At 67.2% G+C, this 56,103-nt stretch carries 52 protein-coding genes, 1 tRNA gene and 1 riboswitch (1 of these 54 only partly in view); of the genes, 23 read left to right on the top strand and 30 right to left on the bottom strand.

What is annotated here, in order from left to right:
* A protein-coding gene (locus B4L36_RS08280; RefSeq protein ID WP_292955245.1) for an Lrp/AsnC family transcriptional regulator crosses the window boundary here: on the top strand, window positions 1–163 show its end. It extends 299 nt beyond the left edge of the window; 163 of the gene's 462 nt are visible here — the last part of the coding sequence; its start codon lies beyond the left edge, outside the window; it ends in the stop codon at window positions 161–163.
* 166 nt (window positions 164–329) lie between these two features.
* Here B4L36_RS08280 and B4L36_RS08275 read toward each other — a convergent pair whose 3' ends face one another.
* The 8 genes from B4L36_RS08275 to B4L36_RS08240 form a co-directional block, all read right to left on the bottom strand.
* Window positions 330–791, bottom strand: coding sequence for an RpiB/LacA/LacB family sugar-phosphate isomerase (locus B4L36_RS08275; RefSeq protein WP_292955242.1), 462 nt, complete (start codon window positions 789–791; stop codon window positions 330–332).
* 11 nt (window positions 792–802) lie between these two features.
* Entirely contained in the window at window positions 803–1,561 is a 759-nt protein-coding gene (locus B4L36_RS08270; protein WP_292955239.1) for a triose-phosphate isomerase, read from the bottom strand.
* A gap of 4 nt (window positions 1,562–1,565) precedes the next feature.
* On the bottom strand, window positions 1,566–2,330 hold the full coding sequence (locus tag B4L36_RS08265) for a DeoR/GlpR family DNA-binding transcription regulator (RefSeq protein ID WP_292955236.1): 765 nt from the start codon (window positions 2,328–2,330) through the stop codon (window positions 1,566–1,568).
* A gap of 192 nt (window positions 2,331–2,522) precedes the next feature.
* On the bottom strand, window positions 2,523–3,473 hold the full coding sequence (locus B4L36_RS08260; protein WP_292955233.1) for a sugar-binding transcriptional regulator: 951 nt from the start codon (window positions 3,471–3,473) through the stop codon (window positions 2,523–2,525).
* Window positions 3,473–4,609: an iron-containing alcohol dehydrogenase gene (locus B4L36_RS08255; RefSeq protein WP_292955229.1), complete on the bottom strand. Its 1,137-nt coding sequence runs from the start codon at window positions 4,607–4,609 to the stop codon at window positions 3,473–3,475. The genes B4L36_RS08260 and B4L36_RS08255 overlap by 1 nt, the downstream gene beginning before the upstream one ends.
* 26 nt (window positions 4,610–4,635) lie before the next feature.
* On the bottom strand, window positions 4,636–5,568 hold the full coding sequence (locus tag B4L36_RS08250; RefSeq protein WP_292955226.1) for a sugar phosphate isomerase/epimerase family protein: 933 nt from the start codon (window positions 5,566–5,568) through the stop codon (window positions 4,636–4,638).
* Between the two features lie 9 nt (window positions 5,569–5,577).
* On the bottom strand, window positions 5,578–7,095 hold the full coding sequence (locus B4L36_RS08245; protein ID WP_292955223.1) for a glycerol-3-phosphate dehydrogenase: 1,518 nt from the start codon (window positions 7,093–7,095) through the stop codon (window positions 5,578–5,580).
* Window positions 7,085–8,668 carry an FGGY-family carbohydrate kinase gene (locus tag B4L36_RS08240; RefSeq protein WP_292955220.1) on the bottom strand — a complete coding sequence of 528 codons (1,584 nt, stop codon included), beginning with the start codon at window positions 8,666–8,668 and terminating at the stop codon, window positions 7,085–7,087. Before B4L36_RS08240 ends, B4L36_RS08245 begins: the two co-directional genes overlap by 11 nt.
* A 362-nt stretch (window positions 8,669–9,030) precedes the next feature.
* Between B4L36_RS08240 and B4L36_RS08235 the strand changes: the two genes are divergently transcribed.
* From B4L36_RS08235 to B4L36_RS08210, 6 genes are all read left to right on the top strand, one after another.
* The gene (locus B4L36_RS08235) at window positions 9,031–9,687 is read left to right on the top strand and encodes a DUF2291 family protein (protein WP_292955218.1); all 657 of its coding nucleotides are present in this window, start codon (window positions 9,031–9,033) and stop codon (window positions 9,685–9,687) included.
* Window positions 9,684–11,240 (top strand): sugar ABC transporter ATP-binding protein, encoded by a 1,557-nt coding sequence (locus B4L36_RS08230; RefSeq protein ID WP_292955215.1) that lies wholly within the window; start codon window positions 9,684–9,686, stop codon window positions 11,238–11,240. The genes B4L36_RS08235 and B4L36_RS08230 overlap by 4 nt, the downstream gene beginning before the upstream one ends.
* A 24-nt stretch (window positions 11,241–11,264) precedes the next feature.
* Entirely contained in the window at window positions 11,265–12,308 is a 1,044-nt protein-coding gene (locus B4L36_RS08225) for an ABC transporter permease (protein WP_292955212.1), read from the top strand.
* Window positions 12,309–12,421: 113 nt separating this feature from the next.
* Complete coding sequence (locus B4L36_RS08220) at window positions 12,422–13,366, top strand: D-ribose ABC transporter substrate-binding protein (protein ID WP_292955209.1); 945 nt, start codon at window positions 12,422–12,424, stop codon at window positions 13,364–13,366.
* Between the two features lie 74 nt (window positions 13,367–13,440).
* Window positions 13,441–14,946: an FGGY-family carbohydrate kinase gene (locus tag B4L36_RS08215; protein ID WP_292955207.1), complete on the top strand. Its 1,506-nt coding sequence runs from the start codon at window positions 13,441–13,443 to the stop codon at window positions 14,944–14,946.
* The gene (locus B4L36_RS08210) at window positions 14,943–16,601 is read left to right on the top strand and encodes a glycerol-3-phosphate dehydrogenase/oxidase (RefSeq protein WP_292955205.1); all 1,659 of its coding nucleotides are present in this window, start codon (window positions 14,943–14,945) and stop codon (window positions 16,599–16,601) included. The genes B4L36_RS08215 and B4L36_RS08210 overlap by 4 nt, the downstream gene beginning before the upstream one ends.
* Here the strand turns inward: B4L36_RS08210 and B4L36_RS08205 are convergent.
* From B4L36_RS08205 to B4L36_RS08155, 11 genes are all read right to left on the bottom strand, one after another.
* The gene (locus tag B4L36_RS08205; RefSeq protein ID WP_292955203.1) at window positions 16,583–17,056 is read right to left on the bottom strand and encodes a 6,7-dimethyl-8-ribityllumazine synthase; all 474 of its coding nucleotides are present in this window, start codon (window positions 17,054–17,056) and stop codon (window positions 16,583–16,585) included. The genes B4L36_RS08210 and B4L36_RS08205 overlap by 19 nt on opposite strands.
* A gap of 74 nt (window positions 17,057–17,130) precedes the next feature.
* Window positions 17,131–17,260, bottom strand: a riboswitch (FMN riboswitch).
* Window positions 17,261–17,368: 108 nt separating this feature from the next.
* A complete protein-coding gene (gene doeB / locus B4L36_RS08200; RefSeq protein ID WP_292955200.1) occupies window positions 17,369–18,358 on the bottom strand; it encodes a N(2)-acetyl-L-2,4-diaminobutanoate deacetylase DoeB in 990 nt (329 codons plus the stop codon).
* Window positions 18,355–19,551, bottom strand: a complete 1,197-nt coding sequence (gene doeA, locus B4L36_RS08195) for an ectoine hydrolase DoeA (protein WP_292955197.1) — start codon at window positions 19,549–19,551, stop codon at window positions 18,355–18,357. Before doeA ends, doeB begins: the two co-directional genes overlap by 4 nt.
* A complete protein-coding gene (locus tag B4L36_RS08190) occupies window positions 19,544–20,521 on the bottom strand; it encodes a cyclodeaminase (protein WP_292955194.1) in 978 nt (325 codons plus the stop codon). The genes doeA and B4L36_RS08190 overlap by 8 nt, the downstream gene beginning before the upstream one ends.
* Complete coding sequence (gene eutB / locus B4L36_RS08185; protein WP_292955191.1) at window positions 20,506–21,474, bottom strand: hydroxyectoine utilization dehydratase EutB; 969 nt, start codon at window positions 21,472–21,474, stop codon at window positions 20,506–20,508. Before eutB ends, B4L36_RS08190 begins: the two co-directional genes overlap by 16 nt.
* Window positions 21,468–22,172 carry a maleate cis-trans isomerase family protein gene (locus tag B4L36_RS08180; RefSeq protein WP_292955188.1) on the bottom strand — a complete coding sequence of 235 codons (705 nt, stop codon included), beginning with the start codon at window positions 22,170–22,172 and terminating at the stop codon, window positions 21,468–21,470. The genes eutB and B4L36_RS08180 overlap by 7 nt, the downstream gene beginning before the upstream one ends.
* 15 nt (window positions 22,173–22,187) lie before the next feature.
* Entirely contained in the window at window positions 22,188–22,631 is a 444-nt protein-coding gene (locus tag B4L36_RS08175) for a universal stress protein (RefSeq protein ID WP_292955185.1), read from the bottom strand.
* A gap of 9 nt (window positions 22,632–22,640) precedes the next feature.
* Window positions 22,641–23,927, bottom strand: a complete 1,287-nt coding sequence (locus B4L36_RS08170; RefSeq protein ID WP_292955606.1) for a TRAP transporter large permease — start codon at window positions 23,925–23,927, stop codon at window positions 22,641–22,643.
* Between the two features lie 6 nt (window positions 23,928–23,933).
* Window positions 23,934–24,524: a TRAP transporter small permease gene (locus B4L36_RS08165; protein ID WP_292955603.1), complete on the bottom strand. Its 591-nt coding sequence runs from the start codon at window positions 24,522–24,524 to the stop codon at window positions 23,934–23,936.
* Window positions 24,525–24,670: 146 nt separating this feature from the next.
* Window positions 24,671–25,789, bottom strand: a complete 1,119-nt coding sequence (dctP, locus tag B4L36_RS08160; RefSeq protein ID WP_292955182.1) for a TRAP transporter substrate-binding protein DctP — start codon at window positions 25,787–25,789, stop codon at window positions 24,671–24,673.
* Between the two features lie 162 nt (window positions 25,790–25,951).
* The gene (locus tag B4L36_RS08155; RefSeq protein ID WP_292955179.1) at window positions 25,952–27,346 is read right to left on the bottom strand and encodes a PLP-dependent aminotransferase family protein; all 1,395 of its coding nucleotides are present in this window, start codon (window positions 27,344–27,346) and stop codon (window positions 25,952–25,954) included.
* 74 nt (window positions 27,347–27,420) lie between these two features.
* Here B4L36_RS08155 and B4L36_RS08150 point away from each other — a divergent pair, with 74 nt between their 5' ends.
* From B4L36_RS08150 to B4L36_RS08140, 3 genes are all read left to right on the top strand, one after another.
* Window positions 27,421–27,909, top strand: coding sequence for an Lrp/AsnC family transcriptional regulator (locus B4L36_RS08150; protein ID WP_292955176.1), 489 nt, complete (start codon window positions 27,421–27,423; stop codon window positions 27,907–27,909).
* Between the two features lie 246 nt (window positions 27,910–28,155).
* The gene (locus B4L36_RS08145) at window positions 28,156–29,526 is read left to right on the top strand and encodes an NAD-dependent succinate-semialdehyde dehydrogenase (protein ID WP_414692163.1); all 1,371 of its coding nucleotides are present in this window, start codon (window positions 28,156–28,158) and stop codon (window positions 29,524–29,526) included.
* Window positions 29,527–29,551: 25 nt separating this feature from the next.
* A complete protein-coding gene (locus B4L36_RS08140) occupies window positions 29,552–30,922 on the top strand; it encodes an aspartate aminotransferase family protein (RefSeq protein WP_292955170.1) in 1,371 nt (456 codons plus the stop codon).
* Window position 30,923: 1 nt separating this feature from the next.
* Here B4L36_RS08140 and B4L36_RS08135 read toward each other — a convergent pair whose 3' ends face one another.
* From B4L36_RS08135 to B4L36_RS08120, 4 genes are all read right to left on the bottom strand, one after another.
* Window positions 30,924–31,556, bottom strand: a complete 633-nt coding sequence (locus B4L36_RS08135) for a nucleotidyltransferase family protein (protein ID WP_292955167.1) — start codon at window positions 31,554–31,556, stop codon at window positions 30,924–30,926.
* Window positions 31,553–32,356, bottom strand: coding sequence for an XdhC family protein (locus B4L36_RS08130; RefSeq protein WP_292955164.1), 804 nt, complete (start codon window positions 32,354–32,356; stop codon window positions 31,553–31,555). The genes B4L36_RS08135 and B4L36_RS08130 overlap by 4 nt, the downstream gene beginning before the upstream one ends.
* An 84-nt stretch (window positions 32,357–32,440) precedes the next feature.
* The gene (locus tag B4L36_RS08125) at window positions 32,441–33,730 is read right to left on the bottom strand and encodes a PQQ-dependent sugar dehydrogenase (RefSeq protein ID WP_292955161.1); all 1,290 of its coding nucleotides are present in this window, start codon (window positions 33,728–33,730) and stop codon (window positions 32,441–32,443) included.
* A 147-nt stretch (window positions 33,731–33,877) separates the two neighbouring features.
* Window positions 33,878–35,179, bottom strand: a complete 1,302-nt coding sequence (locus tag B4L36_RS08120) for an NCS2 family permease (protein ID WP_292955158.1) — start codon at window positions 35,177–35,179, stop codon at window positions 33,878–33,880.
* 216 nt (window positions 35,180–35,395) lie between these two features.
* Here B4L36_RS08120 and puuE point away from each other — a divergent pair, with 216 nt between their 5' ends.
* The 5 genes from puuE (at window position 35,396) to B4L36_RS08095 (ending at window position 40,742) form a co-directional block, all read left to right on the top strand.
* Window positions 35,396–36,802 carry an allantoinase PuuE gene (gene puuE, locus B4L36_RS08115; RefSeq protein WP_292955155.1) on the top strand — a complete coding sequence of 469 codons (1,407 nt, stop codon included), beginning with the start codon at window positions 35,396–35,398 and terminating at the stop codon, window positions 36,800–36,802.
* A complete protein-coding gene (locus B4L36_RS08110) occupies window positions 36,799–37,686 on the top strand; it encodes a bifunctional allantoicase/(S)-ureidoglycine aminohydrolase (RefSeq protein ID WP_292955152.1) in 888 nt (295 codons plus the stop codon). Before puuE ends, B4L36_RS08110 begins: the two co-directional genes overlap by 4 nt.
* Window positions 37,687–37,912: 226 nt before the next feature.
* Window positions 37,913–39,691: an SLC13 family permease gene (locus B4L36_RS08105; protein WP_292955149.1), complete on the top strand. Its 1,779-nt coding sequence runs from the start codon at window positions 37,913–37,915 to the stop codon at window positions 39,689–39,691.
* A 159-nt stretch (window positions 39,692–39,850) separates the two neighbouring features.
* On the top strand, window positions 39,851–40,075 hold the full coding sequence (locus tag B4L36_RS08100; RefSeq protein ID WP_292955146.1) for a DUF1127 domain-containing protein: 225 nt from the start codon (window positions 39,851–39,853) through the stop codon (window positions 40,073–40,075).
* 187 nt (window positions 40,076–40,262) lie between these two features.
* A complete protein-coding gene (locus B4L36_RS08095; RefSeq protein ID WP_292955143.1) occupies window positions 40,263–40,742 on the top strand; it encodes a hypothetical protein in 480 nt (159 codons plus the stop codon).
* A 3-nt stretch (window positions 40,743–40,745) separates the two neighbouring features.
* On the opposite strand, the gene B4L36_RS08090 is transcribed toward B4L36_RS08095, so the two are convergent.
* From B4L36_RS08090 to B4L36_RS08080, 3 genes are all read right to left on the bottom strand, one after another.
* Window positions 40,746–41,654, bottom strand: coding sequence for a DMT family transporter (locus B4L36_RS08090; protein ID WP_292955140.1), 909 nt, complete (start codon window positions 41,652–41,654; stop codon window positions 40,746–40,748).
* A 42-nt stretch (window positions 41,655–41,696) separates the two neighbouring features.
* The gene (locus B4L36_RS08085; protein WP_292955137.1) at window positions 41,697–42,290 is read right to left on the bottom strand and encodes a LysE/ArgO family amino acid transporter; all 594 of its coding nucleotides are present in this window, start codon (window positions 42,288–42,290) and stop codon (window positions 41,697–41,699) included.
* Window positions 42,291–42,545: 255 nt separating this feature from the next.
* On the bottom strand, window positions 42,546–43,295 hold the full coding sequence (locus B4L36_RS08080) for a YebC/PmpR family DNA-binding transcriptional regulator (protein WP_292955134.1): 750 nt from the start codon (window positions 43,293–43,295) through the stop codon (window positions 42,546–42,548).
* Window positions 43,296–43,448: 153 nt separating this feature from the next.
* On the opposite strand from B4L36_RS08080, the gene B4L36_RS08075 reads away from it, so the two are divergent.
* The gene (locus B4L36_RS08075; RefSeq protein WP_292955131.1) at window positions 43,449–45,230 is read left to right on the top strand and encodes an SLC13 family permease; all 1,782 of its coding nucleotides are present in this window, start codon (window positions 43,449–43,451) and stop codon (window positions 45,228–45,230) included.
* 56 nt (window positions 45,231–45,286) lie between these two features.
* Here B4L36_RS08075 and B4L36_RS08070 read toward each other — a convergent pair whose 3' ends face one another.
* Window positions 45,287–46,099, bottom strand: coding sequence for a TIGR00282 family metallophosphoesterase (locus B4L36_RS08070; RefSeq protein WP_292955128.1), 813 nt, complete (start codon window positions 46,097–46,099; stop codon window positions 45,287–45,289).
* Between the two features lie 79 nt (window positions 46,100–46,178).
* On the opposite strand from B4L36_RS08070, the gene B4L36_RS08065 reads away from it, so the two are divergent.
* The 3 genes from B4L36_RS08065 to B4L36_RS08055 all read left to right on the top strand — a co-directional run bounded on the left by B4L36_RS08065 (window position 46,179) and on the right by B4L36_RS08055 (window position 49,415).
* Complete coding sequence (locus B4L36_RS08065; protein ID WP_292955125.1) at window positions 46,179–47,123, top strand: 2-dehydro-3-deoxygalactonokinase; 945 nt, start codon at window positions 46,179–46,181, stop codon at window positions 47,121–47,123.
* Window positions 47,124–47,232: 109 nt separating this feature from the next.
* Window positions 47,233–48,657, top strand: coding sequence for a dihydrolipoyl dehydrogenase (locus tag B4L36_RS08060; protein WP_292955122.1), 1,425 nt, complete (start codon window positions 47,233–47,235; stop codon window positions 48,655–48,657).
* A 2-nt stretch (window positions 48,658–48,659) separates the two neighbouring features.
* Window positions 48,660–49,415 (top strand): hypothetical protein, encoded by a 756-nt coding sequence (locus B4L36_RS08055; RefSeq protein ID WP_292955119.1) that lies wholly within the window; start codon window positions 48,660–48,662, stop codon window positions 49,413–49,415.
* Window positions 49,416–49,420: 5 nt separating this feature from the next.
* Here B4L36_RS08055 and B4L36_RS08050 read toward each other — a convergent pair whose 3' ends face one another.
* From B4L36_RS08050 to B4L36_RS08040, 3 genes are read right to left on the bottom strand one after another with little or no spacing between them, the layout of a single operon-like run.
* Window positions 49,421–49,804 carry a PaaI family thioesterase gene (locus tag B4L36_RS08050; RefSeq protein ID WP_292955116.1) on the bottom strand — a complete coding sequence of 128 codons (384 nt, stop codon included), beginning with the start codon at window positions 49,802–49,804 and terminating at the stop codon, window positions 49,421–49,423.
* A 35-nt stretch (window positions 49,805–49,839) separates the two neighbouring features.
* The gene (locus tag B4L36_RS08045) at window positions 49,840–50,223 is read right to left on the bottom strand and encodes a cupin (protein WP_292955113.1); all 384 of its coding nucleotides are present in this window, start codon (window positions 50,221–50,223) and stop codon (window positions 49,840–49,842) included.
* On the bottom strand, window positions 50,220–51,086 hold the full coding sequence (locus tag B4L36_RS08040; RefSeq protein WP_292955110.1) for an NAD(P)-dependent oxidoreductase: 867 nt from the start codon (window positions 51,084–51,086) through the stop codon (window positions 50,220–50,222). The genes B4L36_RS08045 and B4L36_RS08040 overlap by 4 nt, the downstream gene beginning before the upstream one ends.
* Before the next feature lie 187 nt (window positions 51,087–51,273).
* On the opposite strand from B4L36_RS08040, the gene B4L36_RS08035 reads away from it, so the two are divergent.
* From B4L36_RS08035 to B4L36_RS08020, 4 genes are all read left to right on the top strand, one after another.
* Complete coding sequence (locus B4L36_RS08035) at window positions 51,274–53,697, top strand: penicillin acylase family protein (RefSeq protein ID WP_292955107.1); 2,424 nt, start codon at window positions 51,274–51,276, stop codon at window positions 53,695–53,697.
* A 223-nt stretch (window positions 53,698–53,920) separates the two neighbouring features.
* Complete coding sequence (locus B4L36_RS08030; protein ID WP_292955104.1) at window positions 53,921–54,415, top strand: GNAT family N-acetyltransferase; 495 nt, start codon at window positions 53,921–53,923, stop codon at window positions 54,413–54,415.
* 182 nt (window positions 54,416–54,597) lie between these two features.
* Window positions 54,598–54,674: transfer RNA gene (locus B4L36_RS08025), tRNA-Arg, on the top strand.
* A 215-nt stretch (window positions 54,675–54,889) separates the two neighbouring features.
* Window positions 54,890–56,103, top strand: a 1,214-nt coding sequence (locus B4L36_RS08020) for a hypothetical protein (RefSeq protein ID WP_292955101.1), incomplete at its 3' end; no start/stop codon positions are given.

Here is a 56,103-nt window from a genome sequence, read left to right as displayed (position 1 = left end):
GATCGCGGGCGGTTTCGACTATCTGGTCAAGGTGAGGTCGCGAGACATGGCCGATTTCCGCCGGATCATGGCGGACAAGATCGCCACCCTGCCCTTCGTCGGCGGCACGTCCAGCTATGTCTCGATGGAGGCCGTTGTCGAACAGAACTGGACCGCTGTCTAGCAGTCCGGGCCGCGCCGGGTTGCGCCTGCGGAACGGCGGCGCGGATGATGACCGGGGAAACCCGTCGCGGCGCATGTTCGGAACCGGGACGGGCCGGGCGAAGCCCGGCCCGGTCGCTGCCGCTGGGCGGCAGGCGCGCGTCCGGGACGCGCGCGGTCAGGCCCGGTCACGCCTGATGGTATTTCGCATCCACCGCGTCGATCGCCGCGACATTGCCGGCCGAGCGGCCCCGGGCGTCGAAATTCATCGCCTCGGCCAGGAACGCATCGGCGATGGCTTTCGCCAGTTCCGAGCCGATCACCCGCGCCCCCATGGTGATGATCTGCGCATTGTTCGACAGCGCCGCCCGTTCGGCCGAATAGGTGTCGTGTGTCAGCGCGGCACGGATGCCCGGCACCTTGTTGGCCGAGATGCAAACCCCGATCCCCGTCCCGCAGACCAGGATCGCGCGGTCATAGGTGCCGTCCCGCACGGCACTGGCCACCCGATCCGAGAGGGTCGCGTAGAAGGCATCCGGTCCCGCCTCGGTGCGGCTGATCTCGGACACGTCGTGGCGGTGCCTGAGGTGATCGGCCAAGACCTTTGCCAGCCCCTCGCCCGCGCTGTCGCCTGCAATTGCCAGTTTCATCTTGCTCTCCTTCAGATAGCAGCGGCGCAACGCGCCAGAATGTCCAGATATCCCTCGACCCTCCAGGCCGAGCGTCCGATGAACAGCCCGTCGATATGCGGGCATCCGACAAGTTCCGCGCAATTGTCGGGATTGACCGACCCGCCATAGAGGCACGGCACCGGACTTCCCAGCACATCGCGCGCGACGGCCGCAATCTCGGCCTGCCGCGCGTCGGCATAATCCGAGGTCGCGGGGATGCCGTTGTCGCCAATGGCCCAGACCGGCTCGTAGGCCAGCAGGATCCGGGCCGCCCTCTGGTCGTCGGACAGATGGGCCAGCGCGCCGCGCACCTGCTGCTCCAGCACCTGCTGCGCGCGACCGGCCTGACGCTGGGCCAGCGTTTCACCGATGCAGATCAGCGGGATCAGACCATGGCGGATGGCGGCCCGGGTCTTCAGGCCGACCGTCTCGTCCGTCTCGCCGAAATGTTCGCGCCGTTCGGAATGGCCCAGTTCCACGATGTCGAGCCCGCAATCGACCAGCATCGGGGCCGAGATCTCGCCCGTCCAGGCGCCTTCATCGGCCCAGTGCATGTTCTGCGCGCCCACCTTGACCGAAACGTCGGCCAGAGCCGCCTTGACCTGCCGGCAGGCGGTGAAGGGCGGGATCACGAAACGCTGGATCCGCGGGTCGTGATCGGCGTCAGCCTCGGCCAGTCTGCGGGCGAAGGCGCCTGCTTCGGCCAGGGTCTTGTTCATCTTCCAGCTTGTGCCGATCCAGATTGTCATCCGCTCAATCCTCCGCGATGGTCAGCGTCAGCCCGGCCCGGTCGATCGCGGCGCGATCCTCGGGCGCGGGGGGCGCGTCGGTGATGATGGCATCGAATTCGGCCAGACCGGCCAGTTCGTGCAGGGCGGAACGGCCGAACCGTGCATGGTTGACCAACAGGACCCTGCGCTGCGCCGCGTCCATCATCGCCCGCTTGGCGCCGACGACCGCATCGCTCATGTGAAACGCCCGCAGGCCCGACACCGCCGGGGTCGAGATGAAGGCCAGATCGGCGCGCAGCCGCGACAGGGCCTGTTCCGTCACCACGCCGAAAAAGCCGTTGAACTTGGCGTCGAACGCGCCGCCAAGCGCGATCAGCGTGATCCGCGGCGCGTCTTTCAGCGTCTCGATCACGGCGGCATTGTTGGTGATGATCGTCAGCGGCGCCCTTTCGACCAGCCTCGTGCCCAGCAGCGCCGCCATCGAGCCGTCATTGACCATGACACTCATCCCCGGCTCGACCAGATGCAGCGCCGCTGCGGCCATGCGCGCCTTGGCGCCGGCATCCTGCAAGGCGCGGATCCGGAAATCGCTTTCGAACTGGATGCCGGCCTCGACGGTGGCGCCGCCGCGCACCTTCCGCAGCAGACCGGTCTGTTCCAGATCGTCCAGATCGCGATGGATGGTCATCTTCGAAACCGCAAAACGACCGGCCAGATCGTCCAGATCGACCGCCCTTGCCGCGATCAGCAGATCCATGATCGCCTGCCTGCGTTCCTCGCGCTTCATCCTTGCCTCCGGTTCGCCGCCCCCTGTCGGCCTCGCCATTTTTTAACATCTTGCCTGGACTTATCAACAATAATTTATGTTATTTTGTGATATTTTTATGTTATTTCGCGCATCGCGTTGCCAGGTCCCGGCCGCAACGGCCCAGCGGCAGCGACCGGGACGGGCCTTGCCCGGCCCGCTTCCCCCAACGGCTCAGCCGGCAAGGGCGCGCGCCGTCGCCTCGTCGGTGATCAGGCCATCGGCACAACCGCTTTTCAGCACCGCGCGCAGTCCGGCGATCTTTTCGTCCCCGCCCGCGATCACCACGATCCGGCTGCCTTCCGGCCCGTCCAGATCGACCGACAGGGTTCGCGCGCTCAGCCCGGTTTCCAGCACCCGCCCGTCGGCATCGAAGAAATGGCCCATCATTTCGCCCACCCCGCCCGCCGCCCGGATCTCCTCGATCTCGCGCGGCTCGATCATGCCCGAAGCGACCAGTTGCGCGCCCGAATCCGCGGTGCCCATGCCGACGAATTTCAGCGTCGCGCTGTGCGACAGGTCGAAGATTTCGCGCACGCCGGGCTGGGCCAGCAGCACCGCCCGGTCCTGTTCGGAATTGGCGAAGAAGGGCACCGGCAGCACGAAGGCCTGCGCGCCGGTCTTTTCGGCCAGGCTGTGCATCACGTCATGGGGATTGGCCGCGTAGTTCCGGGTCAGGCCGCCCAGCAGCGACACGAAGCGCGCGTCCCGCGCCTCGAAGCGCGGCAGCTGATGCACCGCAGCGGCCAGCGTGCGGCCGTGGCCCAGTCCGATCACGGGATGCCGGCCGGCCTCGATCTCGCGCCGCAGGAACCCGGCCCCGGCCAGCGCCAGGGCGCGCAGCGGCATTCCCTCCTCGCCCAGATCCGGCGCGACCTCGCAGTAGTCCAGATCGTAGCCCTTGCAGAGCCGGTCTTCCAGGATCGCGCATTCCACGATCTCGCCGTCGATCGAGACCTTGACCACGCCTTCGGCGACCGCCCGCGCGATCAGCCGATGCGCCTTGACCGAGGGCACACCCAGCCGCTTGGCCACCGCCGCCTGCGTCAGGCCGCCCGCGTAGTGCAGCCAGGCCGCGCGGATTGCCAGGCTTTGTTCCGGGTCGATCCCCGTTCCCCGCGCCATCAGTTCGCCTCCGCCATCACCGCGCGCAGATCGGCGGGCGACAGCGCGGCCGGATTGGCCTTCATCGAGGATGACGACGCGGCAGCCTCGGCCGCTGCCCGCTGCGCCGCGCCGTCGATCCCCAGATCGTGCAGCCGGGGCAAACCGGCCGCGCGCGACCACCGCGCCAGCATCCCGGCGGCCTGTTCCAGACCCGCATCCGGCGCATCGAAAGCCGCGCCGATCCATTGCCCGACCTGATCCAGCCGCGCGGGATCGGCCACGCCGCGCCGGTTCGCGACCAGCACATGCGGCAGCAGGGTGCCGCAGATCGCGCCATGGCCGGCGCCGGTCAGCCCGCCCAGCGGCCCGGCCAGTCCGTGGACCGCGCCCAGCCCCGCATTGGCCAGCGCCAGCCCGCCACACAGGCTGACCCAGGCCATCTCGTCGCGCGCGGCCGCGTCCTCGTCTTCCATCAGCCGCCGGATCGCGGCCAATCCGCGCGGGATCGCATCGCGGCACAGCGCGTCGGTCAGCGGATTGGCGCGGGTGCCGACATAGGGCTCGATCACCTGCGTGATCGCATCGAGTCCAGAGGCCAGCGTCACCCCGCGCGGACAGCCATCCGTCAGGCCCGGATCGACGATCGCAAGGCGGGGCAGCATCCGGGCGTCGCGCAGGCTGACCTTGCGGCGATGCTCGGGCACGCCGATGACCGCGTTGCGCGTCACCTCGGCGCCCGTCCCCGCCGTCGTCGGCATGGCGACGAAGGGCAAGGGCGGATGATCCAGCGGCAAGCCCTGGCCCACGACCTCCAGATGATCCAGCATCGGCCGGGTGGCGGGGATCAGCGCGGCGATCGCCTTGCCGGCATCGATCACCGCGCCGCCGCCCATCGCCACCACGACATCCACGCCGCGCCCGGCATCGACACCCGCGTCGATCAGGGCCATGTCGGGCTCGGCTTCGACAGGAAAACCGGCGATTGCGCAGCCCTCGGCCCGCAACCCCGCCCGCAATCCGGCGCTGCGGCCGGCATCGCGGCCATGGACCAGCAGCACCCGGCGCCCCATCGCCGCGATCCGGCCGGGGGCGCCATCGGCCTGCCCGCGCCCGAACAGGATCTCGGTGGCGGTGGCGAAGGCGAAAGCGGTCATCGGCATCTCCTGTCCGGGTTCGGACGTCAGATATTCAGCGTATCGGCCCCGGTGTCGATATGGGGCGCCCAGAACGCCACGCTTTCGGCGATCTGGGGGATGACCTCGCGGTCGTTCGGCTCGCGTTCCCGGAAGCTGAGTTCGAGGCAGATCTCGTTGTCGACCGCCCCGCCCCGGGCCAGGGCCGCCAGCAGCGGTCCGGGCTGGATTCGTCCGCGTGCGTTGAAATCGGCGGTGAAGGGCCGGTGGCCGCCCTTGTCCATCAGCGATTGCTTGATGTGGATGATCGGGCTGACCTTCGGCACGGCCCGCGCCCAGGCATAGGGATCATGATCGCGGGGATCGGCGCTGGTCACGTCGCCATGATCGATATCGGCCATCATCCACATCGGGATCGCCATCCCGGCTGCCGACAGCCGGTCCTGCAGGACCAGGCATTCCGCGATCGTGTGACCGAATTCGCGCCCCACGCTCATCGGTTCCCAGAAGATGTAATCCAGTCCGGCCGCCCTGCCATGTTCGGCGACCTCGGCCCAGCATTCGATGGCGATCCGGATCAGATCCTCGCGGCGCGCCGGATCGTCATGGTCGCGATAGGTGAGGATGGCGAATTGCGTGCCGATGGATTTGCCGCCCAGATCGGCGATGATGTCGGCGAAGGTCTTGAACCAGTCCACGTAATGGCGCCGCACGTCGCGATCGGGATGGCCGAAATGGTTGAGCCGCCCGTATGGTCCGGTCATGCCGCTGGTGACCCGGACACCCGTGCGCTGCAGTGCCGCGCCCATCGCCCGCGTCAGGCGGCGGATGACGGGCGCGGGCCATGAAGGGTTGATGAATTCGTGGGTCAGTTGCAGATCGCGGATGCGCAGATCGCGCGCCACGGTGTCGATCAGGTCATCGGGCTCGGCAAAGCGGTTGACCAGCGGATTGGTGTTCAGCGACAGGGTCAGCGGCATGATCCGTCCTTACGCGGCCCGAGCCAGGTCGGCGGTGTCGAACCAGTCCGCGAAGGCGCGCTGCTGGTCCTCGGTCAGGTGCAGGTAATGCTTGGTGCGGCGGCGCAGGATGTCCTCGGGCCGCCGGGCCCATTCCCTGGCCACCAGATAGCGTGCCTCGGCCTCGTAGAACTGGCCACCGAAATGCCGGCCCAGATCGTCGAGACCGAAGGCGCCGCCGATCACGTCCCTTGTCCGCGCACCGTAGAGGCGGCCGTAATGCAGCAGCAGATCCCGCGGCGCCCAGGGGTAAAGCTCTCGCAGCAGCTGGACGAAGCTTTCGTAATCGGCGTTGGCGATCTCGCCGCCCGGCAAGGGTGCGGACTCGGTCCAGTCGGGACCCATCTGCGGAAAAATGTCCTTCAGCTTGTGCATCCCGCGCTCTGCCAGTTCGCGGAAGGTGGTGATCTTGCCGCCGAAAATGTTCATCAGCGGCGCGCCGCCGGTCTGGTCGAGGTCGAAGACGTAATCGCGCGTCACCGCAGAGGGATTGCCCTGCCCGTCATCGAACAGCGGCCGCACGCCCGAAAAGCTGTGCAGCACGTCCTGAGGTCGCAGCTTTTCCTTGAAATAGCGGTTCACGGCGGCCAGCAGGTATTCGATCTCGGATTGGTCCGCGGTCACGTCCTCGGGCCGGCCCTCATAGGCGATGTCGGTCGTTCCGATCAGTGCCTTGTCGCCCTCGTAGGGGTTGATGAAGATGACGCGTCGGTCGTGGTTCTGCACCAGATAGGCATTGGCGCCTTGCCAGAATTTCGGAACGATGATGTGGCTGCCCTTGACCAGCCGCACGTTGCGCGCCGAATTCGCGCCCGCGACGCGGGTGATGATGTCGCCGACCCAGGGGCCCGCGCAATTGACCAGGCAGCGGGCGCGAAAGCTGCGCACCTCGCCCGTCGCCTCGGATTTCGTCCGGACGACCCAGATCCCGTTCTCGCGCCGGGCCGAGATGCAGGGGCTGCGGGTCAGCACCCTCGCCCCCTTCTCGGCCGCGTCAACGGCGTTCAGAACGACCAGACGGGCATCGTCCACCCAGCAGTCGCTGTATTCGAAACCCCTGATATAGGTGTCCAGAAGCGGCGCCCCCTCGGGATCGCGGCGCAGGTCCAGCGTCCGGGTGCCGGGCAACTTCCGCCGGCCACCCAGGTGATCATAGAGAAACAGGCCCAGCCGCACCAGCCAGGCCGGACGGTCCTGCGGGCTGTGGGGCAGCACGAAGCGCATCGGCCAGATGATGTGCGGCGCCGCGCGCATCAGCACCTCGCGTTCGATCAGCGCCTCGCGGACCAGGCGGAATTCGTAATATTCCAGATAGCGCAGCCCGCCATGGACCAGCTTGCCCGACCGCGACGAGGTTCCCTCGGCCAGATCGTCCTTTTCGCACAGCACGACCTTCAGCCCGCGGCCGGCGGCATCGCGGGCGATACCGGCGCCGTTGATGCCGCCGCCGATCACGAACAGGTCGATTGTTTCGCTGTCATTGCTCATCCTGCTGTCCTTTCGCAAAGGCCGCGCGGGCGGCGGCAAGCGCATCCCAGACCGGCGGCAGGGCATGCCGCGCGGCGCTGAAGGCGGGAAACAGGCCGTCATAGGCAGCCATCAGCGCCGGATCGGGCGCTTCGGCCTTGCCCAGCAGCGGGGTTACCCATTCGGCGATGCAGGCCTCCATGTCGGGATAGGCGCCGATGGCGACGGCGGCCATCATCGCGGCACCGGCAGCGCCCGCCTCGTCCCGCGCTGAGACCCGGACCGGCGCGGCCAGCGCGGCCGACAGGATACCGCGCAGGGCGGGTGACCGCGCGGCCCCGCCGGTCAGGCGCAGTTCGGCCGGCAATGGCCCCATCGCGGCATAGCAATCGCGCATCGCCATCCCCAGCCCCTCGGCGACGGCCCGGACCAGGTCGGGATAGCGGTGACCTGAGGCAAGTCCCACGAACCCCGCCCGCGCATCGGCATTGACGAAGGGACCGCGTTCCCCGGCATCCGAGATATAGGGGTGATAGACGATCTGGCCCGGCCGCGCCTGTCCCAGCCATTCGTCCAGATGCGCGACCAGATCGCGGTGCGTCACGGGGCGACCCAGATCGGACAGGATCCCGGCCGCGATGCCCAGCACCCAGTCCAGGTTCAGCGTCGCCGCCATGTTGGTCTGGACCTGGGTCACGATTCCGGGGATCGGCAGGCAGATGACATAGCCTGTCCCCTGCTGGTTCAGCTGGACGTCGCCGGCGGCCACCGCGCGCAGATGCACCCCGGTCGATCCGACAGTCGAACAGGCGACATCGCCGGCCGTGCCGCCATAGACGCCCGCGCCAAGCGCCGTCATCACCATGTCCACATAGCCAAGGCTGACCGGCGTACCGGCCCGCAAACCGGTCTGGCGCGCGGCGTCGCCGGTCAGCGGATGCGTAGCCTGGCTGCCATCGACGATTTCGGGCAGCAGGGCCCGGCGATGGGACAGGCCAAGCGCCGCGATCGCCGTGTCGTCATAGCGGCGATGGCGGAAATTGCCGAAGGTGAAGCTGGCCTCGGACGGATCGGTCGCGCGCTGGCCGGTCAGGTTCAGATACAGCCAGTCCTTGCAATGCAGCGCGACTTCGGCCCGGTCCAGCATGTCGGGCGCATGTGTATCCATATGCGCCATCTGCGCACCCTGCTGGCAGGTGTTCAGCCCGGTTCCCGTGGCCTCGAACCGGGCACGATTCGCCGGGCTCGCCGCCAGCCGCGCGACCGTGGGCGCGGCACGGGCATCCAGCCACAGCCAGGCATCGCCCACGGGTCCGTCAGGCCCGACAAGCCATGTCCCGTCGCCCTGACCGGTCACCGACAGGGCCGCGACCCGCCCGGCCAGTCCGTCGATAGCCTCGCCCAAACCGCGCAGCGCGGCGGCGCAATCCCGCCATGTCCGGTCCATGGATTGCGTGGCCGCGCCGCCTTTGGCCGTCAGATAGCGGTTCGGCACCGAAAACGCCCCGATCTGGTGTCCGGCCATGTCGAAGGCAACGGCCTTGATGACCGATGTCCCGGCGTCGATGCCGATCAGGATATCGGCGCGATCCATACCAACCCTCCCGGCGGATGCCTTGCGCGGCAGCCTTGCTTCGGGCTTGTATAGCATGAGTTCTTTCGGATGCATGTATTTTTTTACAGACACGGCAATTTATTTCGGCTAGATTGATCCCGAGGGGTCCTGCGCCATGCGACGGGCCAGGGGAAGAAACGATGACCGCGCGTTCGCGCAGCGGCATCGGCGCAGGACCGGAGAGGAGGCCGGCACGATGAGAATTGCTTCTGAAAAGACGGGCCAGACCGCGCCTGCAATCCTCGAGCCGGGTGCCGTCGGCGCGGCGAACCGGCCGTTCCGTGCACCGCGCTGACCTCGATTCGCCCCCGGATCGACCGCCGCAACCAGAGGATCGCCCGATGACGCATTTTTCGTCCCCCGCGCCGAAAGCGCCCGCCTCCTCCCGGCGCGGATTGTATCTTGGGCTCGGCGTGGCCGCCGCCCTTCTGGCGGGCATCGCCTTCGACACCACGATCGTGACCATCGGTTCCGAGTCCGATGTCCGCGCGCAGGTCTTCTCGCCAGACGATTACGGGCAGCAGGAATTTCCCCGCATCGCCGAATTCGTGAAGGGCAAGGCGGTGGATGCGGCCACGCTGGCCCCGGCGGTCTTGCAGGACAAGGCGGCGGCGGCCGAACAATACGGCACTCCGGCCTCGACCGGGGCAATCATGTTCACCACCGTCACCGGCGCCGTGGCCGAGGGAAAGTCCGGCATCTACACGATCCAGGCCGAGGATGTGCCCGAGGAGATCACCATCCGCGTCCAGACCGGCCCGGCGATCAACGGCACCGATCTGCGCGACGCGCCCGGTGACATCACCTTCGGCCAGTTCAAGAACCAGATCGAATATCAGAATGCCGGCGCAGGCATCAATCGCGCGATGAAGACGGCCGTTCTGGAACCGATCGACACCGCCGGTCTGACCGGCAGGACGATCACCGTCACCGGCGCCTTCCGGCTGATCAATCCGAAGAACTGGCTGATCACGCCGGTCGAGGTCAGCGTGCAATGAACAGCGCAAGAACAGCAGGGGGCGGGATCCCCGAAGGCGAACCCGATGCGCGCGAAGTCGTTCTGGCCGCCCGCAACGTCGCCAAGTCCTATGGCAATGTCCATGCGCTGAAGGGCGTCAATTTCGACATCCATCGCGGCCAGGTCACGACCCTGTTCGGCGAGAACGGCGCCGGCAAGTCGACGCTGATGAAGATCCTGTCGGGCGTGATCCAGCCCAGCAGCGGCGACATCATCCTCGACGGCCAGCCGACGGCATTCGCCAGCGCGACCGAGGCGCGGGATCGCGGCATTTCGATCATCCACCAGGAATTGTCGCTGGCGCCGAACCTGTCGGTGCGCGACAACATCTTCATGGGCCGCGAGATCATGGGCCGGACCGGCGTGGATTTCGCCGAGGAAGAACGCCAGACCCGCAGGCTGATGGAGGAACTGGAGGAGGATATCGACCCGCTGACCGCCGTCGAGGAATTGCGTCTGGGCCAGCAGCAGATCGTCGAGATCGCCCGCGCCCTGTCGGTCAACAGCCGCATCCTGATCATGGACGAACCGACCAGCGCGCTGTCGGCCAGCGAGGTCGAGGTGCTGTTCAAGGTGGTGCGCGACCTGACCGAGAGGGGTGTCAGCATCGTCTATATCTCGCATCACCTGGAAGAGGCTCTGACCATCACCGATCACGCCGTGGTCCTGCGCGACGGCGCCATGACCGCCTCGGCGCCGCGCGCGCAGATCGACCTGGAATGGATCGTGCGCAACATGGTGGGCGACAATTACGACCTGGGCAGCCCGCCCGACACGCAGATGGGGCAAGCCGCGCTGTCGATCCGCAACCTGACCCTGCCGGACCCGTCGGGGGGCTTCGATCTGGTGGACCGGCTGTCGCTGGATGTTCGCGCGGGCGAAATCGTCTGCATCTACGGGCTGATGGGAGCAGGTCGCACGGAGCTGCTTGAAACCTGTGCCGGGCGCCTGCGCGCCAGCGCCGGCGAGATCGTGCTGGAGGGGCAGGAAATCTCGCACCTGTCCATCGCCGAACGCATCGCGCGCGGGCTTGCCCTGGTCCCCGAGGATCGCCAGCGCGACGGACTGGTCCAGACCATGAGCGTGGGCGAAAATCTGTCGCTGGCCTCGATCCGGCGTTTCACCAGGGGTCTGTTCACCTCGGCCCGCGCCGAGCGGCGCCTGGTCGAAAGCAGCATCCGCGAGGTGACGGTCAAGACCTCGGGTCCGGCCGCGCCGATCGGATCGCTGTCGGGGGGCAATCAGCAGAAGGTCGTGATCGGCAAGATCCTCGCGACCAGACCCAGGGTGATCATGCTGGACGAACCGTCGCGCGGCATCGATATCGGCGCCAAGGCCGAGGTCTTCCGCCTTCTTGCGGAAGAGGCCAGGCAGGGTCTTGCCGTGATCTATTCGACCTCGGAAGTCAGCGAATGTCTGTCCATCGCGCACCGGATCGTGGTCATGCACAAGGGCCGCATCTCGGCCGAATTCGATTCCACCGTCACCAAGGAAAAGATCATGGCCGCCTCGGGCGAGTCCGTGGCCGCCTGAGCGCGCTTGAGGAAAGACCCAATCATGTCGGACACCACAGCCACCGCCGCCACCGCCCGCAAGAAGCGCGATTTCAGCATCGGCCGATTGCTGCTGGAAGGCCGCGCCTTCTTTGCGCTGATCGCCATCATCGTCGTCTTCTCGATCCTGTCCCCGAATTATCTGACGATCGGCAACCTGCTGATCATGGCCAGCCACGTGGCCATCTACGGCATCCTTGCCATCGGCATGTTGCTGGTGATCCTGAACGGCGGCATCGATCTTTCGGTCGGCTCTATCCTGGCGCTGGCGGGGGTCAGTGCGGGCGCCATGATGCAGGGGATCCAGATCGACGCGATGGGCGTGATCCTGTATCCGCCGGTCTGGGCCGTGGTGGTGCTGACCTGCGTGCTGGGCGCGGCGGTGGGGGCGGTCAACGGCGTCCTGGTCTCGATCTTCAAGGTGCCGGCCTTCGTCGCCACGCTGGGCGTGATGTATGTCGCCCGCGGGGTGGCGCTGCTGATGACCAACGGGCTGACCTACAACAACCTGTCGGGCCGGGCCGAGCTGGGCAATACCGGCTTTGACTGGCTGGGTTTCAACCGCATCGGCGGTGTGCCGATCTCGGTCATCGTGCTGGCGGTCCTGGCGATCCTGGGCGGGCTGATGCTGTCGCGGTCGTCCTTCGGGCGCTGGCTCTATGCTTCGGGCGGCAACGAACGCGCGGCGGAATTGTCGGGCGTGCCCACGCGGCTGGTCAAGATCACCGTCTACACGCTGTCGGGGATGTTGTCGGCGATCGCGGGACTGGTGCTGGCCTCGCAGCTGACCTCGGCCGGACCGACGGCGGGCACGACCTACGAATTGACCGCCATCGCCGCGGTGGTCATCGGCGGCGCCGCGCTGACCGGCGGGCGCGGCACCATGCGCGGCACGATGCTGGGTGCCTTCGTGATCGGGTTCCTGTCGGATGGCCTGGTCATCATCGGCGTCTCGTCCTACTGGCAGACCGTCTTTACCGGTGCCGTGATCGTTCTGGCCGTGCTGATGAATTCGCTTCAATACGGGCGCGGCGGCCGCAAGGGCTGAGTGTCCGACAACCTTCCCCGCGCGGTCGAACAGGAAACCGGGCCGCGCGGAAAGACTGCCTGACGCGACAAGGGCGAAGGCAGGTCCATCAACCAAGGGAGAGAAGACCAATGATGAAGATGACGCGCCGCCTGCTTCTGGCCGCCGTGGCCGCCGCGCCGCTGATGGCCGGGGCCGCGAATGCCGAGGGGCTGATAACCATCATCGTGAACGACCCGGCAAACCCCTACTGGTTCACCGAGGGCGAAGTCGCCCGCAAAACCGCCGAGGAACTGGGCTATACCGCCAATGTCGCCGCCCACAAGGGCGATACCAATACCGAAAGCACCCTGATCGACACGGCGATCACCAACAAGTCCGAGGCGATCATCCTTGACCCGGCCAATGCGGACGGATCCATCGGCGCGGTCAAGAAGGCCGTCGATGCCGGCATCCCGGTGATCCTGGTCAATGCCGAGATCAACCAGGAAGGCCTGGCCAAGGCCCAGCTTGTGTCGAACAATGCCCAGGGTGCCGCGCTTGGCGCGCAGGCCTGGGTCGAGGCGGTGGGCGATACCGGTCAATATGTCGAATTGTTCGGCAACCCGGCCGACAACAATGCCCAGACCCGCTCGAACGGGTACGAGACGGTGCTGAGCCAGTATCCGGATCTGGAAAAGGTCGGCCGCGAGGTTGCCAACTGGGACCGCACGCAGGGCTATCAGAAAACCCAGTCTCTGCTGCAGGCCAACCCCGACATCATCGGCGTGATCTCGGGCAATGACGAGATGGCGCTTGGCGCGATCGCGGCGCTGAAAGAGGCCGGCAAGCTGGATCAGGTCAAGGTCGGCGGCTTTGACGGCTCGCCCGACGCGGTCGAGGCGGTCAAGGCCGGCGAGATGCAGTATACCGTGTTGCAGCCCGTCGCGGTGTTCTCGGCCGAGGCCGTCAGGCAGGCCGACAATTTCATCAAGAACGGTTCGACCGGGGTGGACAGCGAAAAGCAGCTTTTCGACTGCCTGCTGATCACCAAGGACAACGTCGACAAGTATACCGGCCCCTTCGTGCTGGAACAGTAAAGCCGCAAGGCTGGGGCGCGCGACGACGCCACCGCGCGCCCCAGCCCCGAATTTCCGCGGCGCCCGTGATCCCAATGTCGCTTCTGCTTGGCATCGACAATGGCCTGACCGTCACCAAGGCGGTGATCTTCGATACGGCAGGCCGCGTGGTCTCGATGGCCCGGCGCCGGGTGCCGCAATCCCTGCCACGGCCGCGCCACGTGCAGCGCGACATGACCGGTTTGTGGACCCATACAGCCGAGGCGATCGCCGACGCCCTGTCGGCCTGCCCCCGCCCGGCCTCGGATATTGCCTGCATTGCCGCGACCGCCCACGGCGATGGCCTCTACCTGCTGGATGGCGAGGGCCGGCCGCTGGCGCCGGGCATCCTGTCTTTGGACAGCCGCGCGGGCGAAATCGCGGCGCGGTGGCAGGCCGACGGCACCGCCGCTCTTGCCCTGGAACGGACCGGCCAGCGACCTCATGCCTCGGCGCCTTCGGCACTGTTGGCCTGGCTGCGCGCCAACGAACCCGACCGCTTCGCAAGGATCGGGCATGTGCTGGCCTGCAAGGACTGGCTGCGGTTCTGCCTGACCGGCGGCATCGCCACCGACCTGACCGAGGCCAGCACCGCCTTTACCGATGTCGCGACACAGGATTATGCCGATGACATCCTGCCGATCTTCGGGCTCGAGGCATTGTCCCATGCCCTGCCCCCGATCCTGGCCCCCGATGCCGTCGCAGGCCATGTCACGCCCCAGGCCGCCGCCCTGACCGGCCTGGTCGCCGGCACGCCGGTCGCGGCCGGACTGCATGATGTGACGGCATCCTCGCTGGGTGCGGGTGGCTATGCCGAGGGTGTCGCGGCCATCGTCGCCGGAACCTATTCCATCAACGAAACCGTCTCGCGCGCGGCTCGGACCGGCCCGGGCTGGTTCTGCCGCAACGGCATCGCGCCGGGCGAATGGAATGCGATGGCGATTTCTCCTGCCTCCGCCAGCAATTACGACTGGTTCCTCGATACATTCTGCGCCGCCGAACGTGCCGCTGGCGGCCCGGATCTGCACGCCCGGATCATTCCCCAGATCGAGGCCGCGATGGCCCGCCCCTCGACCGCCATCTTTCACCCCTACCTGTTCGGCGCACCGCAGGGCGCGATGGCCAGCGCCGGCTTTTTCGGCCTGCGCGGATGGCAGGATCGCGGCGACATGCTGCGCGCCGTGATCGAGGGGATCACCTTCAATCACCGCGTCCATGTCGATGCCCTGCGCGAAGGCTTTGCCATCGACCGGGCGCGGCTGACCGGGGGCATCTCGCGCAGCCCTGTTTTTGCCCAGCTTTTCGCCGATACCCTGGCCATGCCCGTCAGCACAAGCGACACCGAAGAGGCCGCCGCCTGGGGCGCGGCCCTGTGTGCGGGATCGGCGGCGGGCCTGTTCGAAAGCCCGCGCCACGATCCGCGCGATCCGGGCGCCCTGACCCGGAATTTCACCCCCGATGCCACCCGCAGCGCCGATCTTGACCGCCGCTATGCCGTCTTTCGCGAGATCGGGCGGGCGATGGAACCAGTCTGGCCCAGTATCGAGGCCCTGGGCGAATGACAGATCCGCACGACATCGATGTGCTGATCCTGGGCGCGGGAATCAACGGGGCGGGCCTGTTTCGCGATCTGTGCGAACAGGGCGCAAGCTGCGTGATCGCCGACAAGGGCGATTTCGGCGGCGGCACCTCGGCGGCGCCGTCGCGGCTGATCCATGGCGGGATCAAGTATCTGGAGACCGGCGAATTGCGGCTTGTGGCGCAATCCACCTATGAACGGAACCTGCTTTTGCGCAATGCGCCGCATCTGGTGCGGCCGCTGCCGACGGTGATCCCCATCTTCTCGTGGCTCAGGGGCATCGGGCCGGCGCTGCGGACGCTGCTGGGTTCGACCACGGCGCCGCGCGGCCGGGGCGCGGTGCTGATCAAGATCGGGCTGGCGATCTATGATCTCTATGGCCGGCGGGCCCGCGTCATGCCGCGCCATCAGCTGTGGTCGCGGGCGCGCGCCCTGCGCGAAATCCCGCCGCTGACACCGCGCATCGCCGCCGCCGGCCGCTATTACGACGCGATGGTGACGCAGCCCGAAAGGCTGGTCTGGGAATTGCTGGCCGACGGGATCCGCGTCAATCCTGCCGCCCGGGCGCTGAATTACACGACATTGCAGGATACGGATGGAACCACGATTCGGCTGACCGGCCCGGACGGCACACTTGCGCTGCGGCCGCGGATCGTGGTCAATGCGGCCGGGCCCTGGATCGACCGGGTGAATGCGGCGCTTGGCGCGCCATCGCGGCTGATCGGCGGCACCAGAGGATCGCATCTCCTGCTGGATCATCCCGACCTGCTGGCGGCGCTGAACGGACGGATGCTGTATTTCGAGGCCGATGACGGCCGCATCTGCCTGGTCTTCGACTATCTCGGCAGGGCGCTGGTCGGATCGACCGACCTGCGCGCCGACGATCCCGATACGGTCGCCTGCGACGAGGCCGAGGTCGATTATCTGCTGGGGGCGCTGCGCGGGCTGCTGCCGGGGCTGCGCTTTGGCCGCGAACAGATCGTCTATGCCTATTCCGGCATCCGCCCCCTGCCCGCCAGCGATGCGGCCATGCCGGGCCTGATCAGCCGCGACCACTCGGCCCCCGTTGCCGAGCCGCAGGGACCGCGCGTCTGGCCCATCCTGTCGCTGGTCGGCGGCAAGTGGACGACCTTCCGGGGCTTTGCCGAAGAGGTCGCGGACGAGGTTCTGGCGCGGCTTTCGATGTCCCGGCGCATCGGCACGGCGTCGCTGGCGATCGGCGGCGGCCGCGATTTTCCGGCCGATCCGGAGGTTTGGGCCAACGCCGTGGCCGCGCGGACAGGCTGTGCCCCCGACCGGGCGCGAGACCTGCTGGACCGCTATGGCACCACCGCCGGGCCGATCCTGGCGGCCGAGGGCCCGGCGCCCGCGATGCTGGCGGATGCCGCCTATTCGCTGGCCGAACTGGACTGGCTGATCCGACATGAACGGGTGCGGCATCTGGCGGATCTTGTCATGCGGCGCACCGCGATTGCGGTCACGGGGCGGTTGACGGGCCGCGATCTGGACCGCATCGCCGGCCTTTGCGCGCGGGCACTGGACTGGGACGATACCCGCCGCCGGCAGGAAATCGCGGATACGCGGGCGATGCTGACCGGGCGGCACCGCCTGCGGATGGATCAGGCGGCGTCAGAGTGATCCGAGGCGGCAAGATCCGCCTCCAGCGCCAGAACCTGCTGCACCGCCTGGGCTGCCTCGGCGCCCTTGCGGACGAAGTGATCGCGGAAGAACGCCCTGTGCGCGGCGGTTTCCTGATAATGATGCGGCGTCAGCGAGACCGAAAAGCAGGGAATGCCGGTTTCCAGCCCGACATTCATCAACCCGGTCACCACCGCGCCGGCGACGAAATCGTGACGATAGATGCCGCCATCGACGACAAGGGCGGCGGCCACGACGGCATCATAGCGCCCGGTCCGGGCCAGTTTCTTGGCCAGACGCGGCATCTCGAAGGCGCCGGGAACGTCGAAGGCGTCGATCCGCGCGCCGGGAAACAGCGTGGCTGCCTCGGCCAGAAAACCGTCATGGGCACGGTCCACGATCTCGGCGTGCCAGCGGGCCTTGATGAAGGCGATGCGGGGATTGGTCTTGGTCATCTTTCGGAACCTTCCGTTTTGCAACAGCACAGGCCCCAGAGCTTCGATCCTTGACCGCCCCAGGCAAGGGCGGCCTCGGTTCTCTTCCATCCGGACTATACCGTCGGCCCCGGAATTTCACCGGATCTGCTGACCCTTCCGACAGGAAGGCGCTCGCGGGCTGTCACCGCCGGTGGGGAATTGCACCCCGCCCTGAGAACGAGAATCGCGATAGCATGAGGTCGGCGCGCCGCCAAGCCCCGGCGGACAATCGGCGAGGGCGTGACACCGCCTTGCACCAGCGACGCGGCCCGGTCCCTGCGCTTCGTCAGGTCAGCGGACCGCGATCACCGCGAGGCAATCCCCGGTCTGCACGAGGCCCGGAAAATGCCGCGCCGCGATGATGCCGTCGCGGTTTGCCGTGACCGAAACCGGCTCGATCCCGGTCCGGTCGGCGGGCCAGATCCGGGCAATCGGCTGGCCGGCCCTGACCGCATCGCCCAGATCGGCCAGCGGATGCAGCAAGCCGTCGCGCGTGGCAAAGTGAAAGCAATCATCGCCCGGCATGTCCAGCATCACGTTGTCGTCCGCTGCCTCGACCGGCCCGGCGAGAATGCCCGCATGGCGCAGCAGGTTGCGCCCGCCCCGGATGGCGATGGCGGCCGAGGCCGCCGTGGCCGTGCCGCCGCCGCCCAGTTCGGTGGTGACGAAGACCTTGCCCTGACTTTCGGCGGCCGTGTCAAGCATCCCCACCGCGTCGATTTCCAGCATCATCATCGAATAGGGCGCGCCGAAAGCCTGCATCGCCGCCACGCATTTCGCCTGCTGGTCCTTGTCCTCCAGATAATGCGCCGCCGCATAGGGCAGGAAATCCAGCGTCTTGCCGCCCGAATGGTAATCCAGCACGATGTCGGCCATGGGCACCAGAACGCTGTCGAAATAATGCGCGATCTTCTGGCTGACGCTGCCATCGGGACGACCCGGAAAACAGCGGTTCATGTTGATCTGGTCGATCGGGCTGACCCGGGTTCCGGCGCGGAAGGCCGGATAATTCAGGTAGGGCACGATGATGACGCGCCCGGTGACATCCTCTGGCGCGATCTCCCAGGCCAGGGCCTGCAGGGCGATGGGGCCCTCGTATTCGTCGCCGTGATTGCCGCCGGTCAGCAGCGCGGTCGGCCCCGCGCCGCCCGCGATCACGGTGATCGGGATCATCACGCTGCCCCATGCGCTGTCGTTGCGCGAATAGGGCAGTCGCAGAAAGCCGTGATGCTTGCCCGGCCGGTCCAGCGGGATGGTGGGCACGATCGGGTTCGCGGTCATGACTTCACCAGCATCCGGCGCGGGATGTTGCAGAACAGTTCCGGCTCGCGTTCGGTGATGACGATGGATTCGGTGGTCTCGTAACCCCAGCCCTCCATCCACAAGCCGGTCATGAAATGGAAGGTCATGCCCGGTTTCAATTCGGTCTGGTCGCCGCGGCGCAGCGACATGGTGCGCTCGCCCCAGTCGGGCGGATAGGACAGCCCGATCGGATAGCCGGTGCGGTTGTCCTTGACGATGCCGTGGCGGTCCAGGACCGTGAAGAAGGCATTGGCGACATCCTCGCAGGTATTGCCGGCGCGGGCGGCGCCAAGCCCCGCCTCCATCCCTTCCAGCACCGCCTTTTCGGCCTCCAGCATGTCCTGCGGCGGCTTGCCCAGGAAGATCGTGCGCGACAGCGGCACATGATAGCGCTGATAGCAGCCCGCGATTTCGAAGAACGTGCCCTCGTCCTGCTTCATCGGCTGGTCGTCCCAGGTCAGATGCGGCGCCGAGGCATCCGGCCCCGAGGGCAGCAGCGGCACGATCGCCGGATAATCGCCGCCATGCTGGGACCATTCGTCAAAGCGCAGGCCGGCGTCATAGATCTCGGCGACCAGATCGCACTTGCGCTGACCGACCTCGACCTTGTCGGCGATGCGGCGGTGCATCCGCTCGACGATGCGGGCGGCCTTGCGCATGTATTCCAGTTCCTTGGGCGTCTTGATGGCGCGCTGCCAGTTCACCAGCCCGGTGGCGTCAAGAATCTGCGCCTCGGGAAGTCCGTGGACCAGCCGTTCATGCGCCTTGGCGGAATACCAGTAATTGTCCATCTCGACGCCGATGAAGCCGCGATGCCAATTGCGGGTGGCAAGGCTGGCCCACAGGTAGTCCATCGGGTGGCGTTCGACGGACTGCACATAATAATCCGGGTAGCCGATGATATAGTCGTCCGGCATCCAGACCGTGCGCAATGCGCCCTGCGCATCCTGCCCGCGCCCGAACCAGATCGGCGGCCCGTCGGGCCCGACGATCACGCATTGATGCACATAGAAGGACCAGCCGTCATAGCCGGTCAGCCAGGCCATGTTGGACGGGTCCGACACGATCAGCAGATCGAGGCCCAGCTTTTCCATGCTGGAACGTGTCTTTCGCAGCCGCTGTTCGTATTCCTCGGTCGAAAAGCGGTAGGGGGTCCTTTGCAGTTCAGGCATTCGGCTGGTCTTTCGAAAACGCGGCAAGCGCGTGGGTGGCAATGGCGGTGTCCTGCACGCCGGTGCCCGTCAGATCCGCGATGGTGATCTGGTCGGGTGAGGTTCGGCCGGGATGGCGGCCGGAAATGATGTCGCCCAGTTCGGGGATCGCGGCATCCTCGGCGATCACCCCCGCGCCAAGCGCGGCGCGCAATTCGCCCATCAGCCGCGTCTGGCCGACGCGATCGGCGACGTAGAGATCGGCGCGATCAAGGCACAGCGGATCCAGTTCGTTCTTGCCGGCCTGATCGCTGCCCATCGCGGTCACATGCTGGCCGGGGCGCAGCCATTCGGCCCGCAGGATCGGCTGTGTGGCGGGCGTCGTGGTCACGATCACATCGCCAAAGCCCGCCGCGGTCGCGGCGTCGGGCTGGGCCCGGACCCGCAACCCGTCGCGGGCCAGGTCGCGGGCCAGCGCCTCGGCCCGGGCGGGATCGCGTGCCCAGATCACCGCCTCGCGGATCGGGCGGACAAGGCAAAGCGCCTGCAACTGCATCCGGGCCTGCAACCCCGCGCCGAAGATCGCGGCCCGGCTGGCATCCGGGCGTGCCAGATGCCGCGCCGCCACGCCCCCGGCCGCCGCCGTGCGAACATCGGTCAGATAGCCGTTATCCAGCAGCACCGCGCAAACCCGGCCGGTTTCGGTGGACAGCACCACCATCAGCCCCGAGGTCGAGGGCAAGCCCTTCGCAGGATTGTCGAAGAAGCCGGGCGAGATCTTGACGGCAAAACCCGGCAGGCCCGGCACATAGGCGGTCTTGACATCGACCTCGCCGTTCACATCGGGCATGTGCATCGACAGGATCGGCGGCATCTGCACCCCGCCGCCCGCCAAGGCGGCAAAGGCGTTTTCGATCAGGTCCAGGACAGCGTCGTCAAGACGCACCCTTTCGCGCAAAAGGTCTTCGTGCAGGATCAGGATGTCGGACATGCCGCGCCCCTGACGATGGCCGCGTGGCGGGCCGGGTCTATGTTCTGGCCGGACAGGATCAACACCAGCGGGCCATCCACGGCCCGCAGCCTGCCGGCAAGGATCGCCGCCGCGCCGACCGCCGCCGCGCCCTCGACCATCTCGTCCTCCTCGACCGACAGGTGGCGGATGCCGGCGGCGATTTCATCCTCGGTCAGCAGGATCAGGTCGTCCATCAGGTCGCGGCACAGGCCGAAGGTCAGGCGATTCTTCAGCCCGATTCCGCCGCCCAGACTGTCGGCCAGCGTCTGCTGTTCGGGAACCGCGACCGGATGGCCGGCCTTCAGGCTGGCCGCCATGGCCGCGCCGCGTTCCATGCTGATCCCGATGATGCGGATGGCAGGCCGACGGGCCTTGGCCGCCAGCGCCACACCGGCCAGCAATCCGCCGCCCGACAGCGGCACCGCGATGGCCGCGGCATCGGGGATCTGGTCCAGGATTTCCAGTCCCAGTGTCCCCTGCCCGGCGATGACATCGGGATGATCGAAGGGCGGGATCAGCGCAAAGCCTTCCTCGCGCTGCAACCGCCGCGCTTCGTCGAAGGCCTCGTCCTGCGAGGCCCCGATCACACGGGCCTCGGCGTCAAGGGCCCGGATCGCGTCCAGCTTGTTCTGCGGCACCAGTCGCGAGACGCAGATCACCGCCGGCAGGCCAAGCTGACGGGCCGCATGGGCCAGTGCGCGGCCGTGATTGCCGGTCGAGGCGGTCGTCACCCCTGCCACCTCGCCCAGCCGCGCCGCCGCATTCGACGCCCCGCGCAGCTTGAACGCGCCGGTTTCCTGCCGGTGTTCGCATTTCAGCCAGACCGGCCCCCCGGCCAGCCGCGACAGGCCGGGCGCAGCCTTGACGGGCGTCACACGCACCATGTCGCGGATGCGTTCCGAGGCCGCCAGGATATCGTCCAGCGTCACCATGTCCGCACCTGAAACAATCGCCCCGTTCCCTGGGCCGGGATGCGGGCGATGTCCAGCATCGACCAGAACAGGGCCAGGTTCGAACTGAGCACCGGCTTGCCGATCGTCTCTTCCAGCCGCTCGATCACCGAAACCGCCGGCAGCGCGGTGCAGGACATGAACAGCGCCTCTGCCTGCGGATGATCCGATGCCTGCGCGAATTCGACGATCTCGTCGGCCGACAGCAAGGCCATGTCGCGGTCATCGGCATGTCCCATCGACCGGCGCGACACCACGTCAAGGCCGTTGGCCTGAAAATGATCGCCGACCAGATCGGTGGTCTCGCGCAGATAGGGGGTCATCAGGGCGATCCGGGTGACGCCCAGAGCCGCGAATCCGCGCAGCGCCGCCGCGACCGGGGTGCTGACCGGCGCGCGCGAACCGATGGCCTGCTGCACGCCATCGCCCAGCACCGCCGAGGCCGAGGTGCAGCCGAAGGCGATGCCCTTCAGCGCGACCCCCGGCACCAGAAGGTCCGAGGCCGCTTTCAGATGCGGGCCGGTCTTCTTCAGGTTTTCGGCGGTGGTGGGATTGTCAAAGGCGATCCGGGTGACATGCAGCCGGCAGCCCGGCGGCAGCAGCCGCTGCGCGTCGCCCTCGATGGTCAGGTCCGTCGCCAGCGCGATCAGGCCGAAGCGGTTCACGTCGTCGCGCCACATCTTCCGTTTGTCCCTTCAGACGACCAGCACCGGACAGGCGGCAAGGCCGGTGACCTTGTGACTGACCGATCCCAGCAGGTAATTCTCGGTGGCGCCCAGCCCGCGCGATCCGACCACGATCAGATCGCAGCCCTTTTCATGCGCGACCGAAATCAGCGTGCGCGCCGGAGGGCCGGCCTTGATGAAGGCGCTGACCTGCACCACGCCGGCATCCCGGGCATGACTTTTCGCATAATCGGCCGCGTTGCGCGCGGTCGATCGCATGGCCTCGTCCAGGTTGCCGCCCGGCTCCAGCGAGCCGCGCACCATCGACAGCGAGGCTTCCAGCATCGAGTGATGCCGATAGACGGTCAGGATGATCAGTTGTGCATCGCACAGCTTGGCCATCTCGACCGCCTGCGTCAGGGCCCGGTGCGACCCGTTCGAACCGTCATAGCCGACGAGGATTTTCCGAAACATCGCGCGCCTCTACTTGTCGAAGGCCAGATCGCGCAGGAACAGCGCGATCTGCGGGAAGAAGATCAGCAGCACGGCCACCGTCAGCAGCATCAGGATGAACGGCGGCGTGCCCCGGATCACATCGATATAGGGCCGTTTGAAGACCGCGATGGCGGTGAAGATATCGGCGCCGAAAGGCGGTGTGGCACTGCCGATCGCCACCTGAAGGGTGATGATCGTGCCGACCAGGACCGGATCCAGGCCGACCGACTGCACCACCGGCGCGAAGATCGGCACGAAGACCAGGATCACCACGATCGGATCGACGAACATGCAGCCGATGAAGAAGGCGATCGAGATGGTGAACAGCACGCCGTATGCGCCCATCTCGTTGATGCCGATACTTTCCAGGACTTGCTGCGGGATCTGCGCGAAACTGATGACATAGCTGAAGGCCGCGCCGGCGCCCACCAGGATGAACACCACCGCCGTGATCAGCCCGGTCGATTTCGCGGTGGCGTAAAGTTGCTTCACGCTCAGTTCGCGAAAGACGATCATTTCCAGAAACAGCGCGTAGAGAACGCAGGCGGCGGCAGCCTCGGTCGGCGAGAAGATGCCGCCATAGATGCCGCCGATGATGATCGCCGGAAAGCCCAGCGGCCAGAGCGCGCGCAACACGGCCTGCCCGCGTTCGCCCCAACTCGACTTGGGCAGTGTGGGCACGTCGTTCCGCACCGCGTAGATGTAGCTGTAGACCGAGAACATCAGCAGGATCAGCAGCCCCGGCCCGATGCCCGCGATGAACAATTCCGAAATCGAGGTGCCCGAGACGACGCCGTAGATGATCATCCCGATCGAGGGCGGGATCAGAAAGGCGATGTCCGAGGAATTCACGATCAGCGCAAGGACGAAGCTGTCATTGTAGCCCGCCTTCAGCATCCGCGGCCGCAGCGGTCCGCCGACCGCCACGACGGTGGCCTGGGTCGAGCCTGAGACGGCGCCGAACATGGTGCAGGCCCCCGCGGTCGAGATCGCAAGCCCGCCCCTGAGATGCCCGACGAAGGCCATCACCAGATCGATCAGGCGATTCGCCGACTGGCCGCGCGTCATGATGTCGGCGGCGAAGATGAACATCGGCACCGCGATCAGGCTGGCGGGCCTGATGCCGCCCAGGATCTGCTGGATCATCGTATCCAGCTGCGAAAAGCCGCCGAACAGCGTGACGAAGCCGATCAGCGAGCCCGCGATCAGCGGGATCATCATCGGAAAGCCCAGCAGCAGAAGGACGATCATGGTGCCGAAGATTGCCCAGGTCATCATCGCTCAGACCTCCTCTTCCACGCTGTCGTCATAGCCTTCCAGCGTGCTGGTGGACAGCCAGATGTCGCGGTCGATCATGTTCTTGATCGTGGTCAGCGTGTATTGCAGGCCGGTCAGGAAAAAACCCAGCGGTGCCCAGACGATGATCCACCATTGCGGGATCTGCAGCGCCGGCAGCACCCGCCCGCGCGAGGCCTGCGTCAGCACGTAATCCATCGCATACCAGGCCAGCAGCAGCATAACCGCCGCCGTCAGGGCGGAAATCAGGATCATCATCATCTTGCGCAGCCGGAACGGCAGGGCGTCGAAAAAGGCCGACATGCGGATATGCCGGCCATGCCGCGCGGCGTAGGAAATGCCCGCGAAGGTGATCAGGATGATCAGCGCCTGGTTCAGTTCCTCGGAAAAGAAGATGCTCTGGCCCAGAAGGTAGCGACCGACGACATTGGCCATCGTGTTCAGCGCCATCAGCAGGACCCCGATTGCCAGCAGCACCGCCTCGATCCGGGCGATGGCCACATCGATCGCGCCCAGCGGTCCGGGCAGCCCCGAAACATATTTGGAATCGTCGATATCGTCATCGCCGCCCGCCATTTCGGCCGCGGCGACGATATCGGGATCGGGCTTGGGGGCATGCTTGTCGTCAAGCGTCATGGCCGGGATCCCATGCTGTGAACGGATAACCTGCATGGGATCGGCCACGCATGTGGCCGGACCCCCTGTCGTGGCACGGGCCGGGGCTAGTTGCCGGCCGGGGCGGTCTCGGTCGTGCCTTCCGCCGGGGCCGCGGCGCTGTCACCGCCCCCGGTCGCGGCGGCCTCGTCACTGCCGCCAGCCGCGGCGGCCGCGTCGCCACTGCCCGCGGCTTCCAGATCGGCCTTCATCTGGTCCAGGATCGCCTGGGCCTGCGATCCGCCGATCTCGAGGAACTGCGCCTCGACATCGGCCGCCGTCTCCTTGAAGGGCTTGCGCTCTTCTTCGGTCAGCGTGTTGATCGTGATCGAGGGCTTGGCTTCCTTGATCTTGTTCAGCGATTCCTCGGTCAGGCCCTTCTGGTAATCGACGATATAGTCGAACGAGGCCGAAATCGCGTCCCGAACCACCTTCTTGTTTTCGTCGGACAGGCCGTCGAAGAATTCCTTGTTGGCCATGACGGCGGTGGTGAAGTTGTTGTGGCCGGCGCGGGTGATGTAGTCGGTCACCTCGTACATCTTCGTCGATTCGATGAAGAAGGCGGGATTTTCCTGACCCTGGATGATGCCGGTCTGCAGCGCGCCGTAAACCTCGCCCCAAGGCAGCGGCGTGGGCGTCGCGCCAAAGGCCTTGTAGCTTTCGACCAGCAGCGGGTTGGTCATCACGCGGAACTTGACCTCGTTCAGATCGGCCGGGCTCTTGACCGGCGTGGTCGTGGTCATCATCACCTCGCCCTCCGGGAACATGGTCAGAAGCTCAAGACCCTGATCGGCATAAAGCGGCGGAAACAGCTCGTTGATGGCCTTGGAATTGCGGAAGAAGCTGACCAGCGTATCCTGATCCTGGGGCAGCAGATAGGGCACGAAGAAGACCTGCGCCTCGGGGATCAGCGCGCCGGTAAAACCGGGGGACTGATCGACGAATTGCAGGATGCCCGATTGCGCCTGTTCCATGATGTCGGCCGATTCGCCCAGCGTTCCGAACGGGAACAGCTGAACCTCGTTGTCGGAATTGGCCTCGATCTCTTCCTTGAACTTCTGGGCGAACTTGCCCTGAACCTCGTCCATCGCCTCTTCGAAGGCATAGCGCCAGGTTTCGGCCATGGCGGAACCCGCGCCCAGAACCAGGGCGGCAAGGCTGGCGGCGGTCAATGTCTTGAAAGTCATGTGTTCTCCTGTTGATGGGCCTCCCTGACGCAACGGCGCAAGGAACCTCGGGTTTGCAGGCTCCGGGTCGTTCCTGCCCGGACTGGCTTGTCTCGACAGTTCGGACCAAGCCCTTTGCATGTCAATTTCTATATTAAACCATGACAATTCGGGGGCCGGGTGTCAAACGGATGGTCCGGGACGGCCCTCGGGCCGACTTTCGGGCAGGATCCCGGCCAGGATCGAAAGCCCCCGTTCCATCTCTCGCAAGGGCGCCGCGCCGAGGCAGATCCGCAGCGCCGGATCGCGGTCGGTGACGGCAAAGCCGCTGCCCGGCGCCACCGCCACGCCGCGGTCCAGCGCGCGGTCCAGCAACGCGCGTTCGTCGGTGCCCGGCGGCAGCGGCAGCCAACGGTGCAGGCCATGCGGAAAGCCCGCGCTGCGCCCGTCCAGCAGACGCTGCGCCAGCCGGTTTCGGCCCGCAAGCTCGATCCGTTGGGCGGCCAGAAGACGGTCCGCCACGCCGCTGGCGATCCAGTCCTGCGCGATCTCGGCCATCAGCGGCGTGGCCATCCAGGCCAGCGACAGATGCCGGTTCAGCGCGCGCTCTGCCAGCGTTTCGGGCATGGTCAGAAAACCCAGCCGCAATCCCGGCGACAGGCATTTCGACAAGCCGGTAAAGTAGAAGCTGCGTTCGGGCGCGAAATGGGACACGGGCGGAGGACGGCGCCGCGCGACCGGTCCCGTCGGATCGCTTTCCAGAATGATCAGGCCGGCCTCGCGCGCCGCGCAGGCCAGCGCCTGCCGCCGGTCGCGATCCATCATCCGCGCGAAGGGGCCCGCCCCCGACGGCAGCAGAAACACCGCCTTCACCCGCCCGGCCGAGGCACGCACGACCTTTGACAGCGCGCCCGGATCCATTCCCGCCTCGTCGCCGGGAACGCCGCGCAGACGCAGATGCAGATGCCTGGCCGCCGGTTTCAGCGTGTGGCAGGTCGAACTTTCGGTGGCGATCTCGTCGCCCGGTTTCAGCGCGCTCATCAGCGCCACGAACATGGCGGGCGTGGTGCCGTTGGTGATCAGGATGCGCTGCGCCGGCACGACCAGGCCGCAGCGTGCCAGCCAGGCCGCCGCCATGCCGCCGTAGAGGGCCATCGTCTGGCGCGGGCGAAAGGAATGGATCGCGCCATCGGGCAGCCTGTCGGAGAGGCGGACAAGACTATCGCGCCAGGCCTCGGCAATGGCGGGCAGGCGGACCGGGGTCATCATCGACAGATCGATCGGCGGACGGTCGGTGGCGGCGCGGAACCACGGCACCTCGACCGTCTCGCGCGGGCCGGATTTCACGAATGTCCCCCGCCCCACCTCGCCCGAGATCAGGTCGGCGCGGATCAGTTCCTCATAGGCGCGACTGACCGTCTGGACCGAGACACCCAGCCGCCAGGCCAGATCGCGATGCGGCGGCAATTTCTCTCCGGCGCGCAGGCTGCCCGAATCGATGGCGGCGGCAAGGCCCTGGGCAAGGCTTCGATAGGCGGGGCGCGAGATGTCCTCGCGGGTGAGCGGCCAATGCGACATGGACCGCATGATTCGCGATGCGGCGGCGGCTTGTCCAGATTGACATTGGCCGGGGCGGCGGAAACAAGCGGATCATGACGCCGCTTCGCCTCGATGATCGTGACATCGCCATTCTCGCGACCTTGGCGCGCGAGGGCCGCATCTCGAAGACCGAGCTTGCGTCGCGGGTGAACCTGTCGCCGACGCCCTGCTGGGAACGCATGAAGCGGCTGGAACAGGCCGGGCTTATCCGTGGCTATCGCGCCGAGATCGCGCTTGCCGGGCTGGCGCCGCATGTGCAGGTCTTCGTGATGGTGGAACTGGACACTCACCGGACCGAGAGTTTCCGGACCTTCGAGCGCACCGTGGCGCGGATGGACGAGATCACCGGCTGCTGGGCCATCGGCGGCGGCTATGATTACCTGATGCAGGTCGTATCGACCGATGTCGCGGCATTTCAGGACCTGATGGACAATCTGCTGGAAAGCCCCGCCGGGCTGCGGCGCTATTACAGCTATATCGTGACCAAGCCGGTCAAGGATCTGCCGCCGGCGCTGGCGCTGCTGGGCGGAGGCGAGGGCTGAGGGGCCTTGCCCCTCGGCGCGTGCCGCGCCTCACCCCAGGGTATTTCCGCAACGAAGAAACCGCCGGAGCAGAGGATTTTTCTGCGGCGGCGACCGACTTTGGAGAATTCCTCCCCCGCGCGGCACCTAGATCCGTGTCAGGCAAGGAGGTGCACGATGCTTGACGACATGTCTTCCCGACTGACCGACCGGATCGCCGATTCCGGCCTGCTGCCCGGCCAGGGCGATTTCGCCGGCGAGGGCCGGATGGCCGTGCGCGATCCCGCGACCGGCGAGGTCATCGCCAAGGTGGCCATCAGCGACCGCGACGGCGCCCGCGCTGCCATCGATGCCGCGCAGGCGGCGTTTGCCGGATGGTCCGCGATGCTGCCCCAGCACCGGGCGCAGATCCTGCATCGCTGGCACGCCATGATCGTCGAGGCGAAAGAGGATCTTGCCCGGATCATGGTGGCCGAACAGGGCAAGCCGATCAGCGAGGCGCGGGGCGAGATCGAATACGCCGCCAGCTTCGTGCAATTCTATGCCGAAGAGGCGCTGCGCCCGAACATCGAAGGCGTGACCAGCCACCTGCCGGACGCAGAGATGGAATTGTGGCGCGAGCCGGTGGGTGTCGCCGCGCTGGTCACGCCATGGAATTTTCCCTGCGCGATGATCACCCGCAAGGCCGCGGCCGCGCTTGGCGCGGGCTGCACCGTCATCATCCACCCCTCGGCCGAGACCCCGCTCTCGGCGCTGGCCCTTGCGGAACTGGCCCGCCGCGCGGGGTTTCCCGAAGGCGTGGTCAACACCGTCATCGGCGACGCCGCGACCATCGTCGGCGAATGGACCGCCGATACCCGCGTCCGGGCCCTGTCCTTTACCGGATCGACCGAGATCGGGCGGCTGCTTTATCGCCAATCGGCCGATACGGTGAAACGTCTGGTCATGGAACTGGGCGGACACGCGCCGTTCATCGTCTTCAAGGGCGCCGATCTGGACCGGGCCGTGGCCGAGGGCATCAAGGCGAAATTCGCGACCTCGGGACAGGATTGCCTGGGCGCGAACCGCTTCTATATCCAGCGCGACATCTATGACGATTTCTGTGCCCGCTTCACCGCCGCAGTCGAAAAGCTGACCCTGGCACCGGGCATGAGAGATCCCGATATCGGCCCGCTGATCCATGACCGCCAGATCGAAAAGCAGATGGCGCATGTCGAGGATGCCCTGGCCAAGGGCGCGCGGCTGCTGACCGGGGGTGGAGTGGACGAGGCCCAGGGGCCGCTGTTCTTCAGGCCGACGGTTCTGGCCGATGTGCCAGACGAGGCCGCGATCATGTCGCAGGAAACCTTTGGTCCCGTCGCCGCGCTGAGTCCGTTCGACACCGAGGACGAGGTGATCGCGCGGGCCAATGCCACCGAATACGGGCTGGTCGCCTATCTTCACAGCCACGACCCGCGCCGGATCTATCGGCTGACGCGGGCGTTGCAATACGGCATGGTCGCGGTGAACCGCACCAAGGTCACCGGCGCGCCGATCCCCTTCGGCGGCATGAAGCAATCCGGGATCGGCCGCGAGGGCGCGCGTCAGGGGCTCGAAGCCTTTACCGAAATCAAATATGTCTGCCGCGACTGGGCCTGAACCACCGGCGATGAAAGGAAACGAGATGCTGACCAATGACGAACTGGCGAAGTGGGACCGCGAGAGCTTTTTCCATCCTTCGACCAATCTGGGTCAATTCGCGCGAGGCGAGGGCCCGCAGCGGATCGTGACCGGCGGTGAGGGCGTTTTCATCACCGACCGCGACGGCAACCGCCTGCTGGACGGGTTCGCCGGGCTTTACTGCGTGAATGTCGGCTATGGGCGCAAGGAGATCGCCGAAGCCATCGCCGATCAGGCGCGCGAACTGTCCTATTACCACGCCTATGCGGGACACGGCTCGGAGGCCAGCATCACTCTGGCCAGGATGGTGATGGAGCGCGCGCCCGAAGGTATGGCGCGGGTCTATTTCGGGCTTGGCGGCTCGGACGCGAATGAAACCAACATCAAGCTGGTCTGGTATTACAACAACATCCTGGGCCGGCCCGAGAAGAAGAAGATCATCTCGCGCTGGCGCGGCTATCACGGTTCGGGCCTGATGACCGGCAGCCTGACCGGGCTGGACCTGTTTCACAAGAAATTCGATCTGCCGCTGGCGCAGGTGATCCATACCGAGGCGCCCTATCCTTACCGCCGACCCGACCTGGCCATGTCCGAGTCCGATTTCACCGCCTATTGCGTCGAAAAGCTGGAAGACCTGATCGCCGCCGAGGGCGCCGACACGATCGCCGCCTTCATCGGCGAGCCGGTCCTGGGCACGGGCGGCATCGTGCCGCCGCCCGCCGGCTACTGGCCCGCGATCCAGAAGGTGCTGGACCGCCACGACATCCTGCTGATCGCGGATGAGGTGGTCACGGGGTTCGGGCGTCTGGGCAGCATGTTCGGCAGCGATCATTACGCGATGAAGCCCGACCTGATCACCAGCGCCAAGGGCTTGACCAGCGCCTATGCGCCGCTGTCGGCCAGCATCGTGGGTCAGCGCATGTGGGACGTGCTGACGCGTGGAACGGACGAATACGGCGTGCTGGGACATGGCTGGACCTATTCGGCCCATCCGATCGGCGCGGCGGCGGGAATCGCCAACCTGAAGCTGATCGACCACCTTGGACTGGTGCAGAATGCCGGCGAGACCGGCAATTACTTCTGGCAGAACATGCGCGAGCAGGTCGGCGGCCATCGTCATGTCGGCGAGGTTCGCGGCGAAGGGATGCTGTGCGCGGTGGAACTGGTCGCGGACAAGGAAAAACGCATCTTCTTCGAGGCTGCCGATGGCAAGGGCGCCAAGGTCGTGGCCGCGATGCTGAAACGCGGCGTGATCGCGCGGGCCATGCCGCAGGGCGACATTCTGGGATTCGCGCCGCCCTTGTGCCTGACGAAGTCCGAGGCCGATCAGATCGTGTCGGTGACGAAGGACGCGATCACCGAGGTTCTGGGATAGCTTATCGCGTCCCGCGACGGCCGGGGGCGCCGCCCCCGGACCCCCGAGGTATTTGAGAAGAGTGCGAAAGGCGGGCCGGCCGGGTTGCGCGCCGGATCCGGGCGAGATCGTTCACCGTGTCGATATCGGCCAGTTGACCGGCGGCCTCGATCACCGCCGCCGGCGGCAGATCCCCGATCAGCGGGCCCGCGCCCCGGTCGCCTTTCAAGGCCGCCAGTCTTGGCAGCCAGGCCGCCGGAAAACAGGCCGGCGGCATGGGCGGGCCGCGGTCGCGGCTGGCCGAGGGCATCGTGTCGCTGGCAGCGGCGACAACCCGGTCCAGATGTCTTGCGCTGACGAAGGGCATGTCGGCCAGCGCGATCAGCAAGAGGTCCGGACGGCCCGCGGCGGCCAGTCCCGCACGCAGGCTGTCGGACTGCCCGCCCGGGGCGACGGCCACGATCTCGAAGCCGGCCAGATGAGGCGCCAGGTCCGGATTGGCGATGACTGCGATACGGCGGTCCAGCGCCGCCCTGCGCATCGCCTCGGCGGCGTGGGCGATCAGCGGGCGGCCGCGAAGCGGGCTCAGCAGCTTGTCCTTGGGTCCGAAGCGGCGCGAGGCGCCAGCGGCCAGCAGCAGCCCGGCGCGGATCATCCGAACTGTGCATCATAGGCGGCCAGGATCTCGGTCAGGACCGAGGCGGCCAGAAGACGCGGTTCGCGCACGGGGCTGACGACGCCGATCGGGCCGCGCAGACGGACCAGCGCCGCCTCGTCGATCCCCGTCTCGCGAAGGGCCGCCTGACGCGCAAGCTGTGCCCGTCGCGATCCGAGCGCGCCGATATAGAAGGCGGGCGAGGCCAGCGCCGCGCGCAGGGGAGGCAATTCCCGGTCATGGTCGTGAAACAGCGTCACGACGGCGCTCTGGGCGTCCGGCGGCGGAGCCTTTTCGCCCCGGTGGCAGGGCAGATCGAGCGCGGCGACCATGGACGCCAGAGCTTCGGCCTCGTCGCCCTCGCCGTGCAGGATCACCGCGGGCGGTGGCGGCAGGACCAGCGCAAAGCCCGTCGCTGCGTCGCGGGAGGCCGCCCCGGTGACAAGATCGATGCGCCAGCGGCCGGTGCGCCGGGCGGCACTGTCCGCGCCGATGGCAGCCAGCCAGACCGGATCGGGACGCTGGATCAGTGCGATGTGCACGGTTCCGCCGCAGGGCAAGGGCAGGTCAATCGGCCCGCCCAGCCCATAGGTCAGATGGGTGACGGCACGGGCCGCGCCGACATGGCCCGCGATGTCGGCGTCGATGCAGCCCGCGCCGAGCCGGCCGACCCGGCCGCCATCCGGCCACAGCGCCATGGCCGCCCCGGGCCTGCGCGGAAAACCGCCCTCGGCCGCGATCAGCAGGGCAAGCGCGCCTCCGGGCCTTGCGGCAAGGGCGGCGAAAGGGTCGGTCGTCATGTCGGGCAACGTCCGGCTGCGGGATCCTGTTCCGTCACGGTCCTCCCAGGCGAACGACACGGACGCCGCGCCGCTGCCGGGCGGTTATGCCGCGCTGACGCGCCAGATCACGTCGCCCACATCGTCCGCCATCAGCAGCGATCGGCGGTCCGGTCCTATGGCCACGCCGACCGGCCGTCCATAGGAGAATTTCTCGTCCTCGGACAGAAAGCCCCACAGGATGTCGCGCGGCGGTCCCGAGGGTCTGCCCTCGGCGAAGGGCACGAAGATCATGCGATAGCCGCTGAGCGTCGAGCGGTTCCAGGATCCGTGCTGGCCGATCACCATGCCCTCGCCGAATCCGGGCAAGGTCTGGTCCGGCATCCAGCACAGTCCCAACGAGGCGGTGTGCCCGCCCAGCGCGTAATCCGGCTTGATGGCGCGGGCGACCAGATCCGGATCCTGCGGCACCCGGTCGTCGACGATCCGGTCCCAATAGCAATAGGGCCAGCCGTAGAAGCCGCCTTCCTGCACCGAGGTCAGGTAATCCGGCGGCGTCTCGTCGCCCAGCCCGTCACGTTCGTTGACAACGGTCCACAGAGTCGCGGTGTCGGGCTGCCAGGCCATGCCGACCGGGTTGCGCAACCCGGAGGCGAAGATGCGCGCCTTTCCGCTGGCCAGATCCAGTTCCCAGATCGCGGCGCGGCCTTCCTCGGCCTCCAGGCCCTCGTCGCCGATATTCGTCAGCGATCCGACGCCGGCATAGATCCTGCTGTGATCGGGGCTGACGATCAGGCTGCGGGTCCAGTGGCCGCCGGGCTTGAAATCGACCAGCTTGCGGCCCGGACCCTGCAGCCGGTCCGCGCCTTCGGTGTAGTCGAAGGCCACGATCCCGTCGGTATTGCCGACATAGAAGGTGCCGTCGACCATGGCCATGCCGAAGGGCTGGTTCTGGTTCTGCACGAAGACATGTCGCGTCTCGGCCACGCCGTCGCCGTCGCCGTCGCGCCACAGCGTGATGCGGTTGGGGCTCTGGCCGATGGCCTTCGCCCGCCGCATCGTGGCCTGCATGGCGTGATCCATCAGCTTGCGCGGCGGGCTTTCCTCCTGCAGCGCCTCGGCCACCAGGACATCGCCATTGGGCAGGACCTCGATCCAGCGGGGATGGATCAGATCGCGGGCGAAGGCATTGACCTTCAGGCCGGGCGCGGCGGTGGGCTTGTGGTCGCCCACCCAACCCTTCGCGGTCGGCATCTTCAGCGTCATGATGCCCTGTTTCCTGGCTTCGGGGATGGTGGGTGACTGCCCCGTCGCCTGCGATTTCGGCGCCGCCCCGCGCCTCAGCAGCACCATCGCCCCGCCCACGATCGACGTCGCCCGTGCCATCCAGTCCATGTTTTCGTTCCCCTGTTGTCGCGGGGCCGAGCCTAGGACATGCGGCGCCGGGTGCAAGCCCGGAAACATGCCGCGGGCCGGAAACGAGGGCGGCGTCCGGGCCCATTCCGGCCGGGCGCCGCCGATGGCCGCGATCCTTGTCCGGCCCTAGCCTTCGGGGAAGAAGGCAAAGCGGATCACGAACAGCCCCGCCACGATCCAGGTCGCCGCGTGAACCTCGCGCGCGCGGCCGGTCAGCAGCTTCAGCACCGCGTAGCTGACGAAGCCGAAAGCCAGGCCATTGGCAATGGAATAGGTGAAGGGCATGGCGATCGCGGTCAGCACGGCTGGCGCGCTTTCGGTGACATCGGTCCAGTCGATCTCGGCCAGTTCGCGCACCATCAGCGACGCGACATACAGCAATGCCGGCGCCGTCGCATAGGCCGGCACGGCCCCCGCCAGCGGCGCGAAGAACATCGCCAGCAGGAACAATCCCGCCACGACCAGCGCGGTCAGGCCGGTCCGCCCGCCCGCCGCGACGCCCGAGGCGCTTTCGGCATAGGCGGTGGTAGAGGACGTGCCCAGCATCGAACCGGCCAGGATAGCCGTCGAATCGGCCATCAGCGCCCGGCCCAGGTTCTTGTTGGTATGGGTCGGCCCCTCGACCAGCAGGCCGGCACGCTTGGCCACGCCGATCAGGGTGCCGGTGGCGTCGAAAATCTCGACCAGGACCATGACCAGGACGACATGGAATATCCCGAAGCTCAGTGCGCCCAGAAGGTCAAGCTGCATGAAGGTGGGCGCGATCGAGGGCGGCGTGGACATGATGCCGGTAAACTGGCTGACGCCCAGCAGGATCGAGGCGACGGTGACAAGCAGGATCCCGATCAGGATCGCGCCCGGAACCTTCAGTGCATCCAGTGCCGCGATGATGAAGAAGCCCGCGATGGTCAGCAGCGTGCCCGCCTGGGTCAGATCGCCCAGCGTCACGAAGGTCGCCGGGCTGGCCACCACGATACCCGAGGATTTCATCGCGATGATCGCCAGGAACAGCCCGATGCCGGCGGCGATGGCGCTGCGCATGGACACCGGAATCCCGCCGATCAGCCAGCGCCGGATCCCGGTCACCGACAGGAACAGGAAGATCAGGCCCGAGATGAAGACCGCGCCCAGGGCCTGCTGCCAGGTGAACCCCATCGCGCCGACGACGGTGAAGGCGAAGAAGGCGTTCAGCCCCATGCCCGGCGCCATGCCGATGGGCCAGTTGGCCCAAAGCCCCATGACCAGCGACCCGATCGCCGCGGCCAGGCAGGTTGCCACGAAGACCGCGTCGCGATCCATGCCGGTCGAGGACAGGATGTCGGGATTGACGAAGATGATATAGGCCATCGTCAGAAAGGTGGTCAGGCCCGCAATGATCTCGGTGCGGATATTGCTGCCGGTTTCGGTCAGCTTGAATAGTCGTTCCATGATGATCCTCCCCGCGGCTCTCCCCGCCGCCATCGACGCGGATTGTATGGGTCGGGGAAATGGCTTCACAATCGCGCCCGGCCCGCAAGTCTTTCAATGCGGGATTGAAAGCGCCGCGATCTTTGTCGATTTGTTGATACAGAATTTCGGACTTGCCGACTTGCCCGGCGCGGCCCGGACGGGTCTTGTGAAACCAGCCAAGGGAAGGACATCACGATGCGCTACAGCCGCGACCTGCGAGGATATGGCGAAACCCCACCCGATCCGCAATGGCCGGGCGGCGCGCGGATCGCGGTCCAGATCGTGATGAACTACGAAGAGGGCGGCGAGAACAGCATCGAGCACGGCGATGCCGCCTCCGAGGCCTTCCTGTCCGAGATCATCGGCGCCCAGGCCTGGCCCGGCCAGCGGCACTGGAACATGGAATCGATCTACGACTACGGTGCACGGGCCGGATTCTGGCGCCTGCACCGGATGCTGAAGGATCTGCCGATCACCGTCTACGGCGTCGCCACCGCGCTGGAACGCGCGCCCGAACAGGTCGCCGCCATGCAGGAGGCGGGCTGGGAGATCGCCACCCACGGGCTGAAATGGATCGACTACAAGGACGTCCCGCGCGAGGTCGAGGCCGATCACATCGCCCGGGCCGTCGACCTGCACAGGCGCATCACCGGGGAACGTCCCCTTGGCTTCTACCAGGGCCGCACCTCGATGAACACGGTCGCGCTTGGCTGCGAGGAAGGCGGCTTTGCCTATCTGGCCGACACCATCGCCGACGACCTGCCCTATTGGCATGTCCATCAGGAACGCCCGCAATTGATGGTGCCCTATACGATGGACGCCAACGACATGCGGTTCTCGTCGGGTCAGGGCTTCGGCACCGGGGTCGAGTTCTTCGATTACCTGCGCGACAGTTTCGACATTCTCTATGCCGAAGGTCAGGCCGGCGCGCCGAAGATGATGTCGATCGGCCTGCATTGCCGCCTTGCGGGGCGCCCGGGTCGGGCCATGGCGATCCGGCGCTTCCTCGATCACGCCCGCGCGCATGAGGGCGTGTGGTTCGCCACCCGCCTCGACATCGCGCGCCACTGGGCCGAGACCCATCCCTGGAAACCGCGCGAACGTCCCTCGCAGATGAGCCGCGACGCCTTCGTGCTGAAATTCGGCGGCATCTACGAACATTCCCCTTGGGTGGCCGAGCGTGTCCACCGCGCCGAGATGGGCGCGGTCCATGACAGCGCCCGCGGGCTGGCGCGGCGGATGGCGCAGATCTTTCGTTCGGCCGACGATCAGGCCCGCCTGGACGTGCTGAGGGCGCATCCGGACCTTGCCGGCAAGCTGGCGGCGGCGAAGAAGCTGACGGCGGAAAGCACCTCCGAACAGGCCAGCGCCGGGCTGGACAGCCTGACCGATGCCGAACGGGCCGAGTTCACGCGGCTGAACGACGCCTATGTCGCCAGGCACGGCTTTCCCTTCATCATCGCAGTGCGCGATTACGACAAGCCCGGCATCCAGGCCGCCATGCGGGCGCGGGTGGACAACAATACCGAAACCGAACGCGCCGAGGCCGAAAAACAGGTCATGCGCATCGCCGAACTTCGCCTGAAGGATCTTCTGCCATGAACCAGCCCCCGAAAGGTGCCCCCACCGGCGATCCGGCCACCATCGTCGAAGCGGATGTGTCCGGGCCCTATGCCGGCCCCGTCGCGGGCCTGCCGCCGCAGACCGGCCTGACCACCGACACGGCCGTCTTCACCGAGGCCTATGCCGTCATCCCCCGCACGGTGATGCGCGACATCGTGACCTCCTACCTGCCGGGATGGGACGGGATGCGGATGTGGATGCTGGCCCGGCCATTGTCCGGCTTTGCCGAGACGTTCAGCCAATATGTCGTCGAACTGGCCGAGGGCGGCGGCAGCGTCGCCCCCGATGACGATCCCGAAGTGCAGCACGCGGTCTTTGTCACCGGCGGCGAATTGCGCGTCACCATCGACGGTGCCGATCACCTGCTGAAACCGGGCGGCTTTGCCTATATCCCGGCGGGAACGCCATGGCGGGTGCGCAACGTGACGCCCGGCCCGACCGGCTTTCACTGGTGGCGCAAGCGGTGGCAGCCCTGTGCGGGACTCGACAGGCCCGATCCGATCATCGCGCGGGAACAGGATCTGCCGCCCTCGCCCATGCCTGATACCGACGGCGCCTGGGGCACGACGCGGTTCATGGATCCGGCCGATCTGCGCCACGACATGCACATCACGCTGGTCACGTTCAAACCCGGCGGCTCGATCCCCTTTGCCGAAACGCACGTGATGGAACACGGGCTGTTCGTGTTGGAGGGCAAGGCCGTCTATCGCCTGAACCGCGACTGGGTCGAGGTCGGCCCCGGCGACTTCATGTGGTTGCGCGCCTTCTGCCCGCAGGCCTGCTATGCGGGCGGGCCGGGGCGGTTCCGCTATCTTCTCTACAAGGACGTGAACCGTCACGCGGGATTGTGGCCGAATCGTTGATCGGTCACCGGGCCGGAAGCGCGCCAGGGCGTCCGCAGGCCGGATCCGGGCCAGGCGGATGATGGCGGCGAAGGGTCCCGCGGGCCGCCCGCCTGGCGCCGCGACGCCCGCGACCCTGACCGGCGCCGATCCAGGCAGCCGCGCGACGGCCCGCTTGCGGCACGGCGCGGAATAGGATCAATATGCGCCGACTGGCCGGTTCCCCGGTGCGGGATGCGAGACATGAATGTTCGGATTTGAACTGACCGGAACAGCCTCGGCGATCGTCACGATCCTGATCATCGCGGGCATGTTGACGCTGTTCATCCGCGAAACCTACCCGCCCGAAGTGACCGCGATTCTGGGCGCGGTGGTGCTGCTGGGCCTTGGAATCCTGGGCAAGGACGACGCGGCCGAGGTGCTGGCCAACCCCGCGCCCTGGACCATTGCCTTCATGTTCATCATCGTCGGCGGGCTGGTCAGGACCGGGGCGCTGGACTGGATCGGTCAGCGCGCGGCGCGCCACGCGGGCGCGCGTCCGATGATGACGCTGGGCCTTGTCTCTTGCCTGGTCTGCGCCATGTCGGCCTTTGTCAACAACACGCCGCTGGTCGTGGTGATGATGCCGATCTTCATGCAGTTGGCGAAGGAAATGGGAAAATCCCCCTCGAAGCTGCTGATCCCGCTGTCCTATCTGTCGATCCTGGGCGGCACGATGACGATGATCGGCACCTCGACCAACCTGCTGGTGGACGGCGTGGCCCGCAATTCCGGAATGGCGCCCTTCTCGATCTTCGAGATCGCGCCGGTCGGCCTGCCAATGGCGGTCGTGGGCATCACCTATCTGCTGATCTTCGCCCCACGCCTGCTGCCGGACCGCGATTCGATGTCGCAACTGATGTCGGGCCGCACGAAGATGAAGTTCTTCACCGAGGTCGCGATCCCCGAAGATTCCGCCGTGATCGGCAAGGCGCTGGACGAGATCGACATCTTCACCCGCGACACGGCCCGCGTGATCGATGTCCTGCGCGGCGATGCCTCGCTGCGGCGCGATCTGACCTCGGTCCGGCTCGAGGCCGGAGACCGTGTTGTCCTGCGCACCCCCATGTCCGAGGTTCTGGGGCTTCAGGGCCACAAGGATCTGCGCATGGTGGACAAGCTGAGTTCCGTCCAGACCTCGACCGTCGAGGTGCTGATCACGCCCGGCTGCCGCATGGTCGGGCGCAGCCTCGGCTCGATGCGGCTGCGCCGGCGCTATGGCGTCTATGTGCTGGCCGTCCATCGCAAAAGCCAGAACATCGGCCGGCAGCTGGATGATCTGGTCGTGCGTGTCGGCGATACGCTGCTGCTGGAAGGCGCGACCGAGGATATCCAGCGGCTGGCCAGCGACATGGAGATGGTCGAGGTCAACATCCCCTCGGATCGCGCCTATCGCCGCCGGCACGCGCCGATCGTGGTCGCAACCCTGGCCGCCGTGGTGATCCTGTCGGCCTTCGAGGTGGCGCCGATCCTGTTGCTGGCCTTTCTCGGCGTGGCCGTGGTGCTGGGCACGCGCTGCATCGACGCCGACGAGGCATTGGGCTTTGTCGATGGCCGGCTGATGGCGCTGATCTTTGCCATGCTGGCGGTGGGAACGGGTCTCGAGAATTCCGGCGCGGTGGAACTGATCGTTCGCTCCGTGGCGCCCTGGCTGGCCGACATCCCGCCCTGGGGTCTGGTCCTCGCCGTCTACATGCTGTCGACGGCGCTGACCGAGACGGTGACGAACAATGCCGTCGCCGTCATCGTCACGCCGGTCGCGATCTCGCTGGGCCAGCAGCTCGGCGTCGATCCGCGACCGCTGGTCGTGGCGGTGATGATGGGCGCTTCGGCCAGTTTCGCGACGCCGATCGGCTATCAGACCAACACGCTGGTCTACGGGCCGGGCGGCTATCGCTTTTCGGATTTCATCCGCGTGGGCCTGCCGCTGAACCTGCTGATGGCGGTGACGGCCTCGGCGGTGATCCCGATCTTCTGGCCGCTTTGACGGCGAACCGGACCCGGCGGCGCCGCGCGCCATCGGAGGCCGCAAGCCCTTGAAGCACTTGCAATGCTGCCATGCAGCATTGACGGTTGCGTCAACGGCCCCGAGATCCGACCTTGGTCGCAGGGAGGAAACGGCTTTGTCTGACAAAGGAGTTTCCACATGGCCACCACCGCAATCAATGACCGCAAGACCCCGGCTGCAATCCTGTCGGCGCTGGCGGCGCCCTTCGCAGCCTTCGGCCGGCTCATGGTCCAACTGGCCGAAGCCAATCCCCGGATGCAGGCGCTGGAACGCCTGAACCGCGTCAGCGACGCGGAACTGGCGGCCCGTGGCCTGACCCGCGACGGCGAGATCCGCCGGATCATGGGCGTTTCCGGCTTCTGAACACCGCGCCAACGTCCCCGTCGAGCGCCCCCTCGGGTCAGAGCGGGGTCTGGCGGGGGCGGTCAAGTCGGCGCGGATGCGGTCGGCCCCGCGTCCGATCACGTCCGTTCCCGGCTTCGTGCGGCGGCGGAACGGCGCCGGCGTGGGGCGGGTTTACCCGCTGTTCCAGATGCCGAAAGGTTCAGTCATGACCCGTCTTCTGATCGCAGCCCTTGTCGCCGCCATCGCCGCGCCGGTTCTGGCCGCGAAGCCCGCGGACCGGTTCATCGACGATCGCTCATCGCCTGCGCGCGTGATCACCTCGCTCTACAACGCCATCGACCGGCACGAATATCTCCGCGCCTGGAGCTATTTCGCCGAAGACGGCGCGCCCGACTACGCGACGTTCCGCGACGGCTACACGGGAACCGGGACCGTCGCCCTGCGCATAGGCGAGGTGCGATCCGAGGGGACCGCGGGCGCGATCCATTCCCGCGTTCCCGTCGCCATCGAGGCGACCGACACGGCGGGCGGCAAGACGGTGTTCACCGGATGCTACCGGCTGACCCAGGTCCAGCCCGGCGTGCAGGACACACCGCCCTACCGGCCGATCCGCATCGACGGAGGCAGGCTGGAGAAAAGCGGGCAGAGTTTCGGACAGGCGATGGGTCTTTGCGAGACGCCCTGAGCCTCAGGCCTTGGTGGCGTTGACGGGCGGCGTCTGCGTTCTGGCGCGACGCTGCGCCTCGCGCCAGGTGATATAGGTGATCGCGCCGATCATCATCCCGCCACCCAGAATCACCCATCCGTCCAGCGGTTCGTGGAAGACGAAGACGCCCAGCAGGCTGGCCCAGATCAGTTGCAGGAAGGTGACGGGCTGGGTGACGGCCAGCGGCGCGGCGGCGAAGGCGCGGGTCATCGTGTAATGGCCCGCCGTGGCAAACCCCGCGACCAGCGCCAGCCAGCCGATCTGGCCCGGCGTCGGCGGCACCCAGACCGCCCAGGCGATCGGCGCCAGCCCGACCGAGACGGTCAGCGACAGAACCGCCACGACGGTTGCGGCGGGCACCTGTCCCGACAGCCGTTTGGCCAGCAGATAGGAGGTTCCGAAGGCCACCGCTGCGCCGACCTGCGACAGATGGCCCGGATCCAGCGGCCGCAGCCCAGGCCGCAGCACGATCAGCGCGCCCAGAAAGGCTACCGCGATGGCCGCGATCCGCCGGCCGGCCAGCGTCTCGCCCAGAAACAGCGCCGCACCGATGGTCACCATGATCGGGTTGAGAAAGCCGATGGCCGTGGCCTCGGCCACGGTGATCCGGGACATGGCGTAGAACCACATGATCACCGCCATCAGGTGCAGCCCGCCACGCAGCGCGAACAGGCGCCAGACAGGAACCGAAAATCCCTGCCGCAGGGCCCCGACCAGCACCGGCGCCAGAAAGACCAGCCCGAAGACGAAGCGAATGAAGGCTGCCTGAGGCGCCGGCAGCGCGCCGCCAAGGCCGCGCACGATGCCGTTGACCGCGACGAAACAGGCCCCGGTCGCCAGCATCCAGCCGATGCCGATCAGGTCCCGGCGCGTATCACGGTCAATTTGCATATCCTGCAACTGCCGGGTTTGACGCCCTCGCGCAAGGCCCAATCAGCCAAGCGCCAGCCGAAGGGCGATGACCCACATCACCACGCCGACCCCGGCCTCCAGCCAGCGCCAAGAGGACGGCCGCGCGAAGACCGGGACCAGCAGCCGCGCGCCATAGCCCAGCCCGAAGAAGAACAGCACCGACCCCGTCATCGCACCCAGGGCGAACCCCACGGCCGAGGGCCATTGCGCCGAAATCGCCCCCAGCAGCACCACCGTATCCAGCCAGACATGGGGATTGAGCCATGTCAGCGCCGCGATCGTGGCCAGGGTCGCCGTCAGCGAGGCCCGTTTTCCTTCTGGGCGCAGACCCTCGCCGCCGCGCAGCGCCGCCGCGAAAGAGCGCGCGCCATAGACGATCAGGAAGGCCACGCCGCCCCATTTCATCGCCACCAGCAGCCAGGGCGCGGCCAGCGCGATACTGGTCATGCCGGCGACGCCGAGGGCGATCAGCAGCGCATCCGAGACCGCGCAGAACAGGCAGACGGCAAAGACGTGATGCCGCAGCAATCCCTGTTTCAGAACGAAGGCGTTCTGCGCACCGATGGCGAGGATCAGGGACAGCCCGGTGCCCAGTCCGGCGGCGAAAGACAACATGGCAGGTTCCTGTGAAAGCCGGCCGGTCGGAGACCGGAATGGGACCGGGCCGGGCATGGCCCGCCCCGGTCGCTGCCGCTGGGCCTCAGCGCGCGCGTTGCGCGCGCGCCCGGCGCATAGGCCACCTGGGGCGCGCGGATGACGGGCGCGAACCACGGCCCCCTTCCAGCGACCCTGCCAGGGACCGCCGGATGCCCCCCGGCGATCCGCGCCGACACCGGCCACGGCGGTCGCCGTCACCGCCGGGCGCAGCAATCATCCCTCCAGCCGGGTTGCCACCTCATCGGAGAAATCGAAATTGCCGGTGACGTTCTGCACGTCGTCATCGTCTTCCAGGGTCTCGATCAGCTTCATCAGCTTCTGTGCCGTTTCCATATCGGCGATCTCGGTCGGTGCCTGCGGCTTCCAGATCAGCTTCGCCGTCTCGGATTCGCCCAAGGCCGCTTCCAGCGCCGTCGCGACATCGTTCAGGTCATTTCCCGTGCAGTAGATCCAGTGCCCCTCGTCATCGCTTTCGACATCCTCGGCCCCGGCCTCGATCGCGGCCAGCATCACCCTGTCGGCATCGCCGACCGAGGCCGGATACATGATCTCTCCCACCCGGTCGAACATGAAGCTGACCGAGCCGGTCTGGCCCAGATCACCGCCCGACTTGGTGAAATAGCTGCGCACATTCGAGGCGGTGCGGTTACGGTTGTCGGTCATCGCCTCGACCACCAGTGCAATTCCGTCGGGACCGTATCCCTCGTAGCGGATTTCCTCGTAATTGTCGGCATCGCCGCCCTGCGATTTCCTGATCGCGCGGTCGATCACGTCCTTGGGAACCGAATTCGCCTTGGCCTCCTTCACCGCAAGCCGCAGCCGCGGGTTCTTGTCGGGGTCGGGATCGCCCATCTTGGCGGCGACGGTGATTTCCTTGGAAAGCTTGGAGAACAGCTTCGAGCGGGCGGCGTCCTGCCGGCCCTTGCGATGCTGGATATTGGCCCATTTGGAATGACCTGCCATTGTCGGTCGTCCTTCGCATGTCTGGTAGAATCCGGATCGCGCCGCTTTTAGTCCAGCACCGCGCCCCATCGCAAGACGAACCGGCGGCGGGGCGCGGGCGTTGAGCGCGCAGAAACAGCGGCGCGTCGGGAAACGGCGGCCAGAGGGGGTGACATGACCTATCAGCAGATCGTCCTGTTTTCACTGCTGGCCGCGATCATGGTGTTGATGTTCTGGGGACGCTGGCGCCACGACATCGTGGCTTTCGCCGGGCTGATGGCGGCGGTGATTCTGGGCGTGGTGCCGCAGGAGATGGCGTTTTCGGGTTTCGGCAATCCGACGACGCTGATCGTGGCACTGGTTCTGGTGGCGACCGCGGGCCTGACCCGCTCCGGTGCGGTGTCGCGGCTGACGCGGCTTCTGTCGGCGCGCGACCGCGGCGTGACCGCCCATATCGCGCTGTTCGGCGGCGTCGGCGGCTTTCTGTCCGGCTTCATGAACAATATCGCGGCGCTGGCCATGCTGATGCCCATCGACATGCAAGCGGCGCGCAAATCCGGCCGGGCGGCGGGGATGACGCTGATGCCGCTGGCCTTCGCGACCATCCTTGGCGGGATGCTGACGCTGATCGGCACGCCGCCGAACCTGATCGTGTCCAGCTTTCGCGCCGATGCCCTGGGACAGCCCTATCGGATGTTCGACTTCCTTCCCGTGGGCGGCGCGGTGGCGCTGGCGGGCATCGCCTTCATCGCGCTGTTCGGCTGGCGCCTGATTCCGGGCCGGCACCGCGAAGGCCGCGGCGGCGCCACCGCCGAGCGGCCGCGCCGCTATATCGCGAAGATGGTCGTGACCGAAACCAGTTCGGTTCGCGGAAAGACCGTCGCCGAAGCGCGCCGCGAGGCACAGGAGGTCGGCATCCGCATCGTCGGGGTGTCACGTCACGGCCATACGATCAGCGGCCGGATCGAGGATCACGGGATCGAGCCCATGGACGTGCTGGTGCTGCGGGGCGATCCGCCGGCGCTGGACGAATACCGCTCGATCGCCAAGCTGGCCTTTCCCGATGGCCGCATCGAGCCACGCGCCCGCGCCGACACCGAGGGCCAGCATCTGATCGAATGCCTGGTGCCGGTCGGCGCGGCGATTTCCGGACGGACCGGGCAATCCTTCGGCCTCGTCAACCGCTATGACAGCGTTCTGATCGGGATGCGCCGGCGCGGCATCGCCCTGCGCGATGCCCTGCCCCGCCAAGAGATCGCGGCAGGCGACATGCTGCTGCTGCTGGTTCCCGAAAGCCGCACCAACGAGGTGCTGCTGTCGGCCGGCGTGGTGCGCCTGGATGGCGGCAGCCTGCCGGTCCAGCGCGAGGGTCACATGCTGACCGCCGTCGGGCTTTTCGCCGCCGCCGTCATCGCCACCAGTTTCGGAGTGATCTCGATGCCGATCGCGCTTGGCGTGGTGGTGATCGCCTATGTCCTGTTCGGCGTGCTGTCGGTGGGCGAGCTTTACGACCATGTGGACTGGCCGGTCATCGTGCTGCTGGGGGCGATGATCCCGCTGGGCCTGGCGCTGGACCAGACCGGCGGCACCGCGCTGATCGCCGGCGGGATCGTCGCCTTGACCCAGGGCTATCCCGCCTGGATCGCGCTGAGCCTGCTGATGATCGTCACCATGCTGCTGTCGGCAGTGCTGAACAACAACGCCACCACGATCATCGCCGCGCCGATCAGCATCCGCCTGGCCGAACAGCTGAGCGTGCAGCCCGACGCTTTCCTGATGGGCATCTCGATCGCCGCCTCCTGCGCCTTTCTGACGCCGATCGGGCATCAGAACAACACGCTGATCCTGGGGCCGGGCGATTACCGGTTCGGCGATTACTGGCGGCTGGGACTGCCGCTGGAGGTGATCGTCATGGCGGTCTCGGTGCCCATGCTGCTGATCGTCTGGCCCCTGTGAACGGCTCCGGGCACGCGCGGCGGGCGGACCGGTGCCGTCGCGCCGACATCGGGGGCCTAGGGGTGGGTCTGCATCAGCCGGCCGCCCTCGCGCACCGGCTCGATCGCGGTGGCAAGGCCGGTGCGGTCGTCGGTCGCGACCAGAACGCCCGACAGCGTGGCTTCGCCCTCGGCCGGGGAAAAGCGGTCGCGCGTCATGCCGGTCACGAAGCGGCGCAGGGGTTCGGTCTTCTCCATACCGATGATGCTGTCGTAATCGCCGCACATCCCGGCATCCGACTGATAGGCGGTGCCGCGCGGCAGGATCTGTGCGTCGGCGGTGGGAACATGCGTGTGGGTGCCCACGACAAGGCTTGTGCGACCGTCGCAGAAATGGCCTATTCCCATCTTTTCGCTGGTCGCCTCGGCATGGATGTCCACGATGGCCGCGCAAACCATGCCCCCCGGGGGATGCGCCCTCAGCACCGTGTCCAGCGCCGAGAACGGATCGTCATAGGGCCGCGACATGAAGACCTGCCCAAGCGCCTGCGCGACCAGAACCTTGCGCCCGCGCCGGTCCTCGACCACGGCGTGACCGCGCCCCGGCGCCTCTCGGGCATAGTTCAGCGGCCGGATGATGCGCGGCTCGCGTTCGACATAGCTCAGCAAATCCTTCTGGTCGAAGGCGTGATCGCCCAGCGTCAGACAATCCGCGCCCGAATCCAGCAGCAATTGCGCATGGCCCGCCGTGACGCCGCGCCCGCCGCTGGCATTTTCGGCGTTCACCACGACCAGATCGGCTTTCAGACGTTCCCGCAGCGGCGCCAGCCTTTCGCCGATCGCACGCCGGCCGCTCCGGCCCATCACATCGCCCAGAAAGAGGATTCGCATGGAAATCGTGACTAGATGAAAGATCCCGCCCTCTCAAGCGTGTCGCCGCGCTTTCTGGACAGCGGCGGGCGAAATCGCCATGCTGCGCGCGCTTGCCGAGACGGAGACGATGATGCCCATGCCTGACTGGATCGCCGCAGATTGGGGAACCACGCATCTGCGGGTCTGGACCATGGACGGCCAGGGCCGGGTGCTGGATCGTATCCGCAGCGACAGCGGCATGGGCCAGATCGGGCCGGGCGACTACGAATCCACATTGCTGGGCCTGATCGGATCGTCGCTGCCGGCCGCAAGCCGGGTCCCGGTCATCTGCTGCGGCATGGCCGGTGCCCGGCAAGGCTGGGTCGAGGCGCCCTATCGCGCGGTTCCCTGCCCGCCCGGCACGATCGCCGACGCGGCGCGACCCTCGCCCGGCGATCCGCGCCTGCGGGTATTCATCCTGCCCGGCCTGTCCCAGGCCGGCCCTGCCGACGTGATGCGCGGGGAAGAAACCCAGATCGCGGGCTATCTTGCCGCCCATCCCGGTTTCGACGGCGTGTTGTGCCTGCCCGGCACGCATAGCAAATGGGTTCATGTCAGCGCCGGCGAGGTCGTCAGCTTTCGCAGCTTCATGACCGGCGAAATCTTCGCGCTGCTGTCGCGACATTCGGTGCTGCGCCATTCCGTCGGCTCCGCCGGCCACGATTCGGGCGCCTTCGCGGATGCGGTCGCCCATGCCATGTCGCGGCCGGCGGCGATTGCCTCGGACCTGTTCTCGCTGCGGGCGCAATCCCTGCTGACGGGGCTGGCGCCGGTTGTCGCGCGATCACGTCTGTCCGGTCTGCTGATCGGGATCGAACTTGCCGCCGCCCGGCCCTATTGGCTGGGTCAGGACGTGGCGATCGTCGCATCGGATTCGCCGGGCGATGCCTATGCCGAGGCGCTGCTTGCGCAGGGCGCGGCCCCGCACCGGGCGGATGCCGAAGAGATGACGCTGAACGGTCTCCGCGCCGCCTGGACTGCGCTGCGCGCGACCGGCGGCTAAGCCGCCTCGCCGCGATCCCGCTCCGGCCGGGCCTGCAAGCCCACCGACGCTGCGAGGAACCCCGACGCGCCGGGCTTGTTCTGTCTGGGTGGACAGGAAAGGAACGGGGATGGGCGAGACAGGCAGCGGCAACGATCTGCGATGCGACGTGGCCGTGATCGGCGCGGGCACGGCCGGCATTTCGGCCGAACGCGCGGCCCGGAAGGCGGGGGCGAAAACCCTGCTGATCGACCCCTATTTCGCGGGCACGGTCTGCGCCAGTGTCGGCTGCATGCCATCGAAGCTGCTGATCGCCGCAGCCCATGCCGCCCATGACCTGCGTCGCGCCGAGGTCTTCGGGATCGAGGTTCCGCCCGCGCGGATCGATGGCGGCAAGGTGATGCAGCGGGTCCGCGACCTGCGCGACGATTTCGTCGCCGGGGTGAAACGCGGTTTTGACCGGCTGCCGCCCGGAACCTGCATCCGCGCCAGCGCGCGGTTCGACGGTCCGAAAAGCTTGCGACTGGACGACGGCCGACGGATCGAGGCGGGCGCGATCGTCATCACCACGGGGGCCTTTCCGCTGGTGCCGGGGCCATTCACGGGTCTCGGCGATCGGCTGCTGACCAATCGCACCGTGTTCGACCTGCCCGACCTGCCGGACAGGCTGGCTGTGATCGGCGCGGGTCCGATCGGGCTGGAACTGGCTCAGGCCTTCGGCCGGCTGGGCGTTTCCGTCACGTTGTTCGATCAGGGCCGCCGCCTGGGCCGGATCCGCTGCGACCGGGTGCATCGGGTGCTGCGCGACTCGCTGTCGCGCGACGTGGACCTGAAGCTGGGCTGCAAGGTCATCCCCGAGGCGCGCGACGAGGCGATCCATCTGCGCTGGAGCGGCGATCACGATGGCGAGGCTGATTTCGATCACGTCCTGCTGGCGACGGGCCGCCCGCCCGCGCTGGCCGGGCTGGACCTTGACCGGGCGGGTCTGGCGCTGGACGATGACGGTGTGCCGGTGTTCGACCGAAACACGATGCAATGCGGCGACGGGCCGGTCTTCATCGCAGGTGATGTCAATGCCGATGTCGCGATCCTGCACGAAGCCGCGGCCGAGGGCGGCATCGCGGGCAGCAACGCGGCCGCCTTCCCCTCGGTCGGCCCGGTGCGGCGAAACCATGGCTTCATGCTGATCTTCACCGATCCACCCACCGCCACCATCGGCGCGGGTCCCGATCAGGCCGGATTGTCGGGCCTTTCGGATTATGCCGATCAGGGCCGCGCCCGCGTCGAGGCGCGGGCCGAGGGCGTCGTGCGGATCAATGCCGATGTCCGGGGCAAGCTGATCGGCGCGGATCTGTGCGCGCCGGGGGGCGAACATCTGGCGCATCTGCTGGCATGGGCGATCGAAGCGGGAAACCCGGCGCAAGCCCTGCTGGGAAACCCCTTCTATCACCCGACTCTGGAAGAAGGGATGCGACCGGCGCTGCGCCAGATATGCAAGGCGGCCCGGATCGACGTGCCGTTCAGCCGCGATCCCGGCGATCCGCCGGGGCGCTGACAATGGAACGGCTGATCGATCTGGGCAATGGCTTCTGGAACATTCGCGGCGATTTGCGGCTGTTCGGCCTGCTCAACGTGGGCACCCAGGCCTCTCTGGTGCGGCTGCGCTCGGGGCGCTTCGTGGCGCTGGATTCCTGTGCCATGGACATGCCGACCCGCGACAGGGTGATGGCCCTGACCGATGGCGGCGCGGCGGTCGAGGCGATCCTGAACCTGCATCCCTTCCACACGCTGCACTGTGCCACGATGGCGCAGATGTTTCCGCAAGCGCGGCTTTACGGATCCCGGCGTCATTGGCGCAAATGGCCCGATCTGCCCTGGCAGGACCAGCCGGTCGAAAGCGCCGATCTTGCGGCACGCCTTGCCGGCGAGCTGGATTTCTCGTTGCCCGAGGGGATCGACTATATCTGTGCGGATCAGCGCGTCCATGCCGGATCGCTGCTGGCCTTCCATCCCGCCAGCGGCACGGTCCATGTCGATGATACGCTGAACGTGCTGCCGCTGCCCGAATGGCTGCGCCGGACCATGGGCCTGCCGCGCCTGACCTTTCATCCGACCCTGCTTCGGGCCCTGCAGGACCGCCCCGGTGCCGCGGACGATTTTCGCCGCTGGGCCCGCGGCATCGGCGCCGACTGGGCCGAGACGCGGACGGTCTGCGCCGCCCATTCCGGGATCCTGCATCTCGGGCCGCAAAGCTTTGCCGATGCGGTCGAGGCAGCGCTGGCGCGGGTCGAGCCGGGCCTGAACCGCACCTGACGACCCTATCCGCCGGTCTGGTGCGTCGAGGTCAGATCAAGCAGAACCTGGTCGGATTCGTCCGTCACCAGCGTGCGCACGGTCGAAACCCGGGGGCCGCGGCGCAACCAGAACGCCCTGGCCGTCACCACCCCCTCGCAACGGTTGGACAGCACCTGGGCATTCAGCGTGACGGCGACGGGCATGCTGTCGCCGCCCTCGGTCACCTGCTCTTCGCCGACGACCAGATTGGTCGCGATCACATCGGCAAACCAGACCAGCGCGCCGGCATGAATCGTGCCGAAGGAGTTCATGATTCCCGGCTGGATCGCCATTTCGCCCAGGGCCTCGGTATCGCTGACAGAGAGAATGTCGAATTCGATCTGGCCGACGAGGGATTTGTAAGACAATGACAAACTTCCTTCTTTACCTCCGCCCGGCGCCGTCAGCCGAAAACCGGGTCGGTCTTCCATTTCGGCAGCGGGCAGGGCTCGCCCTCGCCCCGTTGCATGTCGGGCCGCCCGCCGCCCGGATAGGCGCCGACAACGGCAAAGCCGGCCTCAGCGTCAAGCCGCTTGTGGGCCAGCCCGGCGGGGATGATGACAACATCGCCCGCGGACAACGTGACCCTTTGTCCCGCCTCGCCGCCCAGAAGCAGAATGGCCCTGCCCGCATAACAGCCCAGCACCTCGTGCGTGGTGAGGTGATAATGATGCCAGTCGAACACGCCGTCGCGCCAGCTTCCGGTCCAGCCGTGCAGGGCGAAACGCCGCTCGAACCATTCCGGTTGCGGATCGTCGCAGACGGCCCGGTGCAGGACCGGTTTCACCGGGTCAGACGGGCGATCAGGGCCGAGGTGTCCCAGCGGCCGCCGCCCATGCCCTGAACCTCCTTGTAGAACTGGTCGATCAGCGCCGTGACCGGCAGCGATGCGCCCACCTCATCCGCCGCCGACAGGCAGATCGCCAGATCCTTGCGCATCCAGTCCACGGCGAAGCCATGATCGAATTCGCCCGCATCCATGGTCTTGTGGCGGTTCTCCATCTGCCAGCTACCGGCGGCACCCTGCGAGATGACTTCGACCACCCGGCCGACCTCGAGGCCGGATTTCTTCGCGAAGGCCAGCGATTCGGACAGCGCCTGGACCAGCCCGGCGATGGCGATCTGGTTGCACATCTTCGTGATCTGGCCCGCCCCGACATCGCCCATCAGACGGCAAATCTTGGCATAGGCGTCGATCACCGGCGCGGCGCGGTCGAAATCGGCCTGCGCGCCGCCGCACATCACCGACAATTTGCCATTCTCGGCCCCCGCCTGCCCGCCCGAGATCGGCGCGTCCACGTAGCCGATCCCGGCCGCCGCGGCCAGTGCGGCCAGATCCCGCGTGACAGCCGCCGAGACGGTGGTGTGATCGACGAAGACCGCGCCCTTGGCCATGCCGGCAAAGGCGCCGTCATCGCCAAGGCAGATCGCGCGCAGGTCGTCGTCATTGCCGACGCAGGCCATCACGAAATCGGCGCCTTCGGCCGCCTCGCGGGGGCTGGGCGCGCTGGCGCCGCCATGCCTGGCCACCCATTCCTTCGCGCGGGATGCCGTGCGGTTGTAAACCGTCACCTCGTGGCCCGCCGCCTTCAGATGCCCCGCCATCGGGCCGCCCATCACGCCCAGTCCCAGAAATGCCACTTTCGCCATCGCGCCGATCCTCCGCTGTTGCCTTGCGCCGACAGGGGCCGGGCCTTCTTTGGCGCCGGCCCAACCCCGCGTTGAAATGCCCGCGCGGCTGTCCTATGCAGCAACCCACCACCCCCGCGCGTCCCGGTCAAGCCGGCCGATGCGCCCGAAGAACAGGCGCCGCGCCGCACATGGAATTCCGCCCGAGATGCTGACCCTGTTCCGCTGGCTGCTGAGGCTGACGATTGCGCTGATCGTCGTGCTGGTGCTGGCCGTGGTGCTGGCGTGGTATTTCTTCGTCCGCTCGTTGCCAGACTACGACGCGACGCTGACCGTCAGCGGCATTTCGGCCCCGGTCGAGATCGTGCGTTCGACCGAAGACGTGCCCAACATCTTCGGGCAGACCGACGAGGATGTGTTCTTCGCCCTGGGCCTGGCCCATGCCCAGGACCGGCTGTTCCAGATGACCCTGCTGCGCCGCGCGGCCCAGGGCCGGCTGTCCGAAGTTTATGGCGCGGGCGCCTTTGCCGCCGACGATCTGGCGCGGCGGCTGGAAATCTATCGCAGCGCCGCCGCCTCGCTCGAGGCGCAGGACGAGGCCACCCGATCCGCGCTGGAAGCCTATGCGGCGGGCGTCAATCAGTGGATCGCCAAGGTGAATGACGGCGCGCTTGGCCGGGGCGCGCCGGAATTCTTTCTGGTGCCGCAGGACATCGCCTATTGGCAGCCCGCCGATTCCCTTGCGATCCTGAAACTTCTGGCCGCCGCGACGACCGATGCCGCGGCCGAAGAGATCCTGCGCGCCCGGCTGTCGCTGGCCGATCCCGATCGTGGCCCCGAGGTGCTGACCGGCGAGGCCGAACCCCGCGCCCTGCCCCGATACCGCGATCTGTTTCCCGGCCTGGCCATGCCCGCGCCCGAGAAGCTGTCGCAGCCGGCCGGCCTGCGCGACGTGGCCGGTTTCCTGCGGCCCGGGGCGGGTCTGGGCGGCAACGGCTTCGCCGCGGCATCGGGACGAACCGCCGCCGGCGGCGCGCTGCTGGCCAATGATCTGGATATTCCGCTGATCGCGCCATCGCTCTATTATCTGGCGCGGCTGCAACTGACCTCGGGCGGGGTGATCGGCGCGACGATACCGGGGATGCCGGTGGTCCTGTCGGGACGCAATCCGCAGCTGGCCTGGGGGATCTCGCCCGCGCCGGTGGACGACGCCGATATCGCGATGGAGGAGGTCCAGCCCGGCAATCCGAACCGCTATCGCGGCCCTGACGGCTGGACCGATTTCCGCACCCGGACCGAGGTGATCCGGGTGCTGGACGAATCCGATCGCCCGATCACGTTACGCTGGACCGATAATGGTCCGCTGGTGCCGGCGCTGGATCCGGGGCTGCGCAGCGTGACGCCCCAGGGCTACGTCGCGGCCCTGCGCTGGACCGGCTCGGTGCGCGACGACAGCACCATGTCGGCACTGATCGGACTGATGCGGGCGACCGATATCGACAGCGCCGCGACCGCCATGCGCCGCACCGTCGCGCCCGCGATGAACGTGACTCTGGCCGATCCGAAACGGGTGCGCCAGGTCACGGTGGGCGCCCTGCCGCGTCGCGCCACGGATCATCCGACCGGCGGCCAGATGCCGGTGCCGGGCTGGCTGCGCGCGGGTCAGTGGCAGGGAGTCGACGAATCCGGGCCGGGCAAGGCGGTGGCTCCTTCGCGCGATGCGGTCGTGATCGCGACCGGGGAACGCGGCCCGCTTGCCCTGCGCCGGGCCCGTCTGGGGCGCCTGCTTGACGACCGGGAAATCCATTCCCGCGACAGCTTCATCGCCGCGCAGCTGGACGTGGTCAGCCCCGCGGCGCGGGCGCTGCTGCCTCTGGTCGGGGCCGATCTGTGGTTCACCGGCGATCCCGCCGCCGCCGGCACGCCCGAGCGGCAGAGGCAGGACGCGCTGAACCTGCTGGCCGAATGGGATGGCTCGATGAGCGAACACCTGCCCGAGCCGCTGATCTATACCGCCTGGATGCAGGCCCTGCAGGATCGTCTGATCCGCGACGAGATCGGTCCGCTGGCCGAGGACATCACCCGCCTGTATCCGGGTTTCATCGATGCCGTGTTCCGGAATACAGGCGGCGCGGCGCGCTGGTGCGACGTGGTGCAAAGCGCGCCCATCGAGGATTGCACGACCATCGCGCGGCAGGCGCTGGACAGCGCAATCCTGGATCTGAGTCAGCGTTTCGGTCCCGATGTGGCAAGCTGGCGGTGGGGGGACGCGCATCAGGGCCGGCAGATTCACCCCGGCCTCGGCTATCTTCCGGCGCTTGGCTGGGTGGTGAACCTGACGCAATCGCTGTCGGGCGGCGATTTCACCGTCTCGCGCACCGGCTTGCTGGGCGGGGCCGAACGACCCTACGAGGCGGTGTCGGGTCCGGGCTATCGCGGCGTCTATGATCTGGCCGATCCGGATTCCTCGGTCTTCATCCTGTCAACCGGGCAATCGGGACACCCGCTGTCGCGCCACTACGACGATCTGGCCGATCTGTGGCGGCGTGGCGAGTATATCGGCATGTCGCTTGATCCGGAACTGGCGCGCGCAGCTGCGACAGGCGTGACGCGGCTGGAACCGGCGCGCTGAACCGCCGCCCGGTCGCCGGCGGCGGGCGGCCGGGGGCGCGTCGCCCCCCGGACCCCCCGAAGGTATTTGGAAAGAGTGCGAGGATCGGCGCGATCGCCCCGGCTTGCGCGGTATCTCGTTTCACATTCCGCCGATGATCGCAGCCAGGGCAAGACACCTTTCAGTCGATCCGGACATCGCATATCGGTGTTCTCGACCAGATCAAAGGCACGGGGAGCAAGCGTTGAACGAGTCACATCCTTGTTCGTCTGACGGGGCGGACCTGACCATCGCCGTCGAAAACCCCCTGGCCGCGGATCTGGCGCCCCTGTTTCGGCGCCACTGGGCCGAGATGCATGCCGACACCCCACCCGAATCGAACCACGCCCTGCCGCGAGAGGGTCTGGCCGTTCCCGAGATCGCCTTCTTCGTCGCCCGCCGGAACGGATTTGCGGTCGCGATGGGCGCGCTGAAGCGGTTGTGCAACGGCCATGCCGAGATCAAGTCGATGCATGTTCTGGCCGAATATCGCGGCGCCGGTCTGTCGCGGCTTCTTCTGGTGCACATGATCGATCATGCAAGGCGCGATGGTCTGACGCAGCTGTCGCTGGAAACCGGTGCGCAGGCATCTTTCGCCGCGGCGCGGGCGTTGTATGGCCGCGCGGGTTTTTCCATCTGCCCGCCTTTCGGAGCCTATCGCGAGGATCCCAACAGCGTTTTCATGACGCTGGCATTGTGACCCCTCGGTCGTGGACGGGCATTTGGCAAGCCGCCTTGCCGATACGGCATCCGGCCATCCGGATCGGGCGGCCGGGCGGGCGCCGCGGGCTTGCCGGATTTCGCCCGGCGATCAGAAATCGGACGCGCGACACCGACGCCCTGCGTTGCGGACCGGTATTCCAGCCGCTATCAAGGCGGCACGGCCCCGTAGCTCAACTGGATAGAGCAAGCGCCTTCTAAGCGCTAGGTTCCGGGTTCAAGTCCTGGCGGGGTCACCAGGCACCGAATGGCGGACTGGCGTGCCGGAATCTCAATCCGGCGCGCAAGGGAAAGCTTCGGTGACGAGGCCAGCCTGGACACCGCCGCGCGGGCCTGACAGATCCGTTGCCGGAAACCGTTGGATACCGGGCTTTTCATCCTCGGGTTGATCACAGGTCGTGGCAGGTGCTAAGCGCCGATGATAGATCGGCCCAATCCGTGAGCGAACTGATTCATGAACCCACCCATTTCGGATCAAGGCGATGACGGAGAGACAACGGTGATCTTTCCGGTGACGCCGGGCGATGTCCTGGAAATTCGCCTTCTGCTTCAGTCCGTCGAACCTGAAGGTGCTGGTCGCGCGCTTGGCAGGGCGAAGGTATCGGTCCGGTTTCTGGATTCGCGCAAGCGCGTGATCGATCCCTATCTCGCCACCGGCGCCATCGTGGTGGACCTGCCGGAATCGGTCGAAGTCCTTCCATCCGGCCCTCGAACCGATGCCGGCGATGCGGCTGCCACCGCCATCTGGTATCTTCCCGCGCCTCCCGATGCTGTCTCGCTTCGCATCGGAGGATGGGCGGACACGGCAAGACTGCGTTCGGCACGAGTGCTCGAATCCGCGATCGACTGGGGCCGCGAGGCGGGCCGGCGCGCGTCGAGCCTGCAGACCCGCTATAGCCGCCAGAGAGAGCGGCTTATTCGCCGCCTCTTCCCCGAAACAACGGAAGAGGTGATCGCCCTCGCCTGCCATGCCGGTGCCGCGCAGATGGCTGCGCTGCAAAGCCATTTCAAGCCGGGTGGCGATTGGGCACCGGTGCTGTCGTCGATCGCCGCCGCCGAATGGCAGGCCGAGGCGCAAACGCGACGAGAGCGTCTTCGAGCCCAGGGCGACAACGCGCCGCGCATCGGCTTTATCGGCTCGGAGCGCGGCTTCGAACGGCTTTCCTGGCTGACCGAGACGATCTGGCTGCGCGAGGCGGAATATCTCGATCAGTTCCGCTATCTCGACCTGGAGATCGTGGTGGTCGAGGCTGCGGCGACCGGGGGCGGCTCCGGTGAGGGTGGGGAATGGAACCAGGCCTTCGCCAGTCTGACAGGCGATCTTCCCGAACGCGGCTCCGCCTTTTTCGATGCCGCCCGCGACGCTGGCGTTCCGGTGCATCTCTGGGCGACCGGCAGCGCTGACGGCGCGCCCGCATGGCGGGGCGCCATGCGGGTCGCAGATCGCGTCATCGTCGAGGGGACCGAGGAAGAATGGGCGGCGTTCCGGCCCGACCACGTCATCCGACGCGCGACCGAGCCTGCCGCCTGTTCGCTTGCGGCGCTGGACGAACGCAAGCCCGATCTCCTGCTTGTGCCGACGGCTTCCGACGCTTATCAGTTTCCCGCTTTTCGCGCGCTGATCGACCAGCCGACCCTCTACAACGGAGTTCTTGCGGAATACCGCTA

The organism is Paracoccus sp. UBA889, from assembly GCA_002294185.1.
GTDB lineage: Bacteria > Pseudomonadota > Alphaproteobacteria > Rhodobacterales > Rhodobacteraceae > Paracoccus.
The sequence above is the reverse complement of the archived record's forward strand: the minus strand, read 5'-3'. Positions and strand labels throughout refer to the sequence as shown.

Excerpts from the sequence above, each read along its gene's own strand:
- B4L36_RS08215 (WP_292955207.1), top strand. The coding sequence starts at position 13,441 with ATGTCGCTTCTGCTTGGCATCGACAATGGCCTGACCGTCACCAAGGCG.
- doeA (WP_292955197.1), bottom strand. The coding sequence starts at position 19,551 with ATGCCTGAACTGCAAAGGACCCCCTACCGCTTTTCGACCGAGGAATAC.
- B4L36_RS08145 (WP_414692163.1), top strand. The coding sequence starts at position 28,156 with ATGGCCGTGCGCGATCCCGCGACCGGCGAGGTCATCGCCAAGGTGGCC.
- B4L36_RS08235 (WP_292955218.1), top strand. The coding sequence starts at position 9,031 with ATGACGCATTTTTCGTCCCCCGCGCCGAAAGCGCCCGCCTCCTCCCGG.
- B4L36_RS08255 (WP_292955229.1), bottom strand. The coding sequence starts at position 4,609 with ATGACCGCTTTCGCCTTCGCCACCGCCACCGAGATCCTGTTCGGGCGC.
- B4L36_RS08035 (WP_292955107.1), top strand. The coding sequence starts at position 51,274 with ATGCTGACCCTGTTCCGCTGGCTGCTGAGGCTGACGATTGCGCTGATC.
- B4L36_RS08110 (WP_292955152.1), top strand. The coding sequence starts at position 36,799 with ATGAACCAGCCCCCGAAAGGTGCCCCCACCGGCGATCCGGCCACCATC.
- B4L36_RS08260 (WP_292955233.1), bottom strand. The coding sequence starts at position 3,473 with ATGGCGCGGGGAACGGGGATCGACCCGGAACAAAGCCTGGCAATCCGC.
- B4L36_RS08270 (WP_292955239.1), bottom strand. The coding sequence starts at position 1,561 with ATGACAATCTGGATCGGCACAAGCTGGAAGATGAACAAGACCCTGGCC.
- eutB (WP_292955191.1), bottom strand. The coding sequence starts at position 21,474 with ATGGTGACGCTGGACGATATCCTGGCGGCCTCGGAACGCATCCGCGAC.
- B4L36_RS08225 (WP_292955212.1), top strand. The coding sequence starts at position 11,265 with ATGTCGGACACCACAGCCACCGCCGCCACCGCCCGCAAGAAGCGCGAT.
- B4L36_RS08220 (WP_292955209.1), top strand. The coding sequence starts at position 12,422 with ATGAAGATGACGCGCCGCCTGCTTCTGGCCGCCGTGGCCGCCGCGCCG.
- puuE (WP_292955155.1), top strand. The coding sequence starts at position 35,396 with ATGCGCTACAGCCGCGACCTGCGAGGATATGGCGAAACCCCACCCGAT.
- B4L36_RS08140 (WP_292955170.1), top strand. The coding sequence starts at position 29,552 with ATGCTGACCAATGACGAACTGGCGAAGTGGGACCGCGAGAGCTTTTTC.
- B4L36_RS08120 (WP_292955158.1), bottom strand. The coding sequence starts at position 35,179 with ATGGAACGACTATTCAAGCTGACCGAAACCGGCAGCAATATCCGCACC.
- B4L36_RS08170 (WP_292955606.1), bottom strand. The coding sequence starts at position 23,927 with ATGACCTGGGCAATCTTCGGCACCATGATCGTCCTTCTGCTGCTGGGC.
- B4L36_RS08105 (WP_292955149.1), top strand. The coding sequence starts at position 37,913 with ATGTTCGGATTTGAACTGACCGGAACAGCCTCGGCGATCGTCACGATC.
- B4L36_RS08100 (WP_292955146.1), top strand. The coding sequence starts at position 39,851 with ATGGCCACCACCGCAATCAATGACCGCAAGACCCCGGCTGCAATCCTG.
- B4L36_RS08130 (WP_292955164.1), bottom strand. The coding sequence starts at position 32,356 with ATGACGACCGACCCTTTCGCCGCCCTTGCCGCAAGGCCCGGAGGCGCG.
- B4L36_RS08250 (WP_292955226.1), bottom strand. The coding sequence starts at position 5,568 with ATGCCGCTGACCCTGTCGCTGAACACCAATCCGCTGGTCAACCGCTTT.
- B4L36_RS08060 (WP_292955122.1), top strand. The coding sequence starts at position 47,233 with ATGGGCGAGACAGGCAGCGGCAACGATCTGCGATGCGACGTGGCCGTG.
- B4L36_RS08080 (WP_292955134.1), bottom strand. The coding sequence starts at position 43,295 with ATGGCAGGTCATTCCAAATGGGCCAATATCCAGCATCGCAAGGGCCGG.
- B4L36_RS08075 (WP_292955131.1), top strand. The coding sequence starts at position 43,449 with ATGACCTATCAGCAGATCGTCCTGTTTTCACTGCTGGCCGCGATCATG.
- B4L36_RS08180 (WP_292955188.1), bottom strand. The coding sequence starts at position 22,172 with ATGTGGCGCGACGACGTGAACCGCTTCGGCCTGATCGCGCTGGCGACG.
- B4L36_RS08040 (WP_292955110.1), bottom strand. The coding sequence starts at position 51,086 with ATGGCGAAAGTGGCATTTCTGGGACTGGGCGTGATGGGCGGCCCGATG.
- B4L36_RS08150 (WP_292955176.1), top strand. The coding sequence starts at position 27,421 with ATGACGCCGCTTCGCCTCGATGATCGTGACATCGCCATTCTCGCGACC.
- B4L36_RS08210 (WP_292955205.1), top strand. The coding sequence starts at position 14,943 with ATGACAGATCCGCACGACATCGATGTGCTGATCCTGGGCGCGGGAATC.
- B4L36_RS08085 (WP_292955137.1), bottom strand. The coding sequence starts at position 42,290 with ATGTTGTCTTTCGCCGCCGGACTGGGCACCGGGCTGTCCCTGATCCTC.
- B4L36_RS08135 (WP_292955167.1), bottom strand. The coding sequence starts at position 31,556 with ATGATCCGCGCCGGGCTGCTGCTGGCCGCTGGCGCCTCGCGCCGCTTC.
- B4L36_RS08275 (WP_292955242.1), bottom strand. The coding sequence starts at position 791 with ATGAAACTGGCAATTGCAGGCGACAGCGCGGGCGAGGGGCTGGCAAAG.
- B4L36_RS08065 (WP_292955125.1), top strand. The coding sequence starts at position 46,179 with ATGCTGCGCGCGCTTGCCGAGACGGAGACGATGATGCCCATGCCTGAC.
- B4L36_RS08240 (WP_292955220.1), bottom strand. The coding sequence starts at position 8,668 with ATGGATCGCGCCGATATCCTGATCGGCATCGACGCCGGGACATCGGTC.
- B4L36_RS08055 (WP_292955119.1), top strand. The coding sequence starts at position 48,660 with ATGGAACGGCTGATCGATCTGGGCAATGGCTTCTGGAACATTCGCGGC.
- B4L36_RS08205 (WP_292955203.1), bottom strand. The coding sequence starts at position 17,056 with ATGACCAAGACCAATCCCCGCATCGCCTTCATCAAGGCCCGCTGGCAC.
- B4L36_RS08265 (WP_292955236.1), bottom strand. The coding sequence starts at position 2,330 with ATGAAGCGCGAGGAACGCAGGCAGGCGATCATGGATCTGCTGATCGCG.
- B4L36_RS08125 (WP_292955161.1), bottom strand. The coding sequence starts at position 33,730 with ATGGACTGGATGGCACGGGCGACGTCGATCGTGGGCGGGGCGATGGTG.
- B4L36_RS08245 (WP_292955223.1), bottom strand. The coding sequence starts at position 7,095 with ATGAGCAATGACAGCGAAACAATCGACCTGTTCGTGATCGGCGGCGGC.
- B4L36_RS08230 (WP_292955215.1), top strand. The coding sequence starts at position 9,684 with ATGAACAGCGCAAGAACAGCAGGGGGCGGGATCCCCGAAGGCGAACCC.
- dctP (WP_292955182.1), bottom strand. The coding sequence starts at position 25,789 with ATGACTTTCAAGACATTGACCGCCGCCAGCCTTGCCGCCCTGGTTCTG.
- B4L36_RS08175 (WP_292955185.1), bottom strand. The coding sequence starts at position 22,631 with ATGTTTCGGAAAATCCTCGTCGGCTATGACGGTTCGAACGGGTCGCAC.
- B4L36_RS08155 (WP_292955179.1), bottom strand. The coding sequence starts at position 27,346 with ATGTCGCATTGGCCGCTCACCCGCGAGGACATCTCGCGCCCCGCCTAT.
- B4L36_RS08090 (WP_292955140.1), bottom strand. The coding sequence starts at position 41,654 with ATGCAAATTGACCGTGATACGCGCCGGGACCTGATCGGCATCGGCTGG.
- doeB (WP_292955200.1), bottom strand. The coding sequence starts at position 18,358 with ATGACCGCGAACCCGATCGTGCCCACCATCCCGCTGGACCGGCCGGGC.
- B4L36_RS08165 (WP_292955603.1), bottom strand. The coding sequence starts at position 24,524 with ATGGCGGGCGGCGATGACGATATCGACGATTCCAAATATGTTTCGGGG.
- B4L36_RS08070 (WP_292955128.1), bottom strand. The coding sequence starts at position 46,099 with ATGCGAATCCTCTTTCTGGGCGATGTGATGGGCCGGAGCGGCCGGCGT.
- B4L36_RS08095 (WP_292955143.1), top strand. The coding sequence starts at position 40,263 with ATGACCCGTCTTCTGATCGCAGCCCTTGTCGCCGCCATCGCCGCGCCG.
- B4L36_RS08190 (WP_292955194.1), bottom strand. The coding sequence starts at position 20,521 with ATGTCCGACATCCTGATCCTGCACGAAGACCTTTTGCGCGAAAGGGTG.